Raw genomic sequence first — 57,671 nt, 5'->3', positions numbered from 1 at the left:
GTTGACGCTCAATAAAGGTAATAGTCTCCTCAACCACTCTCCTATACAAAGGATTTGGGTTGAGCCTATAGGCCAGGGAGTAAACCTCAATTAGCTGGGCATTATCGTAGAGCATCTTTTCAAAGTGGGGAACAAACCACTTTTCATCAACCGAGTAGCGGAAAAATCCACCGCCAACGTGGTCGTATATGCCGCCGTTGGCCATTCGCTCAAGGGTAGTATCGACAAAAGCAAGTAAGTCCTTACGCTGGGAGTGTTGTCCGGTTATCAGCAGGTATTTCAGCAAACCCGGCATGGGAAATTTGGGTGCACCCAGCGTGCCACCCAACTTAAAGTCGAGCTGATTTCGGCAGGAATTGAGGTTTTCAGCTAAAACGACATTAAGGTTAACATTACTGACATCAGCTTTAACCCTGATAATCTCAGTGTTTGCAATCCCCTCGGCCAGTTCATCGGCAACCTCGTAAATGCGCTGAGGCTCGTTTTTCCATGTTTCATCGAGGCTCTCAAGTATGCTAAGCCAGTTCTCCTTTGGGAAATAGGTACCTCCGTAAACCGGTCGGCCATCGGGCAAGGCAAAACAGTTTAAGGGCCAACCACCACGACGGGTAATAATCTGCACGGCATTCATGTAAATCTGATCGACATCGGGGCGTTCCTCACGGTCAACCTTAACGCAAACGTATCGCTCGTTCATGGTTTTAGCCACCTTTTCGTCCGAGAACGATTCGTGCTCCATTACATGGCACCAATGACAGCTGCTGTAACCAATGCTTATGAGCAAAAGTTTATTTTCTGCTTTAGCTTTCGCAAAAGCCTCCTCGCCCCACGGAAACCAGTCTACAGGGTTATATGCATGCTGTAAAAGGTATGGACTAACCTCACGAACTAATCGGTTTGGCCGGGCATCTTTCCAGGTATCCATCAAATTTGGTATCTAATTTGATACACTAACAAAACAGGTTGTATTTTTGTTGAAATATAGGGCTATCAATATTGGCTCATTTCAAAAATGCTATCTTTGCTTGTTGCTTCCATGAAAATTGAATGAACTATGAAAAAGTTTTTCCTGATTACACTCACATTGAGCTTAATGGTTTTTGCAAGTGCATTTGCACAAAAAAACGGATACAGGATTGAAGTTAAGATTGATGGATTAACCCAGGGTGATTTACTGCTAGGCTACCACTTTGGCGATAAAAAGTATGTGAAAGATACCGCCACAGTAAATAGCAAAGGAGTTGCCGTGTTTGAAGGCGACACCCTTTTGCCTGGTGGTATATACCTTGTTATATTGCCAGAGAAAAACTACTTTGAGGTGCTTGTTGATAAGAACCAGAAATTTTCAGTTGCCACATCGAAGGATAACTTACTCGAAAACCTCAAGTTCACCAACTCTAGTGAAAACGAAGGGTTTATTAAGTACCAGCGTTTCATGATTGACATGCAGAAGCAGAGCAAGGAGCTCTCGGAACAGCTGAAGGAATCGCTTTCCGATTCTCTTAAGGCCAATGCCATCCGCGATAAAATGAACGAGCTTAACAACAAGGTTTTAGCTTACTGGGACGAGGTGGAAACCAACTACAAGGGCACCCTGCTTGCAGCAATTATAAAAGCCATGCGGAATGTTGAAGCACCCAAGCACAATATAGCCAAGGATACTCCAAAGTACGATTCGCTGGTTTGGGCGCATAACTACAACTATAACCGGTACCATTTCTTTGATAATATCGATTTTTCCGATGCTCGCCTACTGCGAACCCCCATACTGGAGAGTAAAATAAATGTGTATTTCGATAGGGTTCTACTCCCCATGCCCGATAGCATTATCCCAGCAGCAATTGAACTAATTGAGAAGGCAAAGGCCAACAAGGAGATGTTCCAGTACATCCTATCTACCCTAACCAATAAATTTCAAACCTCGGAACGAATGGGAATGGATGGTGTATTTGTGGCAGTGGCTGAAAAGTACTACCTGGGAGGCCAAACCTGGTGGGCCGACCAGAAACTGCTCGATAAGATTGCCGAACGTGTAAAAGCCATAAAGCCCAATATTATTGGCAATGTAGCCCCTGATCTTTGGCTGCCAAACCCCAATGGGAAATACTACCGCTTAAGCGATATTAATGCCAAGGTTACTGTTGCTTACTTCTGGGATCCAGAATGTAGCCACTGTAAAAAGGTTACCCCTGAGCTGAAAAAGGTTTACGAGAAATATAAGGGTAAAGGGTTTGAGGTGTTTGCCGTTTACACCCAGGGCGACCAGCCCAAATGGATGGAATACATTAAAACCAACGAATTAACCTGGATAAATGTTTGGGATCCTACGTTCAGCTCAAACTTCCGCAACCTGTACGATATATATGCCACGCCTGTAATTTACGTTTTGGACAAAAACAAAAAGATTTTGGCTAAGCGAATAAGCGTGGAAACGCTCGAAAAAATCTTAGAGGAAGAGCTGAAATAGCTGTTCTTTAAGGGGTAAGTACTAGCAAGGGAAGTAAAGGGATAAGGCTAGTTGATGGTTGATTAGTGATTGGTTTTTGGTGTTTAGTGTTTAGTGTTTAGTGTTTGGGAATGGAACGCTGATTACACAGATTTGAAGGATTTACGCGATTTAACACTGTGCTAAACCCTGTGTAACTCTGTGATGCTAATTGAGTTGATAGTTGACGGTTGATGGTTGATGGTAAATGCAAAAGACCTATAACCTCACTCAGTGAAACACTGTGCCACACCGTGTAACACTGTGGTAATATGTTGATATTCTTATTTTTGATTCATCGTTAATCCCCTACGGGGATACCGCTATTATTTCATAAACCCTACAATACCTCATCGCCTACGGCGAAAAAACTTATCCCCTGCGGGTAAACTCTCTCTACAATACCATATCGCCTACGGCGAAAAAAATTATCGCCTATGGCAAAATCATGCACCAAATGCTTTGCCCGTAGGGCATAGGGTTTTGTAAAAAAACAACGGAATTAAATATCCTTACCCCGTAGGGGTTACGCATTTGGGGTTTATCCACTACGGGGAAGAGAAAAACGGTGGGGCGTTGGGTTTGCTACAATACCATATCGCCTACGGCGAAAAAATTATCCCATGCGGGGAATAATAAAATTATAGATTTTTCAATTATATCTCCCTATCCGCTGCGCGGAAACCTACAATACCATATCGCCTACGGCGAAGATTTTCGCTTACAGGGAGTGCTCAAACCGCAATCTCAACTATCAACTATCAACTATCAACCATCAACTATCAACTGTCAACTATCTTCAAACACTAATAGCCACTAGTTTTCCAGAAGCCTGATACACCGCACAACTTCCGGTATTGATATATATCAACCCTAAAAACTCCAAAATCCGCACCGTGTGTAACATATGTTACAATTCGCGGAGTGGGGTTGGCCTACTTTTGTCTCAGAAAAACTAATCAACCCAATTTGATAACAATTAAAAATAAATAGATATGAAGCGCGACATTATTACAATTGACAGGGGCAAGTGCAACGGTTGCGGACTATGTGTTAGTGGTTGCCACGAGGGAGCCCTACAGCTTATTGATGGCAAAGCTGTACTGATCAGCGAGCTGATGTGCGATGGACTTGGAGCCTGCATAGGCGAATGCCCCGAGGGTGCCATTACCATTGAGCACCGCGAGGCTGAGCCTTACGACGAGGTACACACCATTAGCAAGATGGTGGCAAACGGTAAGAATACCGTTATTGCTCACCTAAAGCACCTAAAGGATTATAACGAAAAGGAATATCTGCGCCAGGGTGTTGAGTGGCTGTTGGCCAACCGCGACAAACTCACGTTCAGCGTAGATGAGGTGCTACAAGCAGTGCATAACCACACCAAGGATGCCTGCGGTTGTGGGACAAGCGAGCCCAAGGTTAAGCCTCAACCCATGCATCACCATGGTGGGGGTTGTCCGGGTTCGGCAGTTCGCAGCTTTGCACAAGCCAATGCAGGTGCTGAGGGAATGGTTTCGGGGAAATCGGAGCTAACCCACTGGCCCGTACAGCTACACCTGATTAACCCACACTCGGGTCATTTCCGCGGCTCAAACCTGTTGCTTGCAGCCGACTGTGTGGCGTTCAGCCTTGGCAATTTCCATAGCCAACACCTGAAGGGTAAAACCTTGGCTATTGCCTGCCCAAAGCTCGACTCAAACAAGGAATCGTATGTTGAGAAGATTACTGCGCTAATTGACGATGCACAGGTTGACACTATCACTGTGATGAAAATGGAGGTTCCCTGCTGCGGTGGGCTTGTTCAGCTAGCCCGTATGGCCATGGAACATGCAAAACGCAAGGTACCTATTAAGGTGATAACTGTTGGAATTCAGGGTGAAATTTTAGAGTCAAACTGGGTTTAATCAGCAAATAATCAACAAAATCAATAATTCACTTACTACATTTAACTATTTACTAAAAACAATCAAGCTATGAGTATGTTTTGCTATCAGTGCCAGGAAGCAGCCAAAGGAGTAGGCTGCACAATCAAGGGAGTTTGCGGTAAAAACGACGACCTTGCCAATATGATGGATCTCCTGCTCTTTGTAACCAAGGGGATTTGCGTTTACAGCACAGCGCTCCGCGAGCAAAAGGGTTACGAAAGTCCTATGGTTAACAAGTTTGTTTTTGACAGCTTATTCTCCACCATTACCAATGCCAATTTTGATAAGACAGCCATCACGAAGCGTGTTGAAAAGGCCATAGAAATTCGTAACATGCTGCGCGATGAAGCCCAAAAGAAAGGGGTAAAGGTTGACACCACCTTTGAGGGATGCACATGGGAAGGTAAGCCCGAAGAGTTTGATGCTAAAGCTGCCACCGTGGGAATTCTGAACGAAACCAACGAGGATATCCGTTCCCTTAAGGAACTGATTACCTACGGCGTAAAGGGTATGGCTGCCTATGCCGAGCATGCCTACAACCTTGGCTTTGAGGACACCGCTGTTTATGCATTCATGCAAAAGGCCATGGCCGATATCACAAAGAATTTGAATGCCGATGAGTTGGTTGCGCTCACACTTGAAACCGGGAAGTATGGCGTGCAAACCATGGCGCTGCTCGATAAGGCCAACACCACCAGCTACGGTAACCCTGAAATCACCAAGGTAAACCTTGGCGTTCGTAACAATCCGGGAATCCTAATCAGTGGTCACGACCTTAAGGACATGGAGGAACTCCTTGCCCAAACCGAGGGCACTGGGGTTGATGTTTACACCCATAGCGAGATGCTACCCGCCAACTACTACCCTGCTTTTAAGAAATACAAACACTTTGTGGGTAACTACGGAAGCAGCTGGTGGCACCAGCGCGAGGATTTTGAGTCGTTCAATGGCCCAATCCTATTCACCACTAACTGTATTGTTCCACCACTTGCCAATGCCAGCTATAAGGATAGGATTTACACAACCGGTGCAGCAGGTCTTGAGGGCGCAAAACACATACCCGACAGGGAGAATGGCAAACCAAAGGATTTCAGCGCAATCATTGAACACGCAAAGCGTTGCAAACCTCCTGTTGAGATAGAGAAGGGCGAAATTATAGGCGGATTTGCTCACGAACAGGTGTTTGCCTTGGCCGACAAGGTAGTAGATGCTGTAAAATCGGGAGCTATTCGTAAGTTTATCGTAATGGCCGGATGCGATGGCCGTATGAAGGATCGCAACTACTACACCGAGTTTGCTGAGAAACTACCAAAGGATACAGTTATCCTCACTGCAGGTTGCGCAAAATATCGCTATAACAAATTACCTTTGGGCGATATAGGTGGAATTCCTCGTGTACTTGATGCCGGCCAATGCAACGATTCCTATTCATTGGCAGTTATCGCTCTTAAGCTAAAAGAGGTATTCCAACTTAACGATATCAATGAACTGCCAATTGCCTACAACATTGCATGGTATGAACAAAAGGCTGTAATTGTTCTTCTTGCGCTACTCTACCTGGGAGTAAAGAACATTCACCTAGGCCCAACACTTCCTGCATTCCTCTCTCCCAATGTGGCCAAAGTATTGGTTGAGAACTTTGGAATTGGTGGAATCACTACTGTAGATGAAGACATCAAGCTAATGGTAGGCTAGCCATTTTTCCCAGCCGTATGCACTACGGCTGGGATTTTTCATTTGTGCATAAATTAACTCTAATCCAAATTGCTATGAATTTAATGAATGAATTTCCTAAAGGACATAAGTTCAACTTTATAAATGAGGTTGAATACAGTAATGGCGGCATAGTAAGCAAAAATGTGCTAAAACGCCCAACGGGAAACATCTCGCTTTTTGCATTCGATAAGGGCGAGGGTCTAAGCGAGCACACAGCACCTTTTGATGCCGTTGTTCAGGTTATTGAAGGTAAAGCCACAATAATAATCGGTGGAACACCCCACCAGCTAGTTGCAGGCGAAACAATTATTATGCCTGCAAACATACCTCATGCACTTCAGGCTGAGGAAAGGTTTAAAATGGTTCTTACCATGATAAAGGAATAGTTGACATTAATCAATTCCCTTGCCTTGCGCTTATTATATTCCTAACTTTAAAAGAAAAAACATGAGCGAACTGATAAATAACTCCGAAAACAGGAAGAAAAAGCTCAAAGAGCTCATTCTCCGGTTACATAAAGGCGACTCAGAACAGGAAGTGCGGCAGGAACTAATACAAAGCCTGACTAATATTCCCTATGGCGAGGTAGTTGAGGTTGAGCAGGAATTGATTAGCGAAGGTTTACCGGAACAGGAAGTACTGAAACTTTGCGATGTACACTCAGCAGTGCTGAAGGGGAATATCGATCTTACCACGGTTAAAAAAATTCCCGACGGTCACCCTGTTGATGTGTTCATTAAGGAAAATAAAGAACTCAACCAGCTTTGCCAATCCATTGAGCAATCGCTTATGGAACTTGAGTCAAGTGAAGCAGTTGACATCCCAAAGCTTGTACTCAAGCTTAGGGGACAGTTTAACGCTCTGTTTGATGTAGATAAGCACTATCAGCGAAAGGAATACCTACTTTTCCCCTTTCTTGAAAAGCAGGGAATTACTGGCCCTCCAAAGGTAATGTGGGGAAAACACGATGAAATAAGAGAGCTTATTAAAGGCTCAATTGAACTCCTGCAAACCGAAGGAATATCACGCGACGAACTAATTGCCTCAAGCGAGATTGTGCTTCGCCCTGCCATTAAAGGCGTTATGGAAATGACTACCAAGGAGGAAGAAATTCTTTTCCCCATGGCCTTGGATAAGCTTACTGAAGCTGACTGGTACGAGATTCATAAGCAGCAGCTTGAAATAGGCTTTTGCCTATACGACCCTCCTACAAAATGGAAACCATCATGGGTTGAAGGCAGCGAACTTCAGGAGTTAAACAAAACGGCCGAAAACATTCAACTCCCAACGGGTAGTTTCTCAGTGGAAGAACTTCTGGCAATCCTTAACACCTTACCAGTTGATATCACATTTGTTGACAAAAACGATAAGGTTAAGTATTTCTCGCAAAGCCCCGAAAGAATATTCCAGCGTAACAGGGCTATCCTTAACCGCGATGTAAGATTATGCCATCCCCCAGCCAGCGCACACATTGTTGATAAAATCATTGAGGACTTTAAAAGCGGAAAGGCTTCTAGAGCCCCCTTCTGGATTAATATTGGTGGCAACCTGATACATATCGAGTACTTTGCATTACGAAACGAGAAAGGTGAATACCTTGGTGTTTTGGAGGTTTCGCACAATGTTTCAGTGTATCGCAAACTTGAAGGTGAACAACGTATTCTATCATATTCCAAATAGTTATGGACGAAAACAAACTCATTATAACACCTAAAACCAAGGTTTTGCAGCTAATTGAAGCATACCCGCAGCTCGAGGAGGTGCTTATTGGGTATGTTCCAGCTTTTGAAAAGCTGAAAAATCCTGTTCTAAGGAAAACAGTTGCACGTGTTGCAACACTTCAGCAAGCTGCAGCAATTGGAAATGTTAAGGTAGAGGAACTTATTAATGTCCTCCGGAAAGCTGTAGGACAGGACTTGCTTGAGGGTGCCGATGAGATGGAGTTCACCACCCAGAAACCACAATGGTTCGATTCTAACAAAGTTGCCTCAGAAATAGATGTAAGGGTGATGTTACAGGCTGGCGAGCAACCAGTTAACCAGATAATGGCCGATTTAACCGACCTGAGTTCTGATAAAATCTACAAAGTGGTTGCCCCATTTATTACTGCACCCTTAATAGATAAGGCTTCGAGCTTGGGAATAAAACACTGGGTAGAAAAGATTGACGATGAACACTTTAATATCTATTTCTATAAACCGTAAACAATTTTCTGAAAGAAAAAGCCTTTTGCTATTATGAGTTTTTATAGTACTCTGCGGAAGTACCACAAATGGCCCGCTTTAGTATTTACATTGTTTTTTTTGCTTTTTGCCATTTCGGGAGTTTTGATGAATCACCGGCAAACCATTGCCCATATCGATATCAACCGTAAGTATTTACCTAAGAACTACCAGTTAAAAAACTGGAACCTGGCATCGGTAAAAGGAGCAAGAACCATTTACTCTGATTCTATCATCCTTTATGGGGGAATTGGGATTTGGTTTACCAAAGGCAATTTTGAAAATTGGAAGCCCTTAATGGATGGTATCCCGGAAGGGAGCGATTACAGAAAGATTTTTGACCTTGAAGTAACCCCAAACGGGATACTTGCTGCCACCCGTTTCGGTTTGTACTGGCTTGGCAAAGGGGAAAATCATTGGGTAAAGTTGCACCTACCTCAAAGCGATGAATTCTGCACCTCAATTGAGGTGGTCGAATCAAGTATATACATTACAACACGTAATTCAATTTATTATTCATCGGCACAAACCCTGCAGTTTACGCCAATCGATTTGAAAGCCCCTCTAGGTTCCAAAAAAGAAATATCAACCTTCCGGCTTTTTTGGAATATTCATAGCGGCGAGATTTTTGGAATTCCCGGACGATTATTAGCCGATTTGGTTGCCTTGGTCATGATATTCTTAAGCATTACAGGTATTATCTACTTTTTATCCCCCAAAATAATCAAAAGGTACCATGAGCAATTCAGGTTCCATAAACTAAAACGTACCACCCGTTTCTCTTATAAATGGCACTTAAAGGTAGGAGCACTGGCTACATTGCTATTGGTAATATCGGGCCTAACAGGAACTTTCCTGCGTCCTCCTTTCCTGCTAACCATTGCCAATAGTCAAATAGTGCTTAACAACCAAAAGGTTTCTAACAGCTACTACTGGAACGATAAACTTCGCGATATAAGATATGACTCAGCTAGAAAAAAGTTCATCCTGGCAACGTCCGATGGAATTTACCATTGCACTGACTTCTCAGAGCCCTTAACCAAGTTTCCCAATCAGCCACCAGTTAGCGTAATGGGCATCAATGTTCTTGAGCCTCTAGACAGCGTGTTTTACCTGGTGGGAAGCTTTAGCGGATTATTCCGTTGGAACCCCGACACGGGAGAAACCTTCAACTACATAACAGGCAACCTGCATAGAAAAGAAAACGGCCTACGAAAACCATTAGGCGAGAATGTTGTATCGGGATACGCTCATATTTCAGGGTTAGAATACATATTCGATTACGATAAAGGGATGGTTGCTTTACATCATTCAGAGCCTGCTATTCCAATGCCATCAACAGTTGCTGATGCTTTCAAATTCCCGCTGTGGAATCTGGCTCAGGAAATCCATACCGGTCGAATTTTCAGCTTTATACTTGGCGACTTTTACATCCTGGTGGTTCCATTAACAGGCATTTTCCTTGTGGTAGTAGTACTATCGGGCTTTATGATGTGGTATAAGCGTAAATATTTAAATTGATTCTAAACTTTTTATTACCTAAATTTGAAAAAAAATCGATATGTTTGACTGGGCTAAACAGATACTAAAACGTTTTCAACCCCCACCAAACTGGCGAGTACCAGTAATTGTATTGGCGGGTATTTTCACTGGAACAGGATTGTTTGTTTTTTATACCTCCAGGGCATGGTCGTATGTGTCCGACGACCCTGCAACGTGCGTTAATTGCCATATCATGAGGACGCAATATGTTACCTGGCACCACTCATCGCATAGGGAACAAGCCACCTGCAACGATTGTCACGTACCCCACGACAACATCGTCCGTAAGTATTACTTTAAAGCAAACGATGGTTTGCGGCATGCCACCATCTTTACACTAAACACTTACCCCCAAACCATTTACATGCATAAGCCTGGGCAAAGAGTGGTTCAGGAAAACTGCATACGCTGCCATGGAAACCTCACAGCCATGGTTAAAGCCAATGTCGATTTAGATACAATACTTGCCGGAAATGGGAAACGCTGCTGGGATTGTCACCGTGAGGTACCCCATGGCACAGTAAAAAGCCTTTCCGCAACACCATATGGCACTGCACCAGTGCCTAAAACTGACACCCCTAACTGGTTAAAGAAACTGATTAAATAGAATTAAACCTATACCAACATGAAAACTCCGTTAAGTGAAAAAATTGCTAAGAATCCATGGATTGGATGGGCATTATTTCTGGGAACAATGATTGTTGTTTTTGTTCTTGGTTTACTGGCAGCCAGCATTGTTCAGCGACGAACAGAAGCAAACCTAATGAATACTCCAAGGTATAAGATCGATGAGTTTGAGCCCCGAAACGAGGCATGGGGTATGGCATTTCCGCGAGAGTATCAAACCTACTCCCAGATGTCTGATACCCTTTTCCGGTCAAAATATGGCGGAAGCGCTTTTCGCGATTTACTTGACGAAGACCCAAGACTGGTAATACTCTTTGCCGGCTATGCCTTTTCAAAAGATTTTAATCAGGCCCGAGGTCATGTATATTCAGTGGTGGATGTTCATAATACGTTACGCACTGGCACACCTGCCAATGAGAATGAGGGCCCTCAAAATTCAAGTTGCTGGGCTTGCAAGAGCCCCGATGTTGCAAGGGTTATGGCTAAAATGTCGCCAGCCGATTTCTACAAAACAAAGTGGTCGGCTATGCTCTCGGAAATTGTAAACCCTATTGGTTGTGCAAACTGCCACAATCCAAGCGATATGACTCTACGCCTGTTCCAAATTCCATTAAAAGAGGCTTATGAGCGTATGGGTAAAAATGTTGAGTCGTTGCCGTTAAATAAAATGCGCACTATGGTGTGCGCCCAGTGCCATGTGGAGTACTACTTTAAAGGCGATGGTAAATATGTAACCTTCCCTTGGGATAAAGGGCTTAACGTTGATGACATTGAGAAGTACTACGACGAATACGCATTTGCCGACTGGATTCACCCCTTAAGCAAAACTCCAATCATAAAGGCTCAGCATCCCGATTTTGAGCTTTTCCAACATTCCATTCACTACCAGCGCGGGGTTTCATGTGCCGATTGTCATATGCCATACGTTACAGAAGGTAGCCAGAAAATTACCGACCATAAGGTTCAAAGCCCCCTGAACAACATGGAGGCCTCTTGCATGGTTTGTCATAAACAAACAAAAGAAGAACTCATTAAGAACGTTTACGATAGGCAGGACAGAGTATATACCCAAAAAATTGTACTGGAAGACTTGTTGGTAAAGGCACATATAGAAGCAAAATTCGCATGGGACAATGGCGCCAATGAAAAAATGATGGAGCCAGTACTAAAACTAATCAGACAAGCACAGTGGCGTTGGGATTTTGTAGCCGCAAGCCATGGAGCATCGTTCCATGCTCCCCTTGAGAGTATGCGAATAATTGCCGATGGAATAGAGAAAGCCTCAGAAGCACGCTTACAGCTCTCCAGGGTACTTGCAACGTTAGGACACAATGAGCCTGTTCCCATGCCAGACCTTTCATCAAAGGAAAAAGCTCAGGCCTATGTGGGGATTGATCTGAAAAAACTTAAGGGTGAGAAAGAAGAATGGAAGAAAAATGTGCTTCCCAAGTGGTTACAATTAGCAAAAGAGCGTGAACAGAACATGCCTTTGCCTGAAAGAATAATGTAGCAATCAAAATCATGGGCAATCAATTTAAAAAGAAACCCCTTTGGCTATGGCCTTGGGGTTTTTTAGAGGGTTTTATTGTGTCCGTTGGGTTATGGGTACTAGCTTTCTTTTTGGAACTATTTGTCCCTCTATCGCTATTTCCTAAACCTGGTTTCCCAACCAATGCTATCGTTTTAGTTACAATTCTTAACCTTTTAATCCTCTTAAAAATCATTTTCCCAAAATCGAAATTTTTCAACTGGCTTGCCTCGGTTAAGTCAGCTATTCCATCAATTTCATTATTTCTCTTCTCAATTATTCTAATGGGAATTATCCCACAGATAGGACATGGTATGGGAATACCCGGGGCATTATTTAACCTACTGGGTTCCTGGTTGTTTTTATTCCCTTTAATTTTTATGCTAATAACCTTAGGGGCGGCTGTTGTAAACCGTGTATTTCCAATTACCCTAAAAAACATAATTTTCACCCTTAACCATGCAGGGCTTTGGGTTTGCTTATCGGCAGGTTTAGTAGGAAGTTCCGATAAGATTGAGGAACCGTTCAGGTTAACCAGAATGAAATTGCATGGTACGGAACAGACAAGAACGGTAGTGTAATTGAATTGCCAATAGCAATTGAACTACAAAAGTTTGAAGCACAATTCTACCAACCTCGATTGGCTTTAATGGGTAGTAAGACATTCTTCCCAGAATCGGAATACGACCTAAACAGTAACCCAAGCATTAAAATTGATAACCTAACCATTCAGGTTATGCAATACTTACCCAAGGCATTTGCAACCGATTCAACCTTCATTGATGCAAGGGGTGTTCCCTTTACCGGGCCAGCGGCAATGATACAAGTATTTGACTCGAATGGGCAAACCGTTACAATGGGCTGGATCTCGAGCCTTACCCATGTTACAGCCGAAAAGACCCTTCCACTTCCCGATGGCAGAGAGCTAAGACTTTTACCTGCCGAGGCAAAATACTTTGGTTCATACGCCAAAATCTATTCAAAAAAATCAAACTCCGTAAACCAATGCCTAATTGAGGTAAACAAACCCTTTAGGGTTGATGGTTGGTGGATTTACCAGTATTCATACGATAATCTTGCTGGCCCAGACTCAACCTACAGCTCCTTTAAGGTAATCTACGACCCATGGTTACCCCTGATATACATAGGATTTGCTATGATGCTCCTGGGTGGATTAGGCTTGGTTTTTATTAACGATTCAAAAAAGTAAACAAATGGTTTGGAATTATTTTGTTCCCGTTGCTCTGACTGTGATATTACTTTGGTTAGTTTCTGTTTACTTTAACCACAAAGAATCCGCAAAAGGAAAAATCATTTTATGGTATTCTGGAGTTACAGCCAGCGCTCTTTTGGGGGTATTTATTATTTTATACTGGTTCGATATTAAACGCCCGCCCATGCGAACCATGGCTGAGACTAGAATATGGTACTCTTTCCTGGTGAGCCTTGTTAGCCTAAGCGTATTTAAAGCATATCGCAGTAAAAACATGCTAACCATAGGCCTAATAATGGCCTCGGTTTTTCTGGTTGTTGATATCATTCATCCAGAATATCAGGGTAGGTTTCTTATGCCTGCTCTTCAAAGCCCCTGGTTTATACCACATGTGGTTTCGTATATGTTAGCCTATGCAGTTCTTGCATCAGCAAGCCTTTCAGTGGCTTGGACATCATTTTCAAAAGGTTCAGTTCACGATGAACTCCAGCAGCAAATGCGACTAGTATATCCCGGGTTTGCACTTTTAACGCTGGGAATGCTCCTAGGCGCTTACTGGGCTAAGTTTGCATGGGGTGACTACTGGGCATGGGACCCAAAGGAGGTTTGGGCATTAATTACCTGGTTCTTCTATCTTTTAGTTATTCATATTCACCGGTACTTGCCCACCAAGCGCAAGCTACTGGCTCATTTAATGATTGTTGCACTGGGGGTTCTGCTAATTACCTGGCTGGGAATAAAATACTTGCCCTCTGCAAGTCAAAGCATACATGTATATGGTGGTTAAAAAAAATGAAAAAAATGATTAAAACCGAAACCCTACTGAGCGCGCCAAAGGTTCCATTCGATTTGGACGGGCGTATAATGTTTTCAAGTTCTAAAGTAGAAATGGTTCATCTAACGCTTAAACCAGGAGAGGTAATACCCGCGCATGCCAACCCATTTGGCGTTGTATTCTACCTACTTGATGGGGAACTTGAACTCACCGTAAATAACGAATCGGCTTTACTTACCCCAAATTCAGCTACGTTTGTTGAGATTAACGAAAGTCGTTCACTTACCAATAAATCAACAAACACTGCAAGGGTTTTAGTGGTAAAAATCTTTTAGTAAATATGCCATCAAATCATCTCCGGGCTGAATCCCAAAAGGTTCAAGCCAATTATTAAGTTGATGGTTGATGGTTGATAGTTGATAGTTGACAGTTGATGGTTGATGGTTGACGGTTGATGGTTGACGGTTGATGGTTTTAGTATTTTGTGGCGTAATGGACAAAATTCAGGCTATTTTTTAGGTAGTTTGTTCTAATGGACATTTTTCAGGCTTTTTATTTTAATGTTTTTCGAAAGAAGCAAATAGTATTAATAGATTTGTATGTCAGGTAAGCAGAAACAGGCTCTGCTGGAGAGCAACCTGTCAGGAATATCCTGACCGACTGGAATGGTCATAAAGGCTGACACTCGTCAGCCTTTATTTATTGACAATTCCAAGAGCAGATGCCTTCGAAAACTCATTTAATAGTTTTTTTCAGCTTGACACTTTGCAAAAAAAGCAAATTTTCCATTCAAGGCTTTCAAATTCTTCAAAGTTCGATATTTATTGGAGTTAAACACTATGCCAGCCTGAAAAATGTCTATTAAGCCTATTTTGTGCTTTGTGTTTTGTGTTTTGTGTTTGGAAATTGAACACTGATTCCGCAGAAATGATGGATTTTCACTCTGTAACACTGTGTTAAACTCCGTGTAACACTGTGAAACTAATTGGGTAGACAGTTGATGGTTGATGGTTGATGGTTGATGGTTGAAAGTAAAAGAGTGTCTATTCCGACGCATTCTGAGTATTCAGAATCATTCCGAACCATTCCCACTTAAAGCCATGCGTTAACCTTTTAACTTTTCACGAACTCAATCTACCTCTATCTTCATCTAACTTCATCTAACTCCATCATATTCCGAGTATTCCGACTCATTCCGAGTATTCCTCCTCATCCCCACTTAAAGCCATTCTTTTAACTTTTAACCTTTTAACGGCTCACGGTTCACGGCTCACGGCTCACGTTTCACGAATTTACCCCCTTCACTTGTAATCTTTTTCATTTTTTTGTAATTTGCCAAGGCTAAACAAGTTTTAGAAACCTTATTGCAATGAAAAAGATTGCCACTTACCTTGGAATTGCTATTGCATGTATCATTGGTATTGTTATTGCGCTTCACCTAGCCTGGTACCTTCAGAAGTCAAAGCCACTCAACATATACATACTCGACAAAACAGTAACCCAAACCGATAGAATTGAGCACAAATCGCTTGTTTGGCTGCTCAACCACTTTCGGATTGTGGGCCCCGATGGCAAATCGTACAACCATAAATCGGATTACTGGGGCTTTTTCCCCATCGATTTAAATCAGCAACTATTCGATATAAAATCGATTCGACTGAACGAGGTAGATGCCTATGCTGCCGTTTACGATGCCGCCTACTATGCCGATTGCTACGGGGTTTACTCCTACGAGTGGTATAAAACCGAAACCAAAGCCCCAAATTCATCGAAGGTTTACGGAGGCCTAAACCAGAACGACTACTTTCTACTGAAACGGATGAAGGAACTCAATAAGCTTATTATTGGCGAGTACAACATGTTTAGCTCCCCAACCAATGCACTTATCCGAACCAAAACCGAAGAACTTTTCAATGTGAGTTGGACTGGTTGGGCTGGTAAGTATTGTCCAAATCTTGGGGCAATTAACAATGGTAAGGGACCTGCCGAATGGATGGTTAAGCTATACGAGAAACAACACCAGAAACCTTGGCCAAGTAAAGGCTCAGGCATAATCCTGATTAGCAACGATGGGTTAATTGATGTGCTTGAGGAAGGCTCTGACCTGCTAACCCCCATAGTAAAACTCATTACCGAACCTACCATGCCCCAATGGCAGAATAATCCAAAGGAAACTGAATTTTACGGATGGTTCGATATTATTATGGCAGGAATCGGTTCAGAGGTACATGCCACTTTTAAGCTGGAAACAACCCCAGCAGGCGAGGAAAAATTAAAATCGTTTGGCTTAAAAAACCAGTTCCCAGCTGTGGTGAAAGGCTATTCCGATAAGTTCTGCTACTACTTTGCAGGCGATTTTGCCGAAAACAGCGTTAGCATAGCCACATCAAAGCTGAAAGGGGGGAAAACGCTAAACTCTATACTTCACCTAAACTCACCAAGGAATGCTTTCTTCAACAACTTTTATCTACCCCTAATCAGCAATATATTAAACAATTACACATCAAGGGAACAGTAAACTTAAAACCCAAACCTACATTTGTTTAGGATATTGCTTTAAAAAAAATAGCTTGTGCTATTTTTGCTGGAAACATTTATGGCATGAATTTTCCACCCGATAATCAACAATGTTTTTTCTTTTACAACGGAAAAATATTACCCCTTAATAAGTTTTCCGTCGCCCTAACCGAGGGTGAAAATATTATTTACGAAGTAATTCGTGTAAAAAACTCCACTCCAATATTTCTGAACGATCACCTAAACCGTTTTATGTACTCTGCCCAGATGATGGGCTATAATATAAATCTCGATGAGATCACCCATGGGATAAAGGAACTACTAAAAGCAAACCCGGTTGATCAGAGAAATTTTAGGTTGATGTATTATTCCAATGAAAACGGAGCTACCCTATTGATATACTTTATACCATCGCGCTACCCAACTGCCGATGAGATAAGCACGGGGGTTCGCCTTGAAACCCTCAATGCCGAAAGGCATAACCCAACTGTTAAGTTTGAGAACAAAGCCATTAGGGCCATTGCTAACGAAATTCTAGAAACACACCGATGCTACGAGGTTTTACTGGTTGACCACGATGGCTTTATCACTGAGGGGAGCCGATCAAACGTATTCTTTATTAAAGATAATGAACTAGTTACCGCCCCCGATAGCAAGGTGCTTGGCGGAATAACGCGTCAAAAAGTGATTGAAATATGCAACACCCTGCAAATCAACATTAACTTTAGGTGCCTTGGGGCTAATGAAATTAAGCAGACCACAGGATGCTTTATCACGGGCACCTCGCCCGGTGTTTTACCGGTTAAGCAGATTGACAATCACATTTACCACGAAATACCTGATTTGGTAAGAAATATCTCAGCCCATTACGAGACACTTGTTGAACAGTGCATCATTAATTGGAGAGCGGAAAATGAAGATAGCAGTAATTCAAAGTAAACTATACTGGGAATTGCCCGATAAGAACTTTGAGCAGTTTGAGCAGAAACTGACTGGAATTGAACCCGGAACACACCTGGTTTTACTTCCCGAGATGTTCACAACCGGATTCAGCATGAGTCCGGCCTCCCTTGCTGAGAGGCATCCGGGACGAACCGTTGAATGGATGAAATCCATGGCAAGAAAGCATGGGTTTGCCCTTGCGGGTAGCTACATTGCCGAAACCGATGGCAAGTACTTCAACCGCATGGTTTTTGCCTACCCTAACGGCACAATTGAAACCTACGATAAACGCCACCTTTTCCGAATGGCAAACGAGGACGCACACTATACTTCAGGAACACAACGCGTGATTGTAACCCATGAGGGCTGGCGAATTCTGCTGGCAGTATGCTACGACCTGCGTTTCCCGGTTTGGCTTCGTAACCGGAACGATTACGATTTGATGATACTTGTTGCAAATTTTCCGGAGCGTCGTAGGTATGCCTGGAACTCGCTACTGGTGGCAAGAGCCATCGAAAATCAGGTTTACGTGGCTGCCTGCAACCGTGTTGGAACCGATGGCAACCAAATAAACCACACCGGCGACTCGCAAATCATTGACCCCATGGGTCAAATTATTGCCCAGGCTAAACCAAACACGGAGGAAGTAATTTATTCAAGCATCGATAAGGATTACCTACATAGCGTAAGAAGTTCATTCCCCGTTCACTTAGATGCCGATAGCTTTGAAATAAAGCTATAGAAGCGCGGTTCCCTTAATGTAGATACATAGATTCCGAATGGAATCGAAGGTAGGATTACGGTCGTCGCGGCCAAGTATCCATTGTACCTTACCCTCATGCTCCTGAATTTGAACGTAGGCACTAGCATCGGCAATGGGGGAGAATTCAACCTCGTATCCCATACGCCTTAGTGCGTGCGAGGTCCACTTTTTGATATTGGGCGAACCGCCCAAAACACAAGCCACTAACCTGGTTTGATGCTTATAGACAAACTGTCCCGATTTCAAATCGAAGAGTACAGGCGTATCGTCCATTAAGCGGTTGAGGTTACCGGACAGAACAATATCTTCCGGAGCGCCAACCCTAACACCATCGGAAAGCATAAGCCAAATGGTATCAACTAAACCAAAAGCGGTTTGCAGGTCGTGAGTGGAAATGATAATAGTTTTACCCTTTTGTGCTTGCTCCCTTAGCAAACGCATAACCTCAAACTTATTGGGCAAATCAAGAAAAGCTGTTGGTTCATCCATCATGATAATTGGCGTATCCTGTGCAATTGCAAAGGCAATCATTACGCGCTGGCGCTCTCCATCGCTCAGGTTATCGATAAACCGATCCCGAAAATTCTGCATACCAACGGCCGATATTGCATCATCAACCAATTTATAGTCATTATCATTCAAAGCCTCAAACCAACCATGGTAGGGATAACGGGCCATGCTAACAAACTCGTAAACCGTAGTATGCGAAGCATGTGCTGGCTCCGAGGGGATAAAACTCACCAGCTGTGCAAACTCTGAACCTGATATCTGCTGAAAGTTAACCCCTTTAACAAAAACATTCCCATCAAGCGATGGCTGTAAGCGTGCTAGGGTTCTAAGCAGCGTGCTCTTGCCCACCCCATTCCGTCCAATAAGCGCAATAAGTTCGCCACGCAAAGCCACGGCGTTAAACGCCGGATACCTATATGCTGATGAAACTCCATTTCGGTAACCGGATACTAATCCTTTTATGTCAATCACTATACCGTTCATCAGCTAACTACGCGTTTGTTTTTTAGAACGATATAAATAACAACAGGGATACCCATTAGCGAGGCCACCGAGTTTAAGGGAAGCACAGTTGCCGACCCTGGTAGCTGGGCAATAATATCGCAAAGTAAAAGAGTAGCAGCACCTGCCAAAGCCGAAGCAGGCACCAGAATGGCATGGTTTGAAGTTCGAAAAACCATCCTCGCCAAGTGCGGCACGGCTATGCCCACAAAAGCTATAGGCCCATTGAAAGCGGTAGCCGTTCCGGCCAACAAACTTGTTGAAAGGAATATCAGGAACCGCGTTTGCTTTACATTGAAACCAAGGCTACGCGCATAGGTGTCGCCTATTCCAAGTACATTTAACGGACGAACGTACGCCCAGGCAAGTGCAAGTCCTAAAAGAACCAGCGCAGCATAAAGCCAAAGCTGCTGACGGCCAACACCTCCTAAACTACCCATCGTCCATATCACAAAATTCTTTAAGGAAGTTTCGCTACCAAAGTACTGCAAAAGACTTGTTACTGCTGAAACAGCCGTGCCAAACATCATCCCTAAAATCAACAGTGTCATAATATCTCTTACCCGAATGGACACTGCCAGTATAAGCATTAAAACCAAAAGCGAACCAACAAGCGCTGCCACAACCGTTCCTACCTGACTGCCCCAAAACGAAAGCCCAAATGCCGAAGAACCCATTAGCACAAGAGCAACTCCTAAACTAGCACCAGAGCTGATACCCAAAACATATGGGCCGGCCAACGGATTCCGGAAAACGGTTTGCATTTGTAAACCGCTTACTGCCAAAGCGGAACCGGCAAGCAAAGCGGAAACCACCTTGGGCATTCGGAAATTTTGAATTATGGATAAATTCACCTCATCGGTAAAGCTGCCACCAAAAAAATAGGCTTTGATATCTGCCAGTGGTATTGCCACTGAACCCAAAAGCAAGCTAAGCAGGGCTAATAGCAATAAAACCACCATCAGCGAGATAAATAGTATTGTATTTCGGGTTCTACCCTGCATTGCTTTGTGTGTATTTGCTAAAACGTGATAACCCTATCGGCCCATTCCACCATTTGAATACAATCGGCCATGGTTGATATAGGACATAGCTCGGTTCCATCCATCTGGCGCGACTTAAGGCAGGTTCCGCAAGCCAGAATTGTTCCTCCCTCAGCTGCGAACTTGAGCATTTGTACATCAACATCAAATTTGTTATGGGTTAAACCCTGACACTCAACAGCCTCACCCATTAAAAACACCATAACCTCGTGCCCCTTGCCTAGCGATGCCACAGCAAACCTAAAGGCATTCCATGCCTTTTCGGGCTCCTTTGTTTCAATTATGACTCCAAATTTCATAAACAACTGAATTTTTAAAAGATATGGTTACTCCAATCGCCTGTAAAAGTACAATGAATCGGTGGGCATTAATTCCGGATGAAATATTTTAATCATATCGCTTAGTATTTGCTCAGGATGCACCACACCCGATTCCCAAAAATCGTTGCCGCCTCCCTGCCCCATCCTTTTATTGTTGTTGTAAACCCTTGCATTGCTAAACGATTTAAACTTGGAAAAACGATTATCGGAATTGGTAATATCGCTAAGGCTGTTAGCGGTGCCAGGGTTTAACCAAATATCGCAGCTTAAACCAGCCTTGTACGCTACCTCCGTGCTCACCGGATGGCTTTGGGAGCCTGTAAGTTCAGGGAAAACGTAACTTCCGCCAGCATCGTTAATCAGCTTCACAAAGTAATTATCAACTCCCGGGAAGTACCATATGTCCCTGAATGGCAAATTAAGAAAAACCTTTGGCTTAGCATCAACATGTTCTACTGACTGGGTAAGCTTGGCATAGCTTACCTCAACCTCACTGAAAATTGAATCGGCCAACTCCTTTTTACCCAAAAAAGCACCAAAAAACTTAATCCACTCAGCCCTGCCTAATGGCGATGTTTCTAGGTAATCGGACACCATTACCACCTTTAACCCCAACTCCTTTAGCTTATCGATAAACGATAGCGATTCCGAACTAACCCCGTAAGCAAAAATTACATCGGGTTTCAAGCGGGTTAACAGTTCGTAGTTCAAGGTTTGATCATATCCTACCTCGGCAATTTGTCCATTAACAACCCGTTCCCAGAGCTTAGGATTATTGACATACTTTGTTCCGGAAATTCCAACAATAGCAGAATTGGCACCTAAAGCGCCTATAAAACCTACATGGGTGGACGACATGCAAACAACCCTTTTTATAGGAATTTGAATACTATTCGGATCAATGCTTCGTACTGAATCGGCATACAGTGTATAAACCAAGCCATTGGCAGTAGGTTCAAACGGATTGTTGGCCCACACTTTAGTCACTGAGCCATCAATCTCTATATCAAAACCTTTTGCATGCTTTACATAGCCATTCCTATGACTTAAATTGCTGCTCGGCTTGCCGCTTTCGCTACAAGAAATGGGAAAAATTGCAATTAATAGAATATAAAACAGCTTATGCATACAAAACAAAATTTAATGCAAAAATACCATTTACCTATAAATTGCAACAGCTAAGCCCAACTAGATGCAACATTTCAACACATTCAAACCCACCTGTAATTAAACACTTTTAACACTGCATTGAGGATTAAAGGAAATTACCTAAATTAGAAAAGTAAAACTTGATGCTTGCATCCGGGAATCCTGCAAAAAAATGACAAAAAATAAAAATCACATTGATATTAATGACCTGCCAATAGGTGTCCTTCTGGTTAAAAGGGATGGGATAGTAATAAGCTATAGCCCATCGGTACTTTTGCTTACCGATAAACCTATTCCTGATGGATGTAGAATTGATAGCCTATTCCCAAACCTACCCTTCAAAGCATCCAAAAAGGAGCGCACATACACATTTGAACACAGCACACATGGTAAACAGTACACCTACAGGGCAAATGTTAAACCTGTGGAATGGAGCAATTTTTTGGTTTGGATTGAAAATATTACCCTAAGCAGTAAAGTTGAACGGATTAACCGAACACTCGTAAAACTCTCCGCAATAGGACTTGAAAGCACATCGCCTGAGGATTTTTATAGGTTGATGCAGGAAGAGCTGAACACGCTTTTCGATGCCAGGAATATCTACCTTGTGTTGCTCGATAAGAGTCGACAAAGGCTAAGCTTAGCCTATGTTAGCGACACCCACACCATAAACTCCGATTACCCAAGCGGAAACACTTTTGCCCTTTGGGTAGCGCATCGCGGTCAAGGTGTTATTCTGAACCGGCAACAGATGAACAGGCTTAGAAGCAAGCATAATCTTACCTTTTACGGCCCCCCGGCATTGTGCTGGATGGCTGTGCCGCTTAAAACTAAAAGCGATACTGTAGGGGTTATTGCTGTGCAAAACTACCAAAACCCTAATGCTTACGACCATAATGACTTGGAAGTTCTTGAGTTTGTTTCATCGCAACTAACCTACATGATTATCCAAAAAGAGCGGGAAAACGAGTTAAAGTTAGCCAAGGGTAAAGCCGAAGAAGCCGACAAGCTAAAATCGGCCTTTCTGGCCAATATGAGCCATGAAATCCGTACCCCTATGAACGCCATACTCGGTTTCTCGGAACTAATTACCCGCGAATCCATAAGCCCTGAGAAAAAGAAGGTTTATGCCGACTACATTACCAGTAATGGGCGGCTACTCCTAACCCTTATCGATGACATTATTGAACTCTCCAAGATTGAAGCAGGAATATACTCCATACGAAGACAACCCGTGGAGCTTGATAGCCTGTTCAACGAGCTTCACCAATTTGCCATTAACGAGAAAAAAAGACAAAAACAGAATATTTTAATAGCGCGCGATATCGGTAACAACAGTGGAATAACACACATACTTGCCGATGGTGAACGGCTTAAGCAGGTTCTGCTTAACCTGCTTAGCAATGCCATTAAGTTTACCTCGCAGGGTAGCGTTACCATGGGCTACCGTATTCCAAACAACGCCACCATTGAGTTTTTTGTAAGCGATACCGGTATAGGTATCCCTAAATCGCTGCAGGAAAAAATATTTGAGCGGTTCCGACAGGCCGACGAAACGGCTCAGCGTCTCTACGGCGGTGCAGGTTTAGGATTGGCAATATCAAAACGACTGGTAGAACTAATGGGTGGGAGGATTTGGGTTGAATCAGAACCCAATAAGGGCTCGTGTTTTAGTTTTACACTACCCCTTATAATTCCAAACACCAAAAACATTAGCCGGATAGGTTTTCCCACCAAAAACGACTACAATAAAATTACCGGCAAAACAATACTGATTGTTGAAGATAACGAAGCCAACGTTAACTACCTGAGCGATGTAGTAATTGCCTCAGGCGCAAAAAGCCTTACTGCAATGTCGGGTTCTCAGGCCATTGAATTATTGAACCGGGAAAAGATAGATGCTGTACTACTCGACATTCAACTTCCCGACACCAATGGACTAGAACTTATCAAGAGAATCAAAGAAAAAATACCCAATGTTCCCATTATAGTTCAATCGGCATATACCCCAGCTGAATATATTGACAAAGCCATTGCCCAAGGTGCTTATGGCTACTTAACTAAACCCATTAAGGTGAATGAATTGCTTGACCTGCTTAGCGAACTGTTTTAGTCAATTTTCAAGACTTTGATGTTGAAATATTTTTTACATTTATACCATAACTTTAATGTTTTAACAAGTGTTTAAACCTAACACCATCAAAGCATTTCTGCTTTTAGCTGTATTTGGCATACTAACACTAAGGGTGAATGCCAAACCAGTGCCATTAGATAATATTGATTCCTTAAAGTATTTTGAAAATCTAACCCGTCAGTATGAGAGGGATGGCGATAAGGTAAAACTGGTGGAGACGTTAATTGCAAAATCGCAATACCTCTTTAATAAGAAGAATTTTGACAATGCCCTAATTGAGGCGAACCAGGCGTTAATAGTCTCATTGGATATGGGACGCGAACAGTACCTAGAAAAGGCATACTACCTCCTTTCGCAAATCCATATCGAAAAAGGGTTGCTATACGAATCAATTGATTACCTATACCCTGGTTACCGTTACAGTATTGCCACAAGGGATTCATTAAAAATTGGATGGTACTTGCTATCAATCTCAAAAGTGGAAGGAGAACTTGGCCGCTTGAACAACGCCATAGAGAACAACCTGACTGCAATTAACTTCTTTAAATCCCGCAACGATTCATTAAGCCTAGCAAAAATTTATACATCGCAAGGAATTATTCACACAGAGTTTGGAAACTTTGTTACAGCCCAAAGCTACCTTGAAAATGCCATAGCTATCCTGAAAGTGGTAGTGGATAGCACATATCTAGGTATAACATACAGAGCGCTGGCCAACAATAGCTTGAGACAATCAAACAATCTGATGGCCGATAAACATTTAAAAAAATCGGAAACCTACCTAAAAAACAACCCCAAGGAGTTAGCCAGAACTCAAACTGTTGGTGCTGAACTACTAATTAATCAGCAAAAACCTAATAGTGCGATTCCGCTTTTACAGTCAATCCTAAATACTCAAAATGAAATAAACGACAGGTATGGACAACTTTACCCTTTACTGCTTTTGGGTAAGGCACACGCCAGAGTTGGAAACTATTCCGAATCAAAAAAGTATCTACTTCAATGCCTAAAGCAATCGGAGAGCTTAAGTATAATCAACATTAGTCGGCTTGCATACAAGGAACTCTCTCAGCTGGAAGAGCTACAGGGAAACAAAACCATAGGATACCAATACCTCAGGAAATACATCTCATTAACTGACAGCCTATTCAACTATCAAATTATCAGCGAAGCCAACAGGCTGGAAAATATATCAGCCTTACGTCAGAAAGAGAAGGAAATTCAACACCAGCGAGAGAATCTTTTGTTAAGCCAGGCCAACTTGAACAAATCGCGATTGCGTCAGCTTTTTCTGGTTGGTTTTATTGCAATACTAATTGTCCTGGTGGTAGTTTCGTATTTGGCTTACAGGAACAAGCAAAAAGCAAACCTCCTGCTTGCCCAGCAAAAGGAAAAGATTGAAAAGCAGAAAAACATGCTTGAGCAACGCTCCCGCGACATTACCGATAGCCTTAACTATGCTCGCAGGATTCAAAAAGCAATTTTACAAACCTCAGAACAGCCAACTGATTTTTTTGACGACTCCTTTTTGATTTTCCTGCCTAAGGAACTTGTTAGTGGTGACTTTTACTGGTTCAAGCGTTTTAACAATCAAATGCTTTTTGCAGTTGCCGATTGTACAGGCCATGGGGCACCCGGAGCATTCATGAGTATTATTGGCATGTTTGGTCTTAACCAAATTGTTAGTGAACTCAATGAGACCAACCCAGGCGAGGTACTGCAAAATTTGAACGGGTTATTCCATAAATCGTTTGAGCAAAGGGAAGGCTCCGAAATTTTTGATGGAATGGACATTGCCTTTTGCAACTACAACCCTGAAACAAGGGAATTAAGGTACTCCGGCGCTAATATTTACCTTAACATTGTTCGGAAATCAAATACTCAACCAGTCTCAAATATTATTTTGAACCAAAACGAGACACACACCCTATACCAGGTAAAATGTGAGCGGCAATCAATTGGCTACGTAACTGAGAAGGTAAGTTTCTCCACGCACAGCGTTCAGCTGGAAAAAGATGATATAATCTACCTTTACACCGATGGTTTTACCGATCAGTTTGGCGGACCCAATGGCAAAAAGTTCAGACTTGTGGATTTCAGAAATATGTTGTGCTCCATAGCCAGCTATCCCATGGCAAAACAAAAAGATTTTTTGCTTGAGATATTTTCCGAATGGAAAGGTAATAATGTTCAGGTTGATGATGTTACAGTAATGGGAATCAGGATTACCTAACCACATACATATCGAGCACCCTGTTTAGGCCCTCCTGACAAACCCTACAGAATGTTAATGAATGGGAGAACATTATGCAGTCAACCTCGGGGCGATACATACCTTTACTTAGGTAACCTGCTCCCTCAAAAGCCCCAACCTTACCTGAGTACACTTCATCGGCAATGCGCAATTTGCCTGTTCGCTCGTAGTTTTCCTTTTGCCAGGGCGTTGGGATTGGAGTGGTTTGTTCAACCATGTTTTTCCACTTCAAACTTGCTGGGTTGAGAAGAGCTGTAATATTAAACTCCCAGGGCTCATACTTAGGGGCTGAAACCTGGTAAGCCACATCGCTGGTATAGTACTCATCGGCAAGGCCAGCTATATGATGCCCCATTTCGTGAACCATTACATATCCGGAGCTGCTCGATTTTGCCGATGCGGTGATATAAAGGTTGTAAATACCTCCGCCACCATACTTATTGGAGTTTAATAGGATAACCAAAAAATCGTAGGGCACTGCCGAAGCATAGTCCCGTACAGTCCACTCCCGCTCGGTTAAAACGTAACGTTCAGTTCCAAAGGTGTAATAGGTGCACCCCAAAACATTGGCCGGGTAGTAGTTGTGTTTCTGTAGCCGTATGCCACTAGTGGGTGATGTGGAGTAAACCGCAGCAACGTTAAAATCAGTTTTACGACTCTTAAATGGTTCAACAGAAAAGAAAGCCTCAGTGAAATGTTCCACATCTTTCCTGAATTCGGCGGAATCAGCCACAGTGTAGCCATCGGCAAGCACAACTATATCAACCTTTTCCTTAGGGTTACCGCTTTTTACAAAGTATTGCACCTTAGCCGCAGGATAGGCATGGTTTGCATCGGCATACATGGATGGATTAATAGTTTCAGACCAAATTACTTGAAAAGTGTTGGTGCTATCGCGCTTTCGCATAACCAATTTAAAAATATCCTTTGGCCATGGGAACCTGACGCTCTCCTCAAAATTCTTGTTTAGTTTACCAGCCTCAGCGGTTGTTTGCCACTCGCCAAATACGCTGCAAAAACCCTGTGTGTATAAAACCTTTCCCGATGCAGCATCAATTATATCAAATGCATAAAGCCCCAGGTTGTAAGGGTCATCCATCACCCGAACTCTTCCGCCCCACTCTCCATCGTTCTTTATGCCAAATATCTTAAAATCCTCGCTAAACGAGTTGCCCCCGTGAATGTAATCAACCCTCATGGTTTTATTCTCGAAATATTTATCAAATACACTATTGCTCTTGGTGGACTGAGCGGTTGTTAATGTAGAAATCACGCTGAACAACAGAAGCTGAGTTAACCTTTTCATCACCTTTTATTTTTAGGTAAAACATCGTATGTATTGCCTTCGGAATCGAACATTTGGCCCATGCAATCGACCGCTAAACAGCTATGAACTGGCAAAATGGCAAGTAAATCGCCAGGTTTTATACCATCGAGGTCATTACCGGAATAGGAGATTACCCCATGCTCCTGGCTAAGGGAAGTTACCATAGCATTTGGAATAGGGTTGCTCCATCCTTTACCATCAAATCTGCATACAAAGCCATAGCAATCTGCCCCATCAATCTCAACCCTGTCCTTTGATAGGTGAATAGCCCCACCATGAACAATTATTTTCTGCTTACCGGGATACACGTCAACTACCGGACAGATAAGAGCCAAAGCCACCTGCGAAGTGGTGCATGAGCCAATTTGGTATTGCATCACATCGTAAAACACAAAGTTACCGGGACGAATCTCGCTAATTCCCCAAAACTCATCGGATACGGAACAGGTTGGGGTGTCGCCATACGATATGGCAAGGTCAGGAAACTGGTCGACCCAAAAGCTTCGGAGTTTAGCAAGTTTGCTTAAAGCTTCGGAATGAAGTTTATCTACCTCCTCCCTACTCCTCGCGCTATAGGAGTGCCCGGCGTGAGTAAGAAAACCCTTAAAAACCAAATTCGGTTTTGAGCTGATAAGATTCACCATAAGGGCAAGTTCACGGGTATTTTCAACAGCTACTCCGGAACGGCCATGACCAACATCAACCTCAACAAATACGCCAACTTTACTCTCAACCCTATCAATTGTGGCTAAAAGGTTTTGAGAAGATGAGAAAGTTACATTTAAATCAACACCCAGCGCCAGCGCATTTACCCGCTGCACCATTTGTGGTACAAAAGGAAATGCAATTGTGATATCGTTCCAACCACCTGCAGCAAAGTATTCAGCCATGGCAACCGACGAAACCGTAATCCGATTAACTCCTTGCTTACGGAATAGTTCCCCAACGGCTAAACTTTGATGCGTTTTAAAGTGAGGACGTAATAAAACTTTTGCCTTCGTGGCCTTTTGAACCATGAAGGCAATGTTTTGCTCACATTTAGGAATATCGACGAGTAAGAAAGGAAATCCTTTAATCATTCTTTACTGCTTTCGGGCTCAAGTAAAAACCTTTTGCCAATGGTAAGCTGTGGGAGTAACACTAACGACAAACGTTTAAGGACATTAACTACCACCTCATCGTTCTGTATGGTGATTGATGGCTTATCGTAGTTTAAGCTAAGCAAACGGGGTAGATTTTTTCTTCGAATAAACTGTATGAAAGTTTTATCCTTATCAACAATGATGTAATCCTCGCTAAACATGAAATCTTTCAGCTTATCGATGTTAACCTTTGAGGCAGGTAAAATGTGAACATTAACCCTTTTATACGATACCGATGTGGTTATGGCCACAATAACAGGAAGTATCACTGTTAAAGGTATAAAGGTGATGTAGAACTTCCAGAAATTTGGCCAGGTAAAAGAACCACCTATAAGCATAATCAAGGCAAGGAATACAAACATGGCGATGAGCATGAGTACAAAGTGAAGCAAAAATATCTCGATATGTCCCTTGCTTTCAGCTGATTTTACATGAACTTCGAGTGCCATAAGTTTACCGGATTAGGTTTAACACTACTGATAAGGTTAGGTTCATCAAATTTAATTCAAATTATACCAAATTGTAATTAAAAACCCAAAAAATGTATCTTAAAAAATGGCAAATCCATTACTTCCATCGGAACGAGCAAATGCACGGAACATGCCTGTGGTATTCATCATCATGCAAACATTACCGGAGCGGTCAACCGCAATTACTCCTCCGCGCCCTCCAGCATTAAGGAGTTTACCCATAATAACACGCTCAACCGCTGCATTGAGTGAAAGGTTTTGGTATTCCATGAACGCTGAAATATCGTGGGCTACAGTATATCTTATAAAATATTCGCCATGCCCAGTAGCCGAAATGGCACAGGTGGAATTATTGGCGTAAGTTCCGGCACCAATAATTGGCGCATCACCTATTCGCCCCCATCGTTTATTGGTCATTCCTCCGGTTGATGTTGCAGCAGCCAGGTTGCCATGCATGTCGAGTGCCACGCACCCAACAGTGCCCATCTTTTCCCTTGATAGCGTACGCTGAAGGTCGTTCCAGCGCTGTGGAGTAAAAAAGTATGAGCTATCAACCATTTCAATACCCTTAACTCTAGCAAATTCCGAAGCCCCCTTACCTGCCAGCATTACATGGGGTGAATCCTCCATTACTTTGCGAGCAAGCGATATGGGATTTTTGACATCGGTTACACCAGCAACTGAGCCTGCCATAAGGGTTTTACCATCCATAATTGCCGCGTCAAGCTCATTACGCCCCTCGTGGGTGAAAACTGCGCCCCTCCCGGCATTGAACAACGGGCAATCCTCAAGGTATCGGACAACTTGCTCAACGGCATCGAGGCTTGTTCCACCCGAATTCAAGATTTTTACCCCAATGCTTAGAGCTGCATTCATCTCCCGTTCATACTCATCAAGCTGCTCCTTGGTAAAGTTTTCGGGTTTCATGTTCCCAGCACCACCGTGAACAGCGATGCTCCAGGTTTGTGGGAATGAATTGCTTACAACGAACCCAACAATAAACAATAAGACTAAAATTTTCTTGCGCATGACCGTGACGTTTATACGTTCTTATTTATTAGGTTTGCAATTTAAATCATTTACACAAATGAGAAAACATTTATCATTCAGTTTAAGGTATTTCGTATTTTGGGTAATACTGTTTGCCACCTACCGTAAAGCTTTCCTTATTTACCAGTTTGAAAACCTTAAGTCGGTTAAGTTTAACGAGTTCATAAATATTTTCATTCGAGGAGCCTGGATGGATTCCTCGCTTGCAGGATATATTCTTCTACTAACATTTCTGCTTTTGGCTATCTTTTTCTGGGTTTCCCCAAAGAGTATTACTAGAATGTACAATGCTTTAACCATACTACTACTTTTAGTTGTAAATACGGTTGTTATCAGCGATATGGAACTATACCGCAATTGGGGTTACCGTATCGATGCAACCCCATTGCTATACCTTAAAACCCCAAAGGAGGCAATGGCGTCGGTAAAAACGCCATTATTAATACTATTCGTTGTCTTGCTTATAGGAATCACTTACCTTTCACACCTTGCATACCGTAAGTGGGTTGCCAGGGAACTAAACCAAACCAATAAGGCAAGATGGTGGTACTCTCCAATTTACATTTTCCTGGCTGCAACCATGATAATTCCAATTCGTGGAGGTTTTGGTATTGCACCCATGAACCCCGGTAAAGTGTACTTTAGCCAGAATAACTTTTGCAACCACGCTGCCCTTAACCCAGTTTGGAACATGATGTACTCCGTAAGTAAAAGCAGCAGCATGAGCAAAACATACAATGTTGAAATTGACAAAGCTGCAGCCCACCAACGCTTTGGTGAGCTCATGCATACCGATAGTACATTATATGTTTTGAACACGAACCAACCAAATATTATTATCATTCTACTTGAAAGTTTTGGTGCAAAGCTGATTGGCCCCCTTGGCGGGCTTCCCAATGTTACCCCAAACCTAAACCGTTTGGCTTCCGAGGGTATACTTTTCACCCGAACCACCGCAAGCGGCGATAGAAGCGACAAAGGGATTATAGCTGTACTTTCGGGATTTCCTGCCCAGCCCACCCAATCGGTAATCAAGTACCCCACAAAATCGAACAAACTGCCAACCATTAGCGAAGTGCTTTACAAAAAAGGCTATAGTACAGCGTTTTACTACGGAGGCGACCCCGATTTTGCGAATATTCGCTCATTCCTTTACCATGCTAAATTTCAAAGATTGATAACACAGGACGATTTTCCTAAAAGCTACCGCAACTCTAAGTGGGGAGTGCACGATGAGCATGTTTTTAATTACTTGCTTACCGATATCGACTCAGCCAAAACGCCTTTCTTCAAAATGTTCTTCACCCTTAGCAGCCACGAGCCCTTTGAAATTCCCGCCAAACCGAAGTTTAATGGGAAGACCGAGGTGGAACAATTCCTTAGCTCGGCATACTATGCCGATAGCTGTCTTGGAGATTTTATGGCCAAAGCCCAGCAAAGGGAGTGGTTCAAGAACACCCTTATTGTACTTATTGCCGACCATGGTCATCGTCATCCTGCAAACCATCCCAACTGGGAGCCCTTAAAGTTTGGTATTCCTATGGTTTGGCTGGGCGGGGCTATAGAAAGGAAACCCTTGGTTGTCACAACCACATGCTCACAAACCGATTTGGCCGCTACACTCCTTGCACAGCTTAATTTGCCTCATGGTCAATTTACTCTATCAAAGAATATTCTTGCATGTAAGGTTACACCCTTTGCCTACTTTGCCTTTAACGAAGGCTTTGGCTACGTAAACCAAACCGATACCATAGTTTACGACCTTGTAGGGAAAAAATACATAAAGCAAACCGGAAAGAATATCGCCGAAACCAGGAATGATGCATGGGCATTCTTTAATGCTTACCAGGAGGAGTTCAACAACTTATAGTATAGCGGCAATACACATTTGAACAAACATTTATCGCCAGCTGTTTCCTTGCCAGCATTATATCAATTTAGTATATTTGATAAAAACACTGGCGGTGATTACTGTTATTATAACCTTATTACTATTATCCCTGGTTTCAGTGCCAGTTCACCACCTATATCCAAAACATAGCGGTAACTGGCTGAGTATATTTCCACTTGGTATTTTTGTTTTCGCATTATCAAAGCTAAATCATGTAATTGAGCAAGGAGTATTAGTAGAGCAAGTCCGGTGGATTGAGTTACTCAATTTAAATTTTACATTAAGACTTGATGGATTAAGCATCTTTTTTGTATTGCTGATTTCCGGTGTTGGTTTTCTTATTTTTAATTATGCCAACGGATATCTAAAGGGGGATAAAAACAAGGGTTTATTTTACCTTTACCTCAGCCTGTTCACGACCGCCATGCTTGGTGTTGTGATGTCGGGTAATCTTATTGTCCTATTCATTTTTTGGGAGTTGACAAGTTTGTCATCGTACCTGTTAATAGGCTACTACCATGACAGTGAGGAATCGCGAAAATCGGCCTTAATGGCCATGCTGGTAACTGTTACTGGTGGGTTGTTTATGCTATCGGGGTTTATATTACTGGGTAATGAGGTGGGCTCCTATGAGCTTGCTGACATATTTAAAAGCTCAAACCTACTTTCCGAAAGTAAATTAAAACCAATAATTGCCATACTGATCTTAATAGGCGCTATCACAAAATCAGCGCAATTCCCATTTCATTTCTGGCTGCCCAAAGCCATGGCTGCGCCTGCTCCAGTAAGCGCATTTCTACATTCCACAACCATGGTCAAGGCTGGTATCTTTTTAATAGCCCGACTCACACCAATGTTTGCCGACACGGAAGTTTGGAGGTTACCACTTATTCACATTGGTGCAATAACCATGGTATATGGAGCGCTATTTGCCATAATTCAAAATGACATGAAAAAGGTTTTAGCCTATACAACCGTTAGCGCTCTTGGCATAATGACCATGTTACTTGGTATTGGGACAACAATATCCATACAGGCAGCCATGGTGTTTCTTCTTGCCCATGCACTTTATAAGGGTACTCTTTTCATGGTAACAGGCAACATCGATCACGAAACTGGCACACGCGACTTATCGGTACTCTCAGGTTTAGGGAAATTGATGCCATTCACTTTCTACTCAGCGGCTTTAGCATCGCTTTCAATGGCCGGTGTAATTCCTTTTTTTGGCTTTATAGCCAAAGAAATTATATACGGAGCGGCTTTCAGCTCACCATTAGCCAGCGGACTAATAGGTTTTCTCACATTTTCAACAGGGGTTATGTTTACTGGTATTGCTTTTGAGTTTGGGTATAAGATTTTTACTGGGAAAGAGGCCTCAACTCCTAAAAAACCACACGAAGCACCTCTTTCAATGCTAATTGGGCCAATTGTAATGGCAACTCTAGGGTTGCTTGGCGGTGTATTTTCCGAACAGCTTGCCCAGCCCATATTGCATCACTCCTCGAGTCAAATCTTAAACGTTGAAAAGGTATTAAAACTTGGAATCTGGCATGGGTTTACCTTTATTTTTGGACTTAGTGTTTTAACACTGGTATTTGGATATGTACTATACAGAATTCGGGGTAATATTTTGTCCCGTGCATTAAAGTCCAAGTTAAACGAATTGTTTGGGCCAGAACATCTCTACAACAAAAGCATTATATCCTTGTTAGAACTTGCAAAAAAACAGACTTTATTTTTTCAATCAGGAATTCTGAAAAACTATTTTATAGTAATTATTTCCACTTTCTTAATACTAACATGGTACCAAATACTTCAAAAGGGCCAATTTCCCTCCCTTCAAAGTTTTGAGGAACTAACTCATTTAAGATGGTACGAAATTGTATTCGTTTTAATTATGATAATTGGATTGGTTAATACAATCACCGCCAAGTCAAGATTAATTTCAATAGTATCGTTAGGGCTTATCGGTTATGGTACCGCAGCTATATTCCTTTATTTCGGCGGCCCAGATATTGCCATGACCCAATTCCTTGTTGAAACCCTTACCATTGTAATATTTGTGCTTACACTTAACCTCTTACCTAAATTTTTACCAATAGCAAATAGTTCAAAGTTAAAATACATGGGCCTATCATTACTTTTTGGCGCTACATTAACCATGCTTTTACTTTGGATTCACACGCTACCAACTCCTTCGCCAGTAAAGGATTTTTATGCACAATCGAGTTACTTACTTGCAAAAGGCCGAAATGTTGTTAACGTTATCCTTGTCGATTTTAGGGGGCTCGATACTATGGGTGAAATAGTTGTTCTGGCCGTTACTTCGATAGGAATTCTATCCATACTGAAATATCGTTTAAGAAATTAAAAGTACCAATAGATATGCGCTCAGTTATTCTTCAAACATCAATCAAGTTGCTCACACCACTTTTTATCATTTTTTCACTGTTCCTTCTTTTCAGAGGACACAATGCACCGGGTGGGGGATTTATTGGAGGATTGCTTGCCGCAATTGGTCTTTTTATGCGAACCATGGTATTAGGAGCGAATAGCTCTACGGCCAATTACAGAATCAAACCAATTGTAATAATTGTCACAGGCTTAATGGTATCGGCTATTAGTATCATTATCCCAATTTTTCTTAACAAACCATTAATGACAGGCATTTGGCTTGGTTTTTCAGTACCTTTAATAGGCAAAATTGGAACTCCGCTAATTTTTGATACTGGGGTTTACATTCTTGTGATTGGTGTTGTTTTGAACATTACTATTACTCTCTCAAAAAATTAAACATGGAAATTGTATTAGCTATCTTAACAGGATTACTTTTTGCTGCAGGGCTTTACCTAATGCTTCACAAGGACATGATAAAACTCATCATTGGGATTATGATGATGGGTTACGCAACAAATTTGTTTATATTCCTAATTGCAAGGATTACTCGAGGAGTTCCCGCAATTATTGATCAAGGTAAAGAGGTGTTAACCCCACCATTTGCCGACCCTATTCCTCAAGCGTTAATGCTAACTGCAATTGTTATCGGGTTTGGAATCCAGGCTTTTGCCATAGTACTTATACGTAAGGTTTATAAAGTTACCGGTATATCGAACATGGAGCAACTAAACTCATCAGAAAAAATTGACTAAATATTACTCGGAACTGTTATGAATATTGCTATAGCTTTAATACTTACTATTCCATTAACAACTGCAATTCTAATGCTTGCGCTTTGGGGTAAAACCAAAATACAGGTAATTGTTGGCGGTTTATCCACACTGTCCTTTCTTATTGTTTCGCTATGGCTTTTTAGGGTTGTTAATGCTAATGGATTACAGTTACTTAGCGTTGGCAACTGGCCAAATGGTTTAGGCATCATGCTTGTTGTCGATGGTATGTCTTCAATTTACATAATACTTAGTGCTTGTATTGAACTTATTGCATTCTGGTATGCCGTTTCATTCGTTAAGGAGAAAACATCACTTTCAATATTCTTTCCTACATACTTTTTCTTGGCTTTTGGCCTGTCGGGTACCTTTTTAGCAGGCGATTTATTCAATTTATACGTATGGTTTGAAGTAATGCTGGTTAGCTCATTTGTTCTTTTCACAATTGGCGCAAACAGGCAACAGCTCGAGGGCACCATTAAGTACGTTGCAATAAATGTTTTAGGTTCCACCTTTTTCCTGATTGGTATTGGGCTTTTATACGGCTTAACCGGTCATTTAAACATGGCGTATATTGCAAAAACAATCCCTTTGATTGGCAACCAGGAATTAGTTGGAGTTGCTGCCACCTTTTTCTTCATTAGTTTTGGAATAAAAGCGGCCATTTTCCCACTATTCTTTTGGCTTCCCGCAACATACCACACAGCACCAGTAGGTATAACTGCCTTAGCGGTTGCGTTGCTCACGAAAGTTGGAGTATACGCATTAACCCGGTTTTTTACAATCATTTATCCACTACAAGGCACTTTCCTACAAACTATTATGCTAGTTTTTGCAGCCTTAACAATGGCTATTGGTGTGCTTGGCGCGGCTGCACAGGTTGATTTCAGAAAAATACTATCGTTTCATATAATCTCTCAAATAGGATACATGGTTATGGGTATAGCCATTTTTACCCCGCTAGCCATTGCTGGTTCAATTTTTTTTGTCATTCACAATGTCCTGGTCAAAACCAACCTATTCTTCATAGCGGGTGGTGTTTATAGAATTTCAGGCAGCTATAAACTCAAAGAACTTGGTGGCATAATAAAGCAAGCCCCATGGTTAGCAATGCTATTTGCCATTTCAGCATTTTCTCTAACTGGCGTGCCCCCGCTTTCAGGTTTCTGGGGAAAATATTTACTTGCACGCAGCGGATTTGAGGAAGGAAGCATACTGGTCATCATTGTAACTGCCATTTCGCTGATGGTTAGCTTGCTGACTCTTTTTTCAATGACAAAAATCTGGAACGAAGTTTTCTGGAAACCTAATCCTGCTGGGGAAAAACCAAAATTAAGTTTGAATAATCTTTTAAAAATGCAACCCGGGGTGATGTTTTCAATTATTGCAATTACCATTTTGGTTCTGATTATCAGTTTTGCACCCCAAAACTTGATTAACTGGTGCTACGATTCAATATTAGTTTTAACTGAACGAGACAGGTATATTGAAAGTGTAATAGGTCTCTACAATTAATTTGTTGCAATGCTCAAATAGGGTTAAAACAAAGAAAAATGAAAACAATACTCAGGTTAATTGCTATAGCCGCTGTCCTAACTTTAATTTTTCTTTTTTATGTCGATTTTAAAATCGAGGCTCACTGGGTCATTCTGATATTCCTTTCATTAAACCTAACCTTTTGGCTATTTACATATTTCTTCAACAAGAACGCATTCTACCAAACAATTTACATGGTTGAACTTTTAGTTTACTTCATAAAAGAAATGTTCGTTGCCACATACCTAGTAATCAAAGAGGTGTTATCAGTAAAATCAAGAATAAAGGCAGGCATCATCGCCATGCCTCTTGACGTTAAAAGCGATATCGAGATAACCATTCTAGCCTCGCTAATTTCGCTTACACCAGGAACTCTGAGTCTCGAGGTTTCCGAGGACAAATCGTTCCTTTTTATTCACCTAATAAATATTCCTGATGGTGATGCTGATAGAATTAAATCGCAAATTAAGAATGGCTTTGAAAGACGTGTTCAACGAATTTTTAATTAATTATCCAATATGGTAGAATTAGTACTCAAGGTATCGATTATTTTGATGGGCATTTCCATGCTGCTGGTGGTAATACGTTTCCTAAAAGGTCCATCGTTGCCCGATAGAGTTACAGCTTTTGATTTATTCACCACAATGGTAATTGCATCTATTGCCATTTTTTCCCTAATCTGGGAAAATGTTAATTTCCTTGATGTAGCAGTCATTCTATCGTTAATTGCTTTTTTAGGAGCGCTTTCTTTTGCTTACTACATTTTAAAAAGAAAGGATTAGCCATGATTATTGAATTTATTTCCGCCATACTCATTGCTACGGGCTCACTGTTTATGCTAATTGCATCAATTGGCATTTTAAAACTTCCTGATTTTTACACACGTATGTCAGCCATTACAAAAGCGTCAACTCTAGGTCTAGGGTTAGTGCTACTGGGCATTTCTATACATTTTGATCAAATAGGAGTGTTTGCAAAGAGTTTTATTATTATTACTTTTTTACTGCTTACCAACCCCATTGGGGCTCATGCAATAGCCCGAGCAGCCTACAAACAAAAAATAAAGTATAGCGATAGTACAATAATTGACGAACTCCAAGCCCTTTACCTGAAAGCAAATGAACTAGAATTAGCATGGCTCAACAATAAAAACAACACTGAAATTGCCGAGGAACTTGTTTGCGCTATTATTCAGTTACCTGCATCACATGGTGGGAGTTTCAGCAAAGCACTGGACATTGCCCGCGAAATAACAAAAGTTGATTTTGCAACCGGGTATAGAATAACGGGCAATATTTATAGTAAAATGGGAAAGTTTGAAAAGGCTGAAAAATACCTTAAACAGGCTTGTGAAGCATGCATGTTCAGCCCCAAAGCCTCATTTGCTTTAGTTAATTTTTATGTGGAAAACAAGTTGCCCAACAGAGCATTAAATGTAATTGAGGATGCTATGAAGCAGCATCCTGAAAACCTAGAATTCCCCCTTAAAGCAATACATATTGCCTTTGATTTTGAAGTCAGCAATAAGTTTGCCATTGAGTGCTGCAATAGAATAATAGAACAAAGCCATGCCGCACCATCGGAATACCTTCTACAAGCATCAAGCTTTAAACGGTTCTTTGTGGAAAGAAGTATGGGAAAATAAAAAAGCTGGAACATTGTGTCCAGCTTTTTTTGAATTTATTTTATGGGTTCAATTTCATTTGAATTCTGAGGCAATCCGCTGTGCAATATCTGTAAATTCCTCAGGGGTGAGCTTAAGCTTGGTTTTATGGAAATCGATATCCGATTCCTTATTCAGCGGGACTAAATGTATATGCGCATGGGGTACCTCAAGGCCGAGCACTGCAACCCCAATTCGCTTGCAGGGCACAACCCTTTCAATAGCTTTGGCCACCCGCTGGGCAAAAAGTGTAAGTCCAGCCAGGGTTTCAGGATCAAGATCGAAGAGGTAATCAACCTCAACCTTGGGTATTACCAAGGTATGGCCCTTGGCCAAGGGGTTAATATCGAGGAAGGCGTAAAACCTTTCATCCTCGGCAACCTTGTACGAGGGTATTTCACCACTAACTATCCGGCTGAATATTGTAGCCATAACAATATGATTTAGAGTGATATTCCAAGAATCTCAAACTTCATCAAACCTGAAGGCACCTGAACATCAACCACATCGCCAACCTTTTTGCCAATTAGGGCTTTGCCAATGGGGGTAGAGATTGAGAGCTTATTCTCCTTAAGGTTAGCTTCCGACTCAGCCACAAGGGTATACTCCACTACGGCGTTGGTTTTAAGGTTTTTGAGCTTTACCTTATTCAGTATCTGAACCTGGGTTGTATCAATCTTTGACTCATCAATAATGCGTGCATTGGCAATCAAATCTTCAAGCTTTGAAATTTTCAACTCAAGCATACCTTGTGCTTCCTTAGCAGCATCGTACTCGGCGTTTTCCGATAAATCGCCCTTATCACGAGCCTCGGCAATCATTCTTGAAATTGCAGGCCGTTCCACAGTTTTAAGCTGCTCTAGTTCCTTGCGCAACTTCTGGAGCCCTTCCTCGGTTAAATAGGTTATTTTACTCATTTTACCTCCTAAATATGAAATAAAAAAGAATCCCGACAGGGAAATCGGAACTCTTTGATTGCAAAGATATAAAAAAATTAATTCAAAATTCCAACCATTATGCTGTAACTAAAAATATTTTGGCCGAATAATCTCGGCGTAAACAACAGCCTTTAGCGGATCAAAATCGGCTAAAAGGGGTTCCTTTTCTTCTTCCACCTTCTTAACATTCTCAAGTTCTTCTGCATCGGGAGCATCAATTTCAACCTCGTGCATACTTTCATTAAAGGAATCCTGGTAGGAGAAATCGCCAATAGGGCCCTCTACCTTTGATTCGGCAATATCAATAGGGGTTGAAGTATCGATTGGCTTCGGGGGCTGTACAGGGTAGAGTTCCTCCTCGGTTAGTGGCTTATCAATAGGCTCCTTTTCGAACTCAACGCTCCTATCCAATGTTTCATCCTCAGGTTTGCTGCTGTATTCATATATATACTTTTCCTCCTCATTAACAACAGTTGATTCCAGGGGTTGCTCTTCATTTTCAACAATAACCTCCTGACCCAGCAACTCCTGCAATTTTTTGGCAATCAAGTCATCATCGGCAGGTGCAGAAGTCTGTGCCTGCCGTTTTTGCTCGGCAGCCTTTTTCTTCTTGCTATTCGCAAAAGCATTGAGTATTGCTAATGCTATTGCTATGAGAATGTATATAAAATCGCCTGCATCCATATCATTTATTTTACTATTTATACTTCCAAAAGCCTAACCTCTGCCTTAAAGTCCGCTTGGGCCTGTTTTTCTCAGCCTCTTTCAACGAAGCCTTCATCCTTTCCTGCACCTCAGGTGGTTGTTTTTTGAGGTGCCTCTCCGCCAACTTTTTCTCCGCCTTTTCAGCCTCCCTCTCCCTTTTAACCGATTTTGCTTTAGCCCTACGAGTTAACCTTTCGGTTTTCCTATCGTGCCAATATGCAACCCATGCGCGTCGGTATTCCTCCCGCTTAACCTGCCACTTACTCCTTCCAGGGGTGGCAGGAACAGGCGAGGGTGCTAGCTGTTTACCACAACCAACCAGAACAAAAAGTGCAATAAGCGCAAAAAGTATCTTTTTTATACCTTTGTCCAAGATACAAATTTAATTTACCAATGCAAACAAAGATAATCCATATTTTGCTTTTTTCAATTTTGGTTTTTGCTAATACTACCTGCGACGACAATATTGATGATATTATTCCTGATGTTCCTGTAAATATAGAGTTCAACCTAAATGAGCCACAATATTTTAATCTGACTAGTGTAATGGGTGCTGTTAAAATAGATGGATACGGTTACAGGAACAACGGCGTAATTGTTTTCAGGCTTAGCGAGAACGAAATTTTAGCTTTTGATGCAACTTGCCCAAAACATATCGATATCAACGCATCGGTGAATCCCGATTCAAATGGGTCAGGTACTGCAACCTGTCCGCACTGCGGAACCATTTACTACCTTGTAAACTATGGTTATCCTAAGGAAGGGTACCCATTAAAAAGATACCAGGTTTTAAAAAGTGGCGATTACGTTAGGATTTACAACTAACACCTACTTTACCACCAAATTATCATCAATCATCCTTGAGTTGTACTGCTGAACTATAGCTTTAAGCTTACTTTCCATTTCGTTCACCCTATCAGGAAGTTGACCCTGTAGATTGTTTGTAAGCATAATATCATCCTTGATGTTATAAAGGCCTAAAGTTTTTTTTCCGTCAAAAATCAGCACGTAATCATCGGAGTAATACTGGTAACAGTTGTTTATATAGTTAACCACGAATGGTTTGGAAGTGGAATCGAAAACATCACGTCCAAAGGCTATAAAGGGCTTGCTATAGTGTAAATATCCAAGAACTGACGGCATGATATCGATTTGCTGGGCAAACTCATCCTTTTGACCAGCAAGACTATTATCGGGTCTGTAGAATATAAGGGGAACAGCAAATGCTCCTACGCTTGTTTGATATTCCGGGAACTGGGTTTGGTTAGGGTGATCGGCTGTTATGACAAAAAGCGTATTTGGGTACCAATCCATGCGTGAAACGGTTTCAAAGAAACGTTTGAGCGAGTAATCGGTGTAGGCTATGCACTGGTGAATGGGCAGAGTTCCCTTGGGAAACACACCCTCGTAACGCTCAGGCACCTTAAAGGGATGATGCGACGAAACCGAGAATAATGCTGCGCAGAAAGGCTGTGGAAACTTATTAAGGGTTTGCGCAAAGAACTGGAAAAACTCCTCATCCCATACCCCCCACATCCCATCGAAATGCGAGGGGTCAGGATACTCACTCATTCCGTAGTATTCCTCAAATCCAGCAACATTGGCAAATGCCTGAAAACCCATTGAGCCATTGGGTGCACCATGAAAGAAAGCTGTATGGTAACCCTCGGCCCTTAAGGCCGATGCAATGCTATTGATTTTGTTGGTAGAGTAGCTGGTTAAAAAGTAGGGCTCAACAAACATAGGTATACTGGCCAAAACCGAGGGCATCCCATCAATCGATTTTCGGCCATTGCCATAAGAGTGCGTAAACCATAACGAGTGCCCAATGAGCGAATCGAGGAAAGGAGTAAATCCGGTATAGCCATCCTTTTCCTTTAAGTGTTTATTGTAAGCCCCAATGTATTCCCTACCAAAACTCTCAAGTATAAAAATGACAACGTTCATCCGCTTCAGCGAATCGGTTACCTGTGGTTTGTGTAAGGGTGTGTAAACCTCATCGAGTTCCTTGGGGTTTTTATAGTAATCAACCTTAACAAGCGACTTTTTCCCTAGGGTACGATAAATGGCAAAGGGAGTATTCAGGACAATGGCGGCCTCAAGAGGCTCATTAATATACTGGCCAGCATTACTAAGGGTTATTGGACGAGTACTATGGCGAAACCCTCCACGCATACCGCCAACCATGAGTGTAGCAAAAACCAGTAAAAGCACAAGGCCATTAAAGCCATAAACCAAATGAAACCTAAAACCTTTTCCCTTATTGATAGGACGAACCCTACCATACAGTAATACCAGTATAGCAGTTAGGGCAATCCATATCAGGAAAACATACCAGTAATCGGCAATAAACTTTGGGATAAGGGAACCAAAATTGGTTTCGTGCTTAAACTCACTAAAAACAGTAGCGGTAGTACGACGCATGGTAAAACGAAAGTAGATAAAGTCGGCACAATTTGCGCCAATAGCCACACTGTTTGTAACCACAAACAGATATTTAAGTACCCTTTGGTACCATTCATTATACCTAAAAGTGAATGGCAAAAGGAATAAAACGATGTATAAAATGTTTGTGTAAATAAGAGCGCTGGTATCGAACCAAAGCCCACCGGCAAGCATTCGCAAAAGGCCTGCAGCAGTAACGCTGGCAAAAAAATCGATATTGAACAGGTAAAAAAGTACCCGGCAAAGGGTGAATATCAGCATCAAAAGAGCAAATCGCCGAAAAAGCATTAGGTATATGTTACCTTTTAGGGTAATATCGGAAAAGTATTGCCTGAACACCTGAATCATGGCTTAAGAAATTAAATGGTTGAACTGCAAAATTAAGAATTCTTTTATGCCACTGAGCTGTGAAAGCATAAAACAAAAAATCCCGGCAAAGGGCCGGGAAATATGGGTGATTTGGAATACTATTTTGTAAGCTCGCTAAGCTTGCTAAAACTTTCATCAATAGCCTTTAGGGCATCTTTCTGAATTTCGCGGTAATACGCTTTAACGGCTTTTCTGTCATCCTTTTTGGCGGGATGTTTAATACGATGAATAAGATCGTTGCGTTTTTCAAGAATCGACTCGATGATAGCAATTGCATCATCGCGTTTCTTTTCACCATTTATTAGCATGTAGGTGTAGCAATCGCTAATAACCTCACCAACCAGGTAATCGATATCCTTTTTAAGATCTCTCTTGCTTGCCATAATCAGTAGTTTTATTTATCAGTTTGCAAAGGTAATACTTTTTGTGTTATCACCAACAGTGAAATCTGCTACACCAAATCGGTAGCCACCCCATCATCTTCAGTGGTTACGGGCTTAACAACCGATTTATTTTTCCAACTTCCATACCTGTAATAAATAGTTGAAGCTACTGCACCCATTAACCAGCCAATTGGAATTGACCACCAAACCCCAGCCTCGTTCATTCCAAAAGTTTTGCTTAGCAGATATGCCAGAGGTATGCGAACAATCCAAAGCGATAGTAGTGTTATATACATGGGCACAACCGCTGCCCCAGCCCCGCGTAGCAATCCATTTATGCAGAACATCACAGCAAATGCCACATAAAAAAAGCTTACCACCATAAGGTAGTGATAACCAATATCAATAACCCTTGGGTTTGTTGTGAATACTACCATCATCTTATCGCCCCAAATAATTATGATTGCAGTGATAATTACGCTGAATAGCACTGACATTTTGATGGTAGCCCATAGGCCACGCTTTACCCTATCAACCTTACCAGCACCAATGTTCTGCCCCACAAACCCGGAAAGCGATGCAGAAAAATTCATTATAGGGATTACCGCCAGCGAGTCGATTCGGCTGGCTGCTGAGAAACCGGCAATAACCTCAGTCCCAAATGTGTTTACTATGCCCATTAATGCCATTCCTCCCAATGCAACTAAGGTTTGTTGAATGCCGGTGGGCAAACCCATTCGAACACTTTGCCAAAAGATTTCCCAGTCGAAAACCAATCGCTTAAAGGTGATGCGAAGCATGTGCCTTAGCCTTTCCAGGTATATTACTGCGATAACGAATGAAAAGGTTTGTGCAATTACAGTAGCCCATGCGGCACCAGCAATACCCCACTTAAACCCAAGAACAAAAAGGATATCGAGAAAAATATTTAGAAAGGTTGAAACAATAAGGAAGTATAGTGGTGTTTTGGAATCGCCAACGCCTCGTAGTATGCTCGATACTGAATTAAACCCAAACATTAGCACCAACCCATACATGTAGATATCGAGATAGGTTTTTGCCATTGGCAAAATCTCCTCGGGTAAGCGCATTAACCTAAAGATATACTCACCACTGAGCAAACCTACAATGGTAATAATAATACCTGCAAAAAAGAGGAAAATATAGGTGGTATCGGCTGCCCGTTTAACCTTATCAAAATCCTTAGCCCCAAAGTACTGTGAAATTACAACCGAAGAGCCAATGCCAATACCAATAATAAGCGCGATAACCATGAAAATAATTGGGAACGAAGCCCCAACTGCGGCCAATGCCTTATCGCCAAGGTAGCGTCCCACAATGATACTATCTACAACATTGTATAGCTGCTGAAATATATTGCCAATTAACATTGGCAGTGCAAATCGAAAAATGTGTTTGGCCTCATTACCAGTGGTAAAGTCTTTCATGGCTTAATGAAATGCATTGCAAAGTAGGCTAAAAAAAATGAGAACTACAAAGGTAGTGTTTTGTGTTTAGTTTTTGGTGTTTAGTGCAACTGGTATTGTTTTTTAACCACGATTAGTAATTCTATAAATCAAGGTTGATGAAAAAAACATTGATGAAATTGCAAAAGAGCCGGACTTTACTATCCGGCTCTTGCATTTATGAATAAAGATATTACTTGGCAGGTTTAAGTTCCACGGTAAAGTGCCTCATTATAGGAGCTTCCCAAACAATTTCAAGTCCTTTGGTTATTTGGTTTCGCCTATCGTAAACGTTTTTAAGGGCAACGGCCACCACATCCATATGGTTGTTGGTATAGGTACGGCGTGGAATGGCAAGCCGAAGGAGTTCAAGCTTAGGATAGCGATTCTCACGGGTTTCGGGGTCACGGTCGGCAAGTAGGGTGCCAATCTCAACACCACGCACACCAGCCTCAAGGTAAAGCTCTATGGCAAGTGTTTGCGCCCTGAACTGTTCGCGCGGGATATTGGGTAATACCTTGTTGGCATCAACAAAGATGGCATGGCCACCAGCAGGTTTTTGGTAGGGAATACCAAACTCATCGAGGCGGTTACCAAGGTACTCAACCTGCTTGATTCGGGTTTCCAGGTAATCGAACTCGGTTCCCTCGTCAAGGCCAACAGCCAAAGCATTCATATCGCGACCCGACATTCCACCGTAGGTAACATAACCCTCAAACATAATGTTGAACTTTGAACACTGACGCCAAAGCTCCTGATCGCGCATGGCAATGAAACCACCAATATTGACAATGGCATCCTTTTTACTGCTCATGGTCATGGCGTCGGCGTAGGAGAACATTTCCCTTACAATCTCCTTGATGGATTTGTGGGCGTAGCCCTCCTCTCGGGTTTTGATAAAGTATGCATTCTCGGCAAAACGAGCGGAGTCAAAAACTAAAAGCTTGCCGTAACGGTTACATATCTCCCTAACCTCACGAAGATTTTTCATTGATACGGGCTGTCCGCCGGCGGTATTGTTGGTAATAGTTACTATAACAAATGGAACCCTTTGGGAATGCTCCTTAAGAAAATAATCGAGCTTTTGGGGATCGACATTGCCCTTGAAGGGATGAATGAGTTCAGTATCGGCAGCCTCGTCAATGGTGCAATCCACAGCGTGGGCACGACGGAACTCAATATGACCCTTAGTGGTATCGAAGTGTGAGTTGCCAGGGATGTAATCGCCCTCTTTCACTAGTACCGAGAAAAGAACATTCTCGGCAGCACGTCCCTGGTGAGTTGGCATTATGTAGTCAAAACCAAGGATGTTCCTGATGGCGTTCTTCAGGTTGAAGTATGAGGAAGCCCCAGCATAGCTCTCATCGCCAAGCATTATGGCGCTCCACTGGCGGTCGCTCATAGCCCCGGTTCCTGAATCGGTCAGCAAATCGATGTAAACCTGATTGCTGGGCAAATTGAAAAGGTTGTACTTTGCCTCTTTTATCCATTGTTCCCGCTCCTGACGGGTACTACGTCGAATGGGTTCAACCATTTTAATCTTGTACGATTCGGCAAATGGTAGTTCCATACTAATAAATATTTTAATTGTTAAACTGATATCGATTTATAAAAGCAGATGTTTTCACCAAAGGCGAAAAATGTAAATGCCGGTATGGCTGGGTGGAAAAAATTAGAACCTATCGCGGTTCTTTATATTCAGAAACACGTACTTAGCAGTAAACTTTAGGTATATGTTTTCCTTAAATATCACTCTCGTAGATTTTCAACTCATGCAAAAATAAAAAAATTACAAATCGAAAACGATTTTAAAATCAATGTTATTTAGTTAAAGTTATTTGTCATATTGCTCGCAAGCGAAACATAATGCTGTCGTGCTGAGTCCCGATTTATAAGTATAGACTTCGCCGAAGCATCTCATTGCTCTTTTCTCTTCAATCCCTTGAACGACTTTGCTTGGGATGACAAAAACCCTATTTTCCTTTCTGCTCTCTTGTCATGCAGAGCTTGCCAAAGCATCTCTTTACCTTAAATCCTTGTTGTTTTTTTAGTAACCGCTCTTCGCCATGCCTTTCCGTTGCGATGCAACGCTTCAGGATTGTTCTTTGGAAAATGTATTGCGTGCATCGCAAAATAATTTGAACACCTCAATACCCTGGGTTAAAACCCAGGGCTAATGTGAATTGCCCTTTCAGGGCGGATAATGCACGCGTCTGGAGACGCGCTCTAACAGGTGGGGTTACAGATATTACGTTCCTACGGGGCTGGAAGCGTTGTTATTGAAACTATTGTCATGTTGAGCGCAAGCGAAACATCTCATGGGGTCAATTAGAGATCCTTCGCTATGCTCAGGATGACAAATGAAGTCATTCGTGTAAGTTACTCAATGTTCGTTGTTCGTGAAATTGACCTCACCCCCTCCCCTCTCCTGATAGGAGAGGGGAGAAGCATTTAGGAGACCTTATTGCAGGGCTAAAGTCTCCCCTCTCAGGGGAAATTTAGAGGGGTCATCTAGGTTGAATATAGGAAACGACACCTCACCCCAGCCCTTTTCCCTGAGAGGGAATGGAGCGGAAGAAGCAGGCAAAGGCATAAAAGCCTGACCCGGCAATGGGTCGGGGGTGGAACGTGGCGGTGGGCTTATGGAGCGGAAGAAGCAGGCAAAGGCATAAAAGCCTGACCCGGCAATGGGTCGGGGGTGGAACGTGGCGGTGGGCTTTTGTAAGCGATACCACATGAGGCACGCCTCAGGCGTGGCGAATAGTATCGCGTGGCAGTTCCACCCACGGGGTACCCATCGGGTCGGGCTTTTCAGCCTTGATTTTCTTTGGTTCTTTCTTGTATCAAGACAAGAAAGAACATGTAAACCACTCTTTGCCATGCCTTTCCGTTGCGATGCAACGCTTCAGTTTCGCTCTTAGGAATATGTATTGCGTGCATCGCAAAATAATTTGAACACCTCAATACCCTGGGTTAAAACCCAGGGCTAATGCGATTTGCCCTTTCAGGGCGAATGATGCACGCGTCTGGAGACGAGCACTAACAGGTGGGGTTACAGATATTACGTCCCTACGGGGCTGAAAGCGTTGTTCTTGAAACTATTGTCATGTTGAGCGCGAGCAAAACGTCTCATGGGGTCGATTAGAGATCCTTCGCTCCCCGCTAGTGCGGGACAGGCCGCTCAGGATGACAGGCATGAATATTTTTGTTAACTAAACGACATTGATTTTAGAATGACAAAAGCCCCCCCTTGAAAATGTATTGAAGTTGCCCTCGTTTAAAAGAAAATGATCATGGCCAGTATGGGTAAAATAAGGCCTGCGGCAACCAGTACTGCACCTCGCCGGGTAATTCCATTTTTCCCCTTTACCAGGAAAAGCCCGGTTAACGTAATAACAATTAGCCCAACGGCAAATATATCGCTAAACCATGTCCACCATGCCTTGGGTCGGTTACGATGCATCATGTTGAGCTGGTATAGGATTGGTCGCCGTATACTATTTTCGATTAGCGCGGTTTGCTCATTCAGGTTTACCGTGGCGGTTCCGTTCTTGAAAAAAACTTTCAGGGTTGATGAGTCGGGGTAGTAATGCGACCTAATCTCGCTTTCGCCAAATGGGCTGAAGACACCTAAAAGAAACTGATCGTTAACCTTTGAGGAATCCTTAGGGATATCAACCTTTACTGTTTTAACATCGATGTAGTAGTAAGGGTTAAGCTGATGCCCATGGTTTAAGAGTATTCCTGTTACAGAGTATAGCAAAACCATTCCGGCAAAAAAGTAACTGAAATCCCTGTGAATTACCCGTAAGAACTTTGAAAGAGTCATAATCACTTAACATTAATGCTGTTACACTCCAAAAAGTAAATTTCACCTGGATGGTGAGCCGATTCCACATCGCAGACTTCGTTTGCTCCCCCTACCCTCTTGAAAACACCAGTGACCGTAGCCTTTGCTCCTTTCATTGACATATCAAAAGGCCGACTGGCATCCGATGTTTTAACACTCAGCTTCATTTCCCGCGATTTGCCCTGAAGCGTAATCCGCAAGCCGGTATGAACACACACATGCTCAACAATACCGCTAACACGAACCACCTTACTCTCGTAATTCTTAGCGTTTAAAAGTAACGAATCGACCGTTACATCAATAACTGACTGACCATCAACCAGCTCCACTTTGTTAGCACTATTTTGGTTACCGGAACAGCCCAATATTAGTAATAGAAGGCCAAAGAATACAATATATTTTTTCATCCGTACAAAATATTTATTTTATTAATTACTAACTCGTTACTCTCTTGCTTTTAACAAACTTTATCGAGCGGATGGAACACCCATAGCTTGTTCATCTAAGTTTGAGTAAGCTGCCTTACATGGGTGTTTCATAACTCTTAGTAAGTTAATATCGAAATTATATTAAACAATGCGAACAGAAGGCTTGCCATTCCATTGGTGGTGGCAAAAGCCATGTTCACCTTAGAAATATCGGTTGGACGGACAAGGTAATGCTGGTAAATCATTAAAGTTATAAAAAGGAATGCTCCTATCCAGTAGTAAATGTTAAAGCCTGCCAGTATCCCAATGGAAATAACTATTGATGCACTTATAAAATGCAACACCAAAGCAATGGCCAAAGCCCCGCGAGCACCAACTGCAGCAGGTATTGAGTGCAACTTAGAATTACGGTCAAAATCTTCATCCTGAAGAGCATAAATGATATCGAAGCCTGCCACCCAGAAAAGAACAACAACCGAGTATAGAATAGGAATAAGAGCAAAACTACCAGTAACCGAAAGGTATGCGCCAATAGGCGCAAGCGATAGGCCTATTCCCAGAACAAGATGGCTGAACATGGTAAACCGCTTGGTGTAACTATAAAAAAGGATGACACCCAACGCTACAGGCGACAGGTAAAACACCAATGGGTTAATAAAGTATGTAGTTAAAACGAAAAGGATGGAATTGACAATGCAGAAAAGCATAACAGACCTGGGAGCAATGATACCCCTAGGAATTTCCCGCCCGCTTGTACGTGGATTTAACTTATCAAAATGCCTATCAACTAAACGGTTGAAACTCATAGCTGCATTTCGGGCAAAAACCATGCAGAGTATCACCTTTAAAAAAAGCCACCAGTCAGGGTTTAGCGAGTGCTTATAGTAAGCTAAAAAATAACCAATAAGGGCAAAAGGCATTGCAAAAATTGTATGGCTGAACTTTACCAGCGACAAGTAGTTCTTTACTTTAAAAAACATACTAGCATAAATTATTCAAGGCTATAAAAGTAGGCAATTTTTGGAATATAGCTATATTAGCATCAGCAAAGTTAGATGAAACATTTACTACGAATAGTATGGCTTACATTAAGCCTTTCCGGTTTAGCGCAAATTGGCCTAAGCCAAGCCGATACTTTGCCCCAAGAGATTGCTGTAAAGGGAAGTTCAAAAGCCGCTGACCTTGTGGTTCAGGGTAAATCCCTGCTTAAAACCAACCCTGATCGCTGCCTTGATATTGGGTTACAAGCCCTTGTAACGGCTAAAAAGGAAGGTGATTCCTTTACGGAATCGATGGCCTTAGAGCTGCTTGCCGAAGCAAACTATAAGCTTGGCGAGTACGAAACCTCGCTCCGTTACTTTAACCGGGCTGCCAACCTTTACTCATCAATCAATAAACCCGAATTTACAGCAAAGTCTCTTTTAGGAATAGCCAGGGTTTACGAAGCAAGCCAAAATTTCGACCTGGCAATACAACAGCTCGAAGCGGGCATAAAAACGCTTAAAAATATTCCAAACAAAAATGTTTACCTTGAGCTGATACTTAAGCTCGGCAACCTCCATTTAAACCAAAAGAACTTTAAGCAGGCAAAGCAATATGGAATTGAAGCCCTTACCCTGCTAAACAACCAAACTACCACTGTTTACAATAAAAACAAAGCCCTGATTGATACCTATACCCTACTTGGCCAAGCCAGCAAAAATTCAGGCGATTTAGGTACTAGTCTCGATTACTTTAAAAAGGTTAGCGAGGCTGCAATAAAACAATCCGACTCAATTTCATACAGTAAATCGCTCAATGAAATTGGTGTGGTTTTTATGCTTACGCAAAAGTACGATAGCGCCTATCAGTACTTCAACCTATCGTACACCATTAGCCTGAATGCTTCCGATACCGTTGGAATTATCCAAAGTTTACAGGGACTGGGCGACTACTACTATGAAAAAGGGAACTATAACCAGGCCATAAACTACTACACACAGTGCCAAAGCATTTCCTCAAAATACAACGACATACCAACCTTAATAGCTGCCTTGGTAAGCATATCGCGTTGCCACTTTCAGCTTGGCGATTACCCCACTTCGTCGCGCTTCCTAAACCAAGCGCTTAACATAGCGCAGAAAAACAACCTTACCTCTTCAAAAGCCGATGTTTACCGATACCTTTCGGTAATCAATGAGGCCCAAGGGCGCTACAAGGATGCCCTTGATTACCACAAGATGTGGGTTGACCTGCGCGATTCATTGCAGTACGAAGAAACAGGACAACGTCTGGCGAAACTCCAAATACTTTACGAAATATCGCAAAAGGAAAAAGAGAACGAAATCCTAAAGCAAAACTCCGAGATCCAAAAGTTACAGATAGCGAAGTCGAGGTACCAATTGCGTTTTCTGATATCGATGCTAGTGGTTGTGGCAATAATTCTCTCGTTACTGGTTGTGCTATTCCGCAATAAACAGAAAGAGATTGCCAAGCAAAAGGAAACGGAACAGCGTATCACTGAGATTAACCGAGAACTTGAACGCCGAATGATTGAAGAGATAAAGAAACAGGAAAAGCAACAGCAACTTCTATCGCAGAAGTCGAAGCTCGAATCGCTAGGTACCCTAGCAGCCGGTATTGCACACGAAATCAATCAGCCACTTGGGGGAATATCGATGGGTCTGGATAATATCCTTATGCGTATTCAGGACAAAAACTGTAGCGAGGAGTACCTGAAAGAGAAACTGAACTCTCTATTTGAGAATGTTGAGCGTATTAAAAAGATAATAGACCATATCCGCTACTTTTCTCGCACCCAAAAGCCGGTAACCTTTTCAATGGTTAACCTAAACGATGTGGTAAAAAGTGCCCTCTTTATGGTATCGGCTCAATTTGAAAACCACGGGGTTACAATTGAAACCTCATTGGATGAGAACATTCCACCAATTACGGCCGACAAGTATAAACTTGAGCAGGTTTTACTGAACCTACTTTCCAATGCAAAATATGCAGTAGATGAAAAAGAAAAGAAAAACGAGGATAGGACATACCGAAAAAAGATTAAAGTTAGCACCCGCAAAGATGAACAAAACGTTTACCTAACAGTATGGGACAACGGAACGGGCATTCCCCAAAAAATAGTAGAGAAAATTTTCGACCCATTCTTCACCACTAAAAGCGAAGATAAAGGTACTGGTTTAGGCCTTTCAATATCCTATGGGTTTATCAAGGATCTACTAGGAGATATTCGCGTTGTAAGCGAACCCAACGAGTTCACCCTTTTTGAGATATCAATCCCAAGAGAATAATTTATACAAACCAATGTAAGACAATGAAAGAGATAAATATTTTGGTTCTCGACGACGAAAAGGTTTTTCGTAAAGAGATAAAAGAATTTCTGGATGGAGAAGGTTTTTCCGTCCTAACCGCAGAACGACCCTCAGAAGCATTCAGCATTCTCAGCGAGAATCACATAGATATACTTATCCTTGACCTCCGCCTACCCGAGATGGATGGCCTACAAGTGCTCACCAAGGTAAAGGAAGAATACCCCGACATTGAGGTTATCATGATTACCGGGCATGGCGACATGGATGCTGTTATAAACGCCATGCGCATGGGCGCTATTGAGTTCTTCCCAAAACCCTTCCGATTACTCGACATGCGTGCTGCCATTCAACGCACCAAACGCTATATCGCCCTTAACGAGCAGCTTAAGGAAATTAACCAAACATACTCTTTGGTGTCAAAGGATTTGATTGAGAGTATTGGTACCGAGATTATTGGAAACTCCTTTGGAATAAGACAGGTAGTTGACCTTATGGGCAAGGTGGCTAAAACCGATAACACCTCAGTACTAATAACTGGCGAGAGCGGAACCGGTAAGGAACTTGTTGCCCGTGGCATTCACTACCTTAGCTCCCGCAAGAAATCGTACTTTTATGCCGTGAACTGCTCGGCCATCCCCGATACCCTGTTCGAGAGTGAATTTTTTGGTCACAAAAAAGGGGCATTTACCGGAGCCAACGAGGATAAAGCTGGATGGTTCGAGGTGGCAAATGGTGGCACGCTCTTCCTCGATGAGGTGGTTGAAATGCAACCAGCCATGCAGAGCAAGCTGCTACGCGTTCTTGAAGACCGCAAAATCCGCAGGATTGGCTCAAGTGTAGATATCCCTGTTGATGTCCGGATTATTGCGGCCACCAACCAGGATATTAACAAGCTGATTGAAGACGGAAAGTTCCGTGGCGATCTATACTACCGCTTAAACTCGTTCCAAATACACATACCGCCGCTCCGCGAGCGAAAGGAGGATATTCCAATACTTTTCGATTACTACGTAAAACATATATCAACCCGAATGGGCAAAAAGATAAATCAGGTTGACCCATTCATAGTTAAAGCCATGATGAGCTACAACTTTCCGGGTAACATCAGGGAGATGCGCAACATGGTTGAACGCGCAATAATTCTTTCCGAAGGTGGCAGGCTAACCATGAAAAACTTTAGCGGTTTAATTGCACCTGCCGACAGCACTCCCACAACCGGCGTAATAGGTGAAGAAATTTTTGATCTTGATCTTATTGAAAAGATAGTGATAATGAAAGCCCTTGAGCGCACGGGCTACAAGAAGACCAAGGCGGCACAGCTACTTAACATTACCCGTCAGGCACTAGACCGAAGGTTGGAAAAATACGATATCAATTTATAGCGATTACCCAAGAATTTCCCTGTAAATATTGTAGTTTTCCTGGTCGAAACATACAAATACCACCCGCTCCGGTAAAGGGTTTTTGGTCACGAATTCCTCAACTGCCCTTATGGCAATCTGCGCAGCCGATTGCTTAGGAAAATGGTAAACACCTGTACTAATATTAGGGAATGCAATGCTTTTAAGCCCATGCTTTTGGGCTAATTTTAGGCTATTAACATAGGCATGCCGCAGTAGAAGCGTTTCGTTATGCTGGCCACCCCGCCAGATTGGCCCAACGGTATGGATTACATACCGCGCATTAAGGTTGTATCCTTTGGTGATTCGCGCTTCACCCGTTGGGCAGCCACCTATGGCTCGGCACTCCTCAAGCAGCTGGGGCCCGGCAGCACGATGTATAGCTCCATCAACACCTCCACCCCCCAACAACGACTCGTTTGCCGCATTTACAATGGCATCAACATCCATTTGGGTTATATCGCCTAACACCAATTCAATTTTGGCCATAGCTTCCTTTTAACGGATTTGCGCACCAAGCTCCCTAACGTAAACATCTATTAGGCGCTTCATTGTCTTATCTATTTGCTCGTCGGTAAGGGTTTTACTTTCGTCCTGAAGGATATAGCTAATTGCATACGACTTCTTCCCCTCCGGTATATTCTTTCCTTGATAAACATCGAAAAGGTTTACGCTTTTTAGGAGCTTGCGCTCGGTTTCAAAGGCTAGCTTTCGGATTTGCTCATACTTAACCGATGAATCGATTAGCAAAGCTAAATCGCGACGAACCTCAGGAAACTTGGGTAATTCCTGGTACTGAATTTTACTTTCTGCAATCATGTCCATTAAAGGCAGCCACATTATCTCGGCAAAGAAAACATCGGTCTTTATATCGAATTGCCTGAGTATTTCTGGGCTTACCATTCCATAAGTAACAAGATGCTTACCCTGTGCCTTGTAAGTTAATCCATAAGCGTAAATATCACAAGGAGCTTCAGATACGTCAATTCTATCAATACTAAAACCAAAGCGCGATAGTATAGAATGAACATAACCCTTCAGGTGATAAAAATTCTGCTTTTCTGGCTTGGTCATCCAGTGTTCCTTTAAATTTTCGCCAGTTAACCAAATGCCAATGCTAAAATGCTCCGAGTACTTATCAAGCGGTTTCTGCGATTTTACTTCGGGCTTGAATACATAGCAGTTCCCAAACTCGTAGAGTTTAAGGTTTAGATTACGGAAATTAATGTTTCGCTGAATGCTCTCGAGCCCTCCAAAAAGGAGTGTTTGGCGTAAAACATTCAGCTCGTTGCTTAGGGGGTTAAGAATCTTAACTGAGTTTACCCCGGGGAAAGTAGCCAGCCCTTCATAGTAACCGCCCTTTGTCAACGAGTTGCACATAATTTCAGCAAAACCATTTGACGAAAGGTAGTCCGATACAATGTTCTGCATCTGAAGACTATCGGGCTTTTTGGTGTAACTTAATGTTCCATTAACCTTTGCGCCTATTTCAACGTTATTATAGCCGTAAATCCTGAGAATATCCTCAACCACATCGGCTTCACGACGAACATCTACCCTGTATGTAGGAACTCCCAAAAGCCACTGCTGTCCATTTTTCTTAAGCACCCTAATTTCAAGACCCTCAAGAATTCTTTCGATATCAACTTCGGGAATTTGCTTTCCAATTAAACTCAATGCGCTGTGGATGTTGAAATCCACCTCGAAGTGGTTAACCGGACTGCTATTTACATCCACAATCTCTGACGAGATAGTCCCGCCAGCAACCTCTTTAATCAAAAGCGCTGCACGCTTTAGTGCCCAAATTGTAATATTGGGGTCAGTACCGCGTTCAAACCTGAACGAGGCATCGGTATGCAAATCGTGTCTACGGCCGGTTTTACGGACGTAAACAGGGTTAAAGCAAGCGCTTTCAAGGAATACTTTTGTAGTCTTTTCAGTGACTCCCGAATGTAGCCCACCAAAAACACCGGCAATACACATGGGCTCACTCTCGTTGCAAATCATCAAATCATCGGCTGATAGCTTGCGTTCCACTCCGTCGAGGGTAACAAAAGGGGTACCCTCAGGCATGGTTCTAACAATCACCTTGTTGCCCTTAATGGCATCAGCATCAAAAGCATGGAGTGGTTGACCAACCTCATGCAGAACGAAATTGGTAACATCAACCACATTATTAATGGGATTGAGCCCAATTGAGCGTAATCGTTTCTGCAACCACTCAGGCGAAGGGGCAACCTTTACCCCGTTAATGGTGATACCACAGTAACGCGGGCATGCCTCAGGGTTCAAAACCTCAACGGGTATGGGCAACGTGTTGTTATCAACCTTAAAGCTGGAAACATCAGGAAGATTGGCCTTAACCGGGCTCTCATGGTAGGTAAGGAAAGCTGCTAAATCCCTAGCCACACCGTAATGCGAGGCAGCATCAATTCGGTTAGGGGTTAAGCCTATCTCGTACTGGTAATCTTTCTCAATCCTAAGGTAATCAGCAGCAGGCATGCCCACAGGAGCATCAGCAGGTAAAACCATTATACCATCGTGGCTATCGCCTAAACCCAACTCATCCTCGGCACATATCATGCCCTCGGAGAGCTGACCGCGAAGTTTTGCCTTTTTAATTACTATTTCCTGATCGTTGAAATACAGCTTAGTTCCAACGGTTGCAACCAGTACCTTTTGGCCTTTGGCCACATTGGGCGCACCGCATACAATGCTTAAGGGTTGCTCAGCACCAACGTTTACCGTGGTTAAGCTCAGCTTATCGGCATCGGGATGCTTTTCGCATGTTAAAACCTCACCCACCACAACTCCGGCAAGGCCACCCTTAACGGTTTCCTTTGCCTCAAGGCTTTCAACCTCTAATCCAATTGATGTTAGTATCTTTGAAATCTCATCAGGTGTTTTACTCACATTCAGGTATTGCGTAAGCCAGCTATGCGAAATTTTCATAAAGAAAAGATTTAGTCAACTTGTTGTCAATCAATTTTAGCCAACAAAAGTAACATTTATCAATCGTACCCACAAAAGTGCTTCATAAAAAATAAAAACATTTTTTCCTAAAAGCTGGTTTGATATTAGAAAAAAAGTATTTTTGCAAAAGTAAAATAGCACAAAAATGGAATTTTCGGCTTGCTATACCATGAGTAATAAACAGTTTTTCATGCAAACCATTTGCATGAAACAGATGGTTATTACCATGAAAAAACAGACCCACAAGCAGGCCGTTGACGCATTGATAAAATCAGCATAAAAGTATTACAATGATATTGAGTGTTAGGCCTGCAGAGCCCTGCAGGCCTTTTTTTATGTTAAACCCCTAAAAAATCAAAAAAAAGAAAATGAAAGTTTTAAAGTTTGGCGGAACATCGGTTGGTAATGCCGATAGGCTCAGAAAGGTAAACGAGCTGCTTAATGGCGATGAACCCATTGTAGTGGTTTTATCGGCCATGGCAGGAGTTACAAACAGCTTAGTGGAAATCACAGAGCTGGCACAGTCGGGTAAGATGCTCGAGGCAATTGAAAAAACTAAAGAGCTTGAGGACAAACACATAAAAACCGCCGACGGACTATTTGATTCAAAAATGTACCGAAAAAGGGGTGAAGAGTTTATTAGCAACCTGTTTTTGCGGATTCTATCGAGATTGATTGAAGGCTTCAACCAGACCGATTCGCGGAATATAGTTGCCCTAGGAGAGCAACTATCGGTAGGACTATTCCACATGCTACTAACAGAGCAGGGGAAAAGAGCCGCGTACATTCCTGCACTGGAATACATGAGGATTGACAAGGATAGCGAGCCCGATTTCTTTTACATTGAACAGAACCTAAAACGCCTCATGCAAAATAACCCTTTTGCAAAAATTTATGTAACCGAGGGTTTTATTTGCCGCAATGCAAATGGGTTGGTTGATAACTTGGGCCGAGGTGGAAGCGATTTTACCGCAGCCATTGTTGGAAA

Annotated in this window: 54 protein-coding genes (2 of these 54 cut by a window edge); 31 read left to right on the top strand and 23 right to left on the bottom strand. The window is 42.4% G+C overall.

Going from position 1 to position 57,671, the window contains the following annotated elements:
• Positions 1–925, bottom strand: partial view of a thioredoxin domain-containing protein gene (locus AB6811_RS00470; protein ID WP_369488236.1) — the start only. Its footprint begins 1,088 nt before the window's first position; the window shows 925 of its 2,013 coding nt (coding positions 1–925); the start codon lies at positions 923–925; its stop codon lies beyond the left edge, outside the window.
• 129 nt (positions 926–1,054) lie between these two features.
• On the opposite strand from AB6811_RS00470, the gene AB6811_RS00465 reads away from it, so the two are divergent.
• The 16 genes from AB6811_RS00465 (at position 1,055) to AB6811_RS00390 (ending at position 18,237) form a co-directional block, all read left to right on the top strand.
• Positions 1,055–2,467 (top strand): redoxin domain-containing protein, encoded by a 1,413-nt coding sequence (locus AB6811_RS00465; protein ID WP_369488235.1) that lies wholly within the window; start codon positions 1,055–1,057, stop codon positions 2,465–2,467.
• Positions 2,468–3,480: 1,013 nt separating this feature from the next.
• Entirely contained in the window at positions 3,481–4,392 is a 912-nt protein-coding gene (locus AB6811_RS00460) for an ATP-binding protein (RefSeq protein ID WP_369488234.1), read from the top strand.
• Between the two features lie 69 nt (positions 4,393–4,461).
• Positions 4,462–6,108, top strand: a complete 1,647-nt coding sequence (hcp, locus tag AB6811_RS00455; protein ID WP_369488233.1) for a hydroxylamine reductase — start codon at positions 4,462–4,464, stop codon at positions 6,106–6,108.
• Between the two features lie 83 nt (positions 6,109–6,191).
• Entirely contained in the window at positions 6,192–6,515 is a 324-nt protein-coding gene (locus AB6811_RS00450) for a cupin domain-containing protein (RefSeq protein WP_369488503.1), read from the top strand.
• A 61-nt stretch (positions 6,516–6,576) separates the two neighbouring features.
• A complete protein-coding gene (locus tag AB6811_RS00445) occupies positions 6,577–7,809 on the top strand; it encodes a DUF438 domain-containing protein (RefSeq protein WP_369488232.1) in 1,233 nt (410 codons plus the stop codon).
• A gap of 2 nt (positions 7,810–7,811) precedes the next feature.
• A complete protein-coding gene (locus AB6811_RS00440) occupies positions 7,812–8,333 on the top strand; it encodes a DUF1858 domain-containing protein (RefSeq protein WP_369488231.1) in 522 nt (173 codons plus the stop codon).
• 33 nt (positions 8,334–8,366) lie between these two features.
• Positions 8,367–9,872 carry a PepSY-associated TM helix domain-containing protein gene (locus AB6811_RS00435; protein WP_369488230.1) on the top strand — a complete coding sequence of 502 codons (1,506 nt, stop codon included), beginning with the start codon at positions 8,367–8,369 and terminating at the stop codon, positions 9,870–9,872.
• 40 nt (positions 9,873–9,912) lie between these two features.
• Complete coding sequence (gene nrfH / locus AB6811_RS00430; RefSeq protein WP_369488229.1) at positions 9,913–10,500, top strand: cytochrome c nitrite reductase small subunit; 588 nt, start codon at positions 9,913–9,915, stop codon at positions 10,498–10,500.
• An 18-nt stretch (positions 10,501–10,518) separates the two neighbouring features.
• Positions 10,519–12,030, top strand: coding sequence for an ammonia-forming cytochrome c nitrite reductase (gene nrfA, locus AB6811_RS00425; protein ID WP_369488228.1), 1,512 nt, complete (start codon positions 10,519–10,521; stop codon positions 12,028–12,030).
• 11 nt (positions 12,031–12,041) lie between these two features.
• Positions 12,042–12,629: a hypothetical protein gene (locus AB6811_RS00420; RefSeq protein WP_369488227.1), complete on the top strand. Its 588-nt coding sequence runs from the start codon at positions 12,042–12,044 to the stop codon at positions 12,627–12,629.
• A 68-nt stretch (positions 12,630–12,697) separates the two neighbouring features.
• A complete protein-coding gene (locus AB6811_RS00415; protein WP_369488226.1) occupies positions 12,698–13,258 on the top strand; it encodes a hypothetical protein in 561 nt (186 codons plus the stop codon).
• A gap of 4 nt (positions 13,259–13,262) precedes the next feature.
• The gene (locus AB6811_RS00410) at positions 13,263–14,048 is read left to right on the top strand and encodes a cytochrome c biogenesis protein (protein WP_369488225.1); all 786 of its coding nucleotides are present in this window, start codon (positions 13,263–13,265) and stop codon (positions 14,046–14,048) included.
• A gap of 14 nt (positions 14,049–14,062) precedes the next feature.
• Positions 14,063–14,371: a cupin domain-containing protein gene (locus tag AB6811_RS00405; RefSeq protein ID WP_369488224.1), complete on the top strand. Its 309-nt coding sequence runs from the start codon at positions 14,063–14,065 to the stop codon at positions 14,369–14,371.
• 1,034 nt (positions 14,372–15,405) lie between these two features.
• Positions 15,406–16,554, top strand: a complete 1,149-nt coding sequence (locus AB6811_RS00400) for a hypothetical protein (protein ID WP_369488223.1) — start codon at positions 15,406–15,408, stop codon at positions 16,552–16,554.
• 83 nt (positions 16,555–16,637) lie between these two features.
• Positions 16,638–17,492, top strand: a complete 855-nt coding sequence (locus tag AB6811_RS00395; protein ID WP_369488222.1) for an aminotransferase class IV — start codon at positions 16,638–16,640, stop codon at positions 17,490–17,492.
• The gene (locus AB6811_RS00390) at positions 17,467–18,237 is read left to right on the top strand and encodes an amidohydrolase (protein WP_369488221.1); all 771 of its coding nucleotides are present in this window, start codon (positions 17,467–17,469) and stop codon (positions 18,235–18,237) included. The genes AB6811_RS00395 and AB6811_RS00390 overlap by 26 nt, the downstream gene beginning before the upstream one ends.
• Here AB6811_RS00390 and AB6811_RS00385 read toward each other — a convergent pair.
• Genes AB6811_RS00385 through AB6811_RS00370 form a run of 4 tightly spaced genes read right to left on the bottom strand, consistent with a single transcriptional unit; the run spans position 18,232 to position 21,760 of the window.
• Positions 18,232–19,251: an ABC transporter ATP-binding protein gene (locus tag AB6811_RS00385; protein WP_369488220.1), complete on the bottom strand. Its 1,020-nt coding sequence runs from the start codon at positions 19,249–19,251 to the stop codon at positions 18,232–18,234. The genes AB6811_RS00390 and AB6811_RS00385 overlap by 6 nt on opposite strands.
• Positions 19,251–20,273 (bottom strand): iron chelate uptake ABC transporter family permease subunit, encoded by a 1,023-nt coding sequence (locus tag AB6811_RS00380; RefSeq protein ID WP_369488219.1) that lies wholly within the window; start codon positions 20,271–20,273, stop codon positions 19,251–19,253. The genes AB6811_RS00385 and AB6811_RS00380 overlap by 1 nt, the downstream gene beginning before the upstream one ends.
• 17 nt (positions 20,274–20,290) lie before the next feature.
• On the bottom strand, positions 20,291–20,611 hold the full coding sequence (locus tag AB6811_RS00375; RefSeq protein WP_369488218.1) for a DsrE/DsrF/TusD sulfur relay family protein: 321 nt from the start codon (positions 20,609–20,611) through the stop codon (positions 20,291–20,293).
• Between the two features lie 27 nt (positions 20,612–20,638).
• Positions 20,639–21,760: an ABC transporter substrate-binding protein gene (locus tag AB6811_RS00370; RefSeq protein WP_369488217.1), complete on the bottom strand. Its 1,122-nt coding sequence runs from the start codon at positions 21,758–21,760 to the stop codon at positions 20,639–20,641.
• 193 nt (positions 21,761–21,953) lie between these two features.
• On the opposite strand from AB6811_RS00370, the gene AB6811_RS00365 reads away from it, so the two are divergent.
• Together AB6811_RS00365 and AB6811_RS00360 are read left to right on the top strand one after the other, a co-directional pair.
• The gene (locus AB6811_RS00365) at positions 21,954–23,894 is read left to right on the top strand and encodes an ATP-binding protein (RefSeq protein ID WP_369488216.1); all 1,941 of its coding nucleotides are present in this window, start codon (positions 21,954–21,956) and stop codon (positions 23,892–23,894) included.
• Positions 23,895–23,961: 67 nt separating this feature from the next.
• Entirely contained in the window at positions 23,962–26,148 is a 2,187-nt protein-coding gene (locus tag AB6811_RS00360) for a SpoIIE family protein phosphatase (protein ID WP_369488215.1), read from the top strand.
• Here AB6811_RS00360 and AB6811_RS00355 read toward each other — a convergent pair.
• The 4 genes from AB6811_RS00355 to AB6811_RS00340 form a co-directional block, all read right to left on the bottom strand.
• The gene (locus AB6811_RS00355) at positions 26,141–27,475 is read right to left on the bottom strand and encodes a M64 family metallopeptidase (protein WP_369488214.1); all 1,335 of its coding nucleotides are present in this window, start codon (positions 27,473–27,475) and stop codon (positions 26,141–26,143) included. The genes AB6811_RS00360 and AB6811_RS00355 overlap by 8 nt on opposite strands.
• Positions 27,475–28,575 (bottom strand): alanine racemase, encoded by a 1,101-nt coding sequence (locus tag AB6811_RS00350; RefSeq protein WP_369488213.1) that lies wholly within the window; start codon positions 28,573–28,575, stop codon positions 27,475–27,477. The genes AB6811_RS00355 and AB6811_RS00350 overlap by 1 nt, the downstream gene beginning before the upstream one ends.
• The gene (locus tag AB6811_RS00345) at positions 28,572–29,087 is read right to left on the bottom strand and encodes a hypothetical protein (protein ID WP_369488212.1); all 516 of its coding nucleotides are present in this window, start codon (positions 29,085–29,087) and stop codon (positions 28,572–28,574) included. Before AB6811_RS00345 ends, AB6811_RS00350 begins: the two co-directional genes overlap by 4 nt.
• Before the next feature lie 99 nt (positions 29,088–29,186).
• On the bottom strand, positions 29,187–30,137 hold the full coding sequence (locus AB6811_RS00340) for an isoaspartyl peptidase/L-asparaginase family protein (RefSeq protein WP_369488211.1): 951 nt from the start codon (positions 30,135–30,137) through the stop codon (positions 29,187–29,189).
• A 58-nt stretch (positions 30,138–30,195) separates the two neighbouring features.
• Here AB6811_RS00340 and AB6811_RS00335 point away from each other — a divergent pair, with 58 nt between their 5' ends.
• The 8 genes from AB6811_RS00335 (at position 30,196) to mnhG (ending at position 38,397) form a co-directional block, all read left to right on the top strand.
• Positions 30,196–32,028, top strand: a complete 1,833-nt coding sequence (locus AB6811_RS00335; RefSeq protein WP_369488210.1) for an LTA synthase family protein — start codon at positions 30,196–30,198, stop codon at positions 32,026–32,028.
• Positions 32,029–32,122: 94 nt separating this feature from the next.
• Positions 32,123–34,420 (top strand): hydrogen gas-evolving membrane-bound hydrogenase subunit E, encoded by a 2,298-nt coding sequence (gene mbhE / locus AB6811_RS00330; RefSeq protein ID WP_369488209.1) that lies wholly within the window; start codon positions 32,123–32,125, stop codon positions 34,418–34,420.
• Between the two features lie 14 nt (positions 34,421–34,434).
• Positions 34,435–34,842 carry an MnhB domain-containing protein gene (locus tag AB6811_RS00325; RefSeq protein ID WP_369488208.1) on the top strand — a complete coding sequence of 136 codons (408 nt, stop codon included), beginning with the start codon at positions 34,435–34,437 and terminating at the stop codon, positions 34,840–34,842.
• A 2-nt stretch (positions 34,843–34,844) separates the two neighbouring features.
• Positions 34,845–35,198, top strand: a complete 354-nt coding sequence (locus AB6811_RS00320) for an NADH-quinone oxidoreductase subunit K (protein ID WP_369488207.1) — start codon at positions 34,845–34,847, stop codon at positions 35,196–35,198.
• An 18-nt stretch (positions 35,199–35,216) separates the two neighbouring features.
• The gene (locus tag AB6811_RS00315) at positions 35,217–36,731 is read left to right on the top strand and encodes a proton-conducting transporter transmembrane domain-containing protein (RefSeq protein ID WP_369488206.1); all 1,515 of its coding nucleotides are present in this window, start codon (positions 35,217–35,219) and stop codon (positions 36,729–36,731) included.
• Positions 36,732–36,769: 38 nt separating this feature from the next.
• Positions 36,770–37,261: a Na+/H+ antiporter subunit E gene (locus AB6811_RS00310; RefSeq protein WP_369488205.1), complete on the top strand. Its 492-nt coding sequence runs from the start codon at positions 36,770–36,772 to the stop codon at positions 37,259–37,261.
• 9 nt (positions 37,262–37,270) lie between these two features.
• The gene (locus AB6811_RS00305; RefSeq protein ID WP_369488204.1) at positions 37,271–37,534 is read left to right on the top strand and encodes an MrpF/PhaF family protein; all 264 of its coding nucleotides are present in this window, start codon (positions 37,271–37,273) and stop codon (positions 37,532–37,534) included.
• A 2-nt stretch (positions 37,535–37,536) separates the two neighbouring features.
• Entirely contained in the window at positions 37,537–38,397 is an 861-nt protein-coding gene (gene mnhG / locus AB6811_RS00300) for a monovalent cation/H(+) antiporter subunit G (RefSeq protein WP_369488203.1), read from the top strand.
• Between the two features lie 54 nt (positions 38,398–38,451).
• Here mnhG and AB6811_RS00295 read toward each other — a convergent pair whose 3' ends face one another.
• The 4 genes from AB6811_RS00295 to AB6811_RS00280 all read right to left on the bottom strand — a co-directional run bounded on the left by AB6811_RS00295 (position 38,452) and on the right by AB6811_RS00280 (position 40,431).
• Positions 38,452–38,847, bottom strand: a complete 396-nt coding sequence (locus AB6811_RS00295; RefSeq protein ID WP_369488202.1) for an HIT family protein — start codon at positions 38,845–38,847, stop codon at positions 38,452–38,454.
• A gap of 11 nt (positions 38,848–38,858) precedes the next feature.
• Complete coding sequence (gene greA / locus AB6811_RS00290; protein WP_369488201.1) at positions 38,859–39,332, bottom strand: transcription elongation factor GreA; 474 nt, start codon at positions 39,330–39,332, stop codon at positions 38,859–38,861.
• A 108-nt stretch (positions 39,333–39,440) separates the two neighbouring features.
• Positions 39,441–40,037 (bottom strand): hypothetical protein, encoded by a 597-nt coding sequence (locus AB6811_RS00285; protein ID WP_369488200.1) that lies wholly within the window; start codon positions 40,035–40,037, stop codon positions 39,441–39,443.
• Between the two features lie 13 nt (positions 40,038–40,050).
• Positions 40,051–40,431 carry a hypothetical protein gene (locus AB6811_RS00280; RefSeq protein ID WP_369488199.1) on the bottom strand — a complete coding sequence of 127 codons (381 nt, stop codon included), beginning with the start codon at positions 40,429–40,431 and terminating at the stop codon, positions 40,051–40,053.
• A gap of 20 nt (positions 40,432–40,451) precedes the next feature.
• On the opposite strand from AB6811_RS00280, the gene AB6811_RS00275 reads away from it, so the two are divergent.
• On the top strand, positions 40,452–40,883 hold the full coding sequence (locus AB6811_RS00275) for a Rieske (2Fe-2S) protein (protein ID WP_369488198.1): 432 nt from the start codon (positions 40,452–40,454) through the stop codon (positions 40,881–40,883).
• Positions 40,884–40,886: 3 nt separating this feature from the next.
• On the opposite strand, the gene AB6811_RS00270 is transcribed toward AB6811_RS00275, so the two are convergent.
• The 8 genes from AB6811_RS00270 to AB6811_RS00235 form a co-directional block, all read right to left on the bottom strand.
• Positions 40,887–42,851 carry an LTA synthase family protein gene (locus AB6811_RS00270; RefSeq protein ID WP_369488197.1) on the bottom strand — a complete coding sequence of 655 codons (1,965 nt, stop codon included), beginning with the start codon at positions 42,849–42,851 and terminating at the stop codon, positions 40,887–40,889.
• A gap of 119 nt (positions 42,852–42,970) precedes the next feature.
• Positions 42,971–43,255 carry a hypothetical protein gene (locus AB6811_RS00265; RefSeq protein ID WP_369488196.1) on the bottom strand — a complete coding sequence of 95 codons (285 nt, stop codon included), beginning with the start codon at positions 43,253–43,255 and terminating at the stop codon, positions 42,971–42,973.
• A gap of 68 nt (positions 43,256–43,323) precedes the next feature.
• Positions 43,324–44,703 (bottom strand): MATE family efflux transporter, encoded by a 1,380-nt coding sequence (locus AB6811_RS00260; protein WP_369488195.1) that lies wholly within the window; start codon positions 44,701–44,703, stop codon positions 43,324–43,326.
• Positions 44,704–44,914: 211 nt separating this feature from the next.
• Complete coding sequence (tnaA, locus tag AB6811_RS00255; RefSeq protein WP_369488194.1) at positions 44,915–46,291, bottom strand: tryptophanase TnaA; 1,377 nt, start codon at positions 46,289–46,291, stop codon at positions 44,915–44,917.
• A gap of 891 nt (positions 46,292–47,182) precedes the next feature.
• Positions 47,183–47,602: a hypothetical protein gene (locus AB6811_RS00250; RefSeq protein ID WP_369488193.1), complete on the bottom strand. Its 420-nt coding sequence runs from the start codon at positions 47,600–47,602 to the stop codon at positions 47,183–47,185.
• A 396-nt stretch (positions 47,603–47,998) separates the two neighbouring features.
• Positions 47,999–48,550: a PepSY-associated TM helix domain-containing protein gene (locus AB6811_RS00245; RefSeq protein ID WP_369488192.1), complete on the bottom strand. Its 552-nt coding sequence runs from the start codon at positions 48,548–48,550 to the stop codon at positions 47,999–48,001.
• Positions 48,551–48,552: 2 nt separating this feature from the next.
• A complete protein-coding gene (locus AB6811_RS00240; protein WP_369488191.1) occupies positions 48,553–48,978 on the bottom strand; it encodes a hypothetical protein in 426 nt (141 codons plus the stop codon).
• Positions 48,979–49,115: 137 nt separating this feature from the next.
• Positions 49,116–49,979 (bottom strand): UbiA-like polyprenyltransferase, encoded by an 864-nt coding sequence (locus AB6811_RS00235; protein WP_369488190.1) that lies wholly within the window; start codon positions 49,977–49,979, stop codon positions 49,116–49,118.
• 75 nt (positions 49,980–50,054) lie between these two features.
• Here AB6811_RS00235 and AB6811_RS00230 point away from each other — a divergent pair, with 75 nt between their 5' ends.
• Positions 50,055–52,289: a tetratricopeptide repeat-containing sensor histidine kinase gene (locus AB6811_RS00230; RefSeq protein WP_369488189.1), complete on the top strand. Its 2,235-nt coding sequence runs from the start codon at positions 50,055–50,057 to the stop codon at positions 52,287–52,289.
• Between the two features lie 23 nt (positions 52,290–52,312).
• Positions 52,313–53,692, top strand: coding sequence for a sigma-54-dependent transcriptional regulator (locus tag AB6811_RS00225; protein WP_369488188.1), 1,380 nt, complete (start codon positions 52,313–52,315; stop codon positions 53,690–53,692).
• Between the two features lie 3 nt (positions 53,693–53,695).
• Here AB6811_RS00225 and AB6811_RS00220 read toward each other — a convergent pair whose 3' ends face one another.
• Both AB6811_RS00220 and pheT read right to left on the bottom strand, forming a co-directional pair.
• Complete coding sequence (locus tag AB6811_RS00220) at positions 53,696–54,199, bottom strand: O-acetyl-ADP-ribose deacetylase (RefSeq protein WP_369488187.1); 504 nt, start codon at positions 54,197–54,199, stop codon at positions 53,696–53,698.
• 9 nt (positions 54,200–54,208) lie between these two features.
• Entirely contained in the window at positions 54,209–56,662 is a 2,454-nt protein-coding gene (gene pheT / locus AB6811_RS00215) for a phenylalanine--tRNA ligase subunit beta (RefSeq protein WP_369488186.1), read from the bottom strand.
• 166 nt (positions 56,663–56,828) lie between these two features.
• Here pheT and AB6811_RS00210 point away from each other — a divergent pair, with 166 nt between their 5' ends.
• Together AB6811_RS00210 and AB6811_RS00205 are read left to right on the top strand one after the other, a co-directional pair.
• Positions 56,829–56,963: a hypothetical protein gene (locus tag AB6811_RS00210; RefSeq protein ID WP_369488185.1), complete on the top strand. Its 135-nt coding sequence runs from the start codon at positions 56,829–56,831 to the stop codon at positions 56,961–56,963.
• 88 nt (positions 56,964–57,051) lie between these two features.
• Positions 57,052–57,671, top strand: the beginning of a protein-coding gene (locus tag AB6811_RS00205) for an aspartate kinase (RefSeq protein WP_369488184.1). Its footprint extends 742 nt past the window's final position; only the first 620 of its 1,362 coding nucleotides appear in the window; its start codon is at positions 57,052–57,054; its stop codon lies off the right edge, out of view.

The organism is Tenuifilum sp. 4138str, from assembly GCF_041102575.1.
Classification (GTDB): domain Bacteria; phylum Bacteroidota; class Bacteroidia; order Bacteroidales; family Tenuifilaceae; genus Tenuifilum; species Tenuifilum osseticum.
Note: the sequence above shows the minus strand (reverse complement) of the source record. Positions and strands in the feature narration are given on the sequence as shown.

Coding starts and splice junctions, on each gene's coding strand:
- AB6811_RS00465 (WP_369488235.1), top strand. CDS start 1,055: ATGAAAAAGTTTTTCCTGATTACACTCACATTGAGCTTAATGGTTTTT.
- AB6811_RS00460 (WP_369488234.1), top strand. CDS start 3,481: ATGAAGCGCGACATTATTACAATTGACAGGGGCAAGTGCAACGGTTGC.
- hcp (WP_369488233.1), top strand. CDS start 4,462: ATGAGTATGTTTTGCTATCAGTGCCAGGAAGCAGCCAAAGGAGTAGGC.
- AB6811_RS00450 (WP_369488503.1), top strand. CDS start 6,192: ATGAATGAATTTCCTAAAGGACATAAGTTCAACTTTATAAATGAGGTT.
- AB6811_RS00445 (WP_369488232.1), top strand. CDS start 6,577: ATGAGCGAACTGATAAATAACTCCGAAAACAGGAAGAAAAAGCTCAAA.
- AB6811_RS00440 (WP_369488231.1), top strand. CDS start 7,812: ATGGACGAAAACAAACTCATTATAACACCTAAAACCAAGGTTTTGCAG.
- AB6811_RS00435 (WP_369488230.1), top strand. CDS start 8,367: ATGAGTTTTTATAGTACTCTGCGGAAGTACCACAAATGGCCCGCTTTA.
- nrfH (WP_369488229.1), top strand. CDS start 9,913: ATGTTTGACTGGGCTAAACAGATACTAAAACGTTTTCAACCCCCACCA.
- nrfA (WP_369488228.1), top strand. CDS start 10,519: ATGAAAACTCCGTTAAGTGAAAAAATTGCTAAGAATCCATGGATTGGA.
- AB6811_RS00420 (WP_369488227.1), top strand. CDS start 12,042: ATGGGCAATCAATTTAAAAAGAAACCCCTTTGGCTATGGCCTTGGGGT.
- AB6811_RS00415 (WP_369488226.1), top strand. CDS start 12,698: ATGGGTAGTAAGACATTCTTCCCAGAATCGGAATACGACCTAAACAGT.
- AB6811_RS00410 (WP_369488225.1), top strand. CDS start 13,263: ATGGTTTGGAATTATTTTGTTCCCGTTGCTCTGACTGTGATATTACTT.
- AB6811_RS00405 (WP_369488224.1), top strand. CDS start 14,063: ATGATTAAAACCGAAACCCTACTGAGCGCGCCAAAGGTTCCATTCGAT.
- AB6811_RS00400 (WP_369488223.1), top strand. CDS start 15,406: ATGAAAAAGATTGCCACTTACCTTGGAATTGCTATTGCATGTATCATT.
- AB6811_RS00395 (WP_369488222.1), top strand. CDS start 16,638: ATGAATTTTCCACCCGATAATCAACAATGTTTTTTCTTTTACAACGGA.
- AB6811_RS00390 (WP_369488221.1), top strand. CDS start 17,467: ATGAAGATAGCAGTAATTCAAAGTAAACTATACTGGGAATTGCCCGAT.
- AB6811_RS00385 (WP_369488220.1), bottom strand. CDS start 19,251: ATGAACGGTATAGTGATTGACATAAAAGGATTAGTATCCGGTTACCGA.
- AB6811_RS00380 (WP_369488219.1), bottom strand. CDS start 20,273: ATGCAGGGTAGAACCCGAAATACAATACTATTTATCTCGCTGATGGTG.
- AB6811_RS00375 (WP_369488218.1), bottom strand. CDS start 20,611: ATGAAATTTGGAGTCATAATTGAAACAAAGGAGCCCGAAAAGGCATGG.
- AB6811_RS00370 (WP_369488217.1), bottom strand. CDS start 21,760: ATGCATAAGCTGTTTTATATTCTATTAATTGCAATTTTTCCCATTTCT.
- AB6811_RS00365 (WP_369488216.1), top strand. CDS start 21,954: ATGACAAAAAATAAAAATCACATTGATATTAATGACCTGCCAATAGGT.
- AB6811_RS00355 (WP_369488214.1), bottom strand. CDS start 27,475: ATGAAAAGGTTAACTCAGCTTCTGTTGTTCAGCGTGATTTCTACATTA.
- AB6811_RS00350 (WP_369488213.1), bottom strand. CDS start 28,575: ATGATTAAAGGATTTCCTTTCTTACTCGTCGATATTCCTAAATGTGAG.
- AB6811_RS00345 (WP_369488212.1), bottom strand. CDS start 29,087: ATGGCACTCGAAGTTCATGTAAAATCAGCTGAAAGCAAGGGACATATC.
- AB6811_RS00340 (WP_369488211.1), bottom strand. CDS start 30,137: ATGCGCAAGAAAATTTTAGTCTTATTGTTTATTGTTGGGTTCGTTGTA.
- AB6811_RS00335 (WP_369488210.1), top strand. CDS start 30,196: ATGAGAAAACATTTATCATTCAGTTTAAGGTATTTCGTATTTTGGGTA.
- AB6811_RS00325 (WP_369488208.1), top strand. CDS start 34,435: ATGCGCTCAGTTATTCTTCAAACATCAATCAAGTTGCTCACACCACTT.
- AB6811_RS00320 (WP_369488207.1), top strand. CDS start 34,845: ATGGAAATTGTATTAGCTATCTTAACAGGATTACTTTTTGCTGCAGGG.
- AB6811_RS00315 (WP_369488206.1), top strand. CDS start 35,217: ATGAATATTGCTATAGCTTTAATACTTACTATTCCATTAACAACTGCA.
- AB6811_RS00310 (WP_369488205.1), top strand. CDS start 36,770: ATGAAAACAATACTCAGGTTAATTGCTATAGCCGCTGTCCTAACTTTA.
- AB6811_RS00305 (WP_369488204.1), top strand. CDS start 37,271: ATGGTAGAATTAGTACTCAAGGTATCGATTATTTTGATGGGCATTTCC.
- mnhG (WP_369488203.1), top strand. CDS start 37,537: ATGATTATTGAATTTATTTCCGCCATACTCATTGCTACGGGCTCACTG.
- AB6811_RS00295 (WP_369488202.1), bottom strand. CDS start 38,847: ATGGCTACAATATTCAGCCGGATAGTTAGTGGTGAAATACCCTCGTAC.
- greA (WP_369488201.1), bottom strand. CDS start 39,332: ATGAGTAAAATAACCTATTTAACCGAGGAAGGGCTCCAGAAGTTGCGC.
- AB6811_RS00285 (WP_369488200.1), bottom strand. CDS start 40,037: ATGGATGCAGGCGATTTTATATACATTCTCATAGCAATAGCATTAGCA.
- AB6811_RS00275 (WP_369488198.1), top strand. CDS start 40,452: ATGCAAACAAAGATAATCCATATTTTGCTTTTTTCAATTTTGGTTTTT.
- AB6811_RS00270 (WP_369488197.1), bottom strand. CDS start 42,851: ATGATTCAGGTGTTCAGGCAATACTTTTCCGATATTACCCTAAAAGGT.
- AB6811_RS00265 (WP_369488196.1), bottom strand. CDS start 43,255: ATGGCAAGCAAGAGAGATCTTAAAAAGGATATCGATTACCTGGTTGGT.
- AB6811_RS00260 (WP_369488195.1), bottom strand. CDS start 44,703: ATGAAAGACTTTACCACTGGTAATGAGGCCAAACACATTTTTCGATTT.
- tnaA (WP_369488194.1), bottom strand. CDS start 46,291: ATGGAACTACCATTTGCCGAATCGTACAAGATTAAAATGGTTGAACCC.
- AB6811_RS00250 (WP_369488193.1), bottom strand. CDS start 47,602: ATGGCAAAGAGTGGTTTACATGTTCTTTCTTGTCTTGATACAAGAAAG.
- AB6811_RS00245 (WP_369488192.1), bottom strand. CDS start 48,550: ATGACTCTTTCAAAGTTCTTACGGGTAATTCACAGGGATTTCAGTTAC.
- AB6811_RS00240 (WP_369488191.1), bottom strand. CDS start 48,978: ATGAAAAAATATATTGTATTCTTTGGCCTTCTATTACTAATATTGGGC.
- AB6811_RS00235 (WP_369488190.1), bottom strand. CDS start 49,979: ATGTTTTTTAAAGTAAAGAACTACTTGTCGCTGGTAAAGTTCAGCCAT.
- AB6811_RS00230 (WP_369488189.1), top strand. CDS start 50,055: ATGAAACATTTACTACGAATAGTATGGCTTACATTAAGCCTTTCCGGT.
- AB6811_RS00225 (WP_369488188.1), top strand. CDS start 52,313: ATGAAAGAGATAAATATTTTGGTTCTCGACGACGAAAAGGTTTTTCGT.
- AB6811_RS00220 (WP_369488187.1), bottom strand. CDS start 54,199: ATGGCCAAAATTGAATTGGTGTTAGGCGATATAACCCAAATGGATGTT.
- pheT (WP_369488186.1), bottom strand. CDS start 56,662: ATGAAAATTTCGCATAGCTGGCTTACGCAATACCTGAATGTGAGTAAA.
- AB6811_RS00210 (WP_369488185.1), top strand. CDS start 56,829: ATGGAATTTTCGGCTTGCTATACCATGAGTAATAAACAGTTTTTCATG.